This is a genomic window from Flavobacterium circumlabens, assembly GCF_004345565.1.
Taxonomy (GTDB): domain Bacteria; phylum Bacteroidota; class Bacteroidia; order Flavobacteriales; family Flavobacteriaceae; genus Flavobacterium; species Flavobacterium circumlabens.
Genome location: NZ_SLWA01000001.1, coordinates 211,234 through 268,904, shown reverse-complemented (window position 1 = coordinate 268,904; position 57,671 = coordinate 211,234). Strand labels below are relative to the sequence as shown.

At 36.2% G+C, this 57,671-nt stretch carries 42 protein-coding genes (2 of these 42 only partly in view); 18 read left to right on the top strand and 24 right to left on the bottom strand.

Features of this window, described 5'->3' with window-relative positions:
* Positions 1-54: the beginning of a 5-methyltetrahydropteroyltriglutamate--homocysteine S-methyltransferase gene (gene metE / locus EV142_RS01125; RefSeq protein WP_132031896.1), read on the bottom strand. Its footprint begins 2,265 nt before the window's first position; 54 of the gene's 2,319 nt are visible here — the first part of the coding sequence; it begins with the start codon at positions 52-54; the stop codon falls past the left edge of the window.
* A gap of 156 nt (positions 55-210) precedes the next feature.
* On the opposite strand from metE, the gene EV142_RS01120 reads away from it, so the two are divergent.
* Positions 211-672, top strand: coding sequence for an Lrp/AsnC family transcriptional regulator (locus EV142_RS01120; RefSeq protein ID WP_132031894.1), 462 nt, complete (start codon positions 211-213; stop codon positions 670-672).
* Positions 673-760: 88 nt separating this feature from the next.
* Positions 761-2,107 carry a deoxyguanosinetriphosphate triphosphohydrolase gene (locus tag EV142_RS01115; protein WP_132031892.1) on the top strand — a complete coding sequence of 449 codons (1,347 nt, stop codon included), beginning with the start codon at positions 761-763 and terminating at the stop codon, positions 2,105-2,107.
* Here EV142_RS01115 and EV142_RS01110 read toward each other — a convergent pair whose 3' ends face one another.
* The 4 genes from EV142_RS01110 to EV142_RS01095 form a co-directional block, all read right to left on the bottom strand.
* Complete coding sequence (locus EV142_RS01110) at positions 2,108-3,112, bottom strand: DUF3078 domain-containing protein (protein WP_132031890.1); 1,005 nt, start codon at positions 3,110-3,112, stop codon at positions 2,108-2,110.
* A 45-nt stretch (positions 3,113-3,157) separates the two neighbouring features.
* Positions 3,158-4,939 carry a 1-deoxy-D-xylulose-5-phosphate synthase gene (locus EV142_RS01105; RefSeq protein WP_132031888.1) on the bottom strand — a complete coding sequence of 594 codons (1,782 nt, stop codon included), beginning with the start codon at positions 4,937-4,939 and terminating at the stop codon, positions 3,158-3,160.
* Positions 4,940-5,005: 66 nt separating this feature from the next.
* Positions 5,006-5,878 carry a hypothetical protein gene (locus tag EV142_RS01100; RefSeq protein ID WP_132031886.1) on the bottom strand — a complete coding sequence of 291 codons (873 nt, stop codon included), beginning with the start codon at positions 5,876-5,878 and terminating at the stop codon, positions 5,006-5,008.
* Between the two features lie 4 nt (positions 5,879-5,882).
* Positions 5,883-6,698 (bottom strand): energy transducer TonB, encoded by an 816-nt coding sequence (locus EV142_RS01095; RefSeq protein ID WP_132031884.1) that lies wholly within the window; start codon positions 6,696-6,698, stop codon positions 5,883-5,885.
* 194 nt (positions 6,699-6,892) lie between these two features.
* Here EV142_RS01095 and EV142_RS01090 point away from each other — a divergent pair, with 194 nt between their 5' ends.
* From EV142_RS01090 to pbpC, 4 genes are all read left to right on the top strand, one after another.
* Entirely contained in the window at positions 6,893-8,017 is a 1,125-nt protein-coding gene (locus tag EV142_RS01090) for a Fic family protein (protein WP_132031882.1), read from the top strand.
* A gap of 65 nt (positions 8,018-8,082) precedes the next feature.
* Positions 8,083-8,526, top strand: a complete 444-nt coding sequence (locus EV142_RS01085) for a nucleoside deaminase (RefSeq protein ID WP_041516481.1) — start codon at positions 8,083-8,085, stop codon at positions 8,524-8,526.
* A 183-nt stretch (positions 8,527-8,709) separates the two neighbouring features.
* Positions 8,710-14,394: an alpha-2-macroglobulin family protein gene (locus EV142_RS01080; protein ID WP_132031880.1), complete on the top strand. Its 5,685-nt coding sequence runs from the start codon at positions 8,710-8,712 to the stop codon at positions 14,392-14,394.
* 129 nt (positions 14,395-14,523) lie between these two features.
* The gene (gene pbpC / locus EV142_RS01075) at positions 14,524-16,899 is read left to right on the top strand and encodes a penicillin-binding protein 1C (protein WP_132031878.1); all 2,376 of its coding nucleotides are present in this window, start codon (positions 14,524-14,526) and stop codon (positions 16,897-16,899) included.
* Between the two features lie 176 nt (positions 16,900-17,075).
* Here pbpC and EV142_RS01070 read toward each other — a convergent pair whose 3' ends face one another.
* Together EV142_RS01070 and EV142_RS01065 are read right to left on the bottom strand one after the other, a co-directional pair.
* Positions 17,076-18,620, bottom strand: coding sequence for an Rne/Rng family ribonuclease (locus EV142_RS01070; protein WP_132031876.1), 1,545 nt, complete (start codon positions 18,618-18,620; stop codon positions 17,076-17,078).
* Positions 18,621-19,006: 386 nt separating this feature from the next.
* Positions 19,007-19,297: an HU family DNA-binding protein gene (locus EV142_RS01065; RefSeq protein WP_007805026.1), complete on the bottom strand. Its 291-nt coding sequence runs from the start codon at positions 19,295-19,297 to the stop codon at positions 19,007-19,009.
* Between the two features lie 140 nt (positions 19,298-19,437).
* On the opposite strand from EV142_RS01065, the gene mutY reads away from it, so the two are divergent.
* From mutY to gldD, 4 genes are read left to right on the top strand one after another with little or no spacing between them, the layout of a single operon-like run.
* Entirely contained in the window at positions 19,438-20,484 is a 1,047-nt protein-coding gene (gene mutY / locus EV142_RS01060; protein WP_132031874.1) for an A/G-specific adenine glycosylase, read from the top strand.
* Between the two features lie 37 nt (positions 20,485-20,521).
* Positions 20,522-20,962, top strand: coding sequence for a single-stranded DNA-binding protein (locus tag EV142_RS01055; RefSeq protein ID WP_132031872.1), 441 nt, complete (start codon positions 20,522-20,524; stop codon positions 20,960-20,962).
* Positions 20,963-20,985: 23 nt separating this feature from the next.
* Entirely contained in the window at positions 20,986-22,281 is a 1,296-nt protein-coding gene (locus tag EV142_RS01050) for a gliding motility-associated protein GldE (protein WP_132031870.1), read from the top strand.
* A gap of 1 nt (position 22,282) precedes the next feature.
* The gene (gene gldD, locus EV142_RS01045) at positions 22,283-22,843 is read left to right on the top strand and encodes a gliding motility lipoprotein GldD (protein WP_132031868.1); all 561 of its coding nucleotides are present in this window, start codon (positions 22,283-22,285) and stop codon (positions 22,841-22,843) included.
* A gap of 61 nt (positions 22,844-22,904) precedes the next feature.
* Here gldD and EV142_RS01040 read toward each other — a convergent pair whose 3' ends face one another.
* Positions 22,905-25,340, bottom strand: coding sequence for a T9SS type A sorting domain-containing protein (locus tag EV142_RS01040; protein WP_132031866.1), 2,436 nt, complete (start codon positions 25,338-25,340; stop codon positions 22,905-22,907).
* Positions 25,341-25,536: 196 nt separating this feature from the next.
* Positions 25,537-25,914 carry a heavy-metal-associated domain-containing protein gene (locus tag EV142_RS01035; RefSeq protein WP_132031864.1) on the bottom strand — a complete coding sequence of 126 codons (378 nt, stop codon included), beginning with the start codon at positions 25,912-25,914 and terminating at the stop codon, positions 25,537-25,539.
* A gap of 102 nt (positions 25,915-26,016) precedes the next feature.
* On the opposite strand from EV142_RS01035, the gene EV142_RS01030 reads away from it, so the two are divergent.
* Positions 26,017-26,883, top strand: coding sequence for a DMT family transporter (locus EV142_RS01030; RefSeq protein WP_132031862.1), 867 nt, complete (start codon positions 26,017-26,019; stop codon positions 26,881-26,883).
* Positions 26,884-27,055: 172 nt separating this feature from the next.
* Here the strand turns inward: EV142_RS01030 and EV142_RS01025 are convergent, their stop codons facing one another.
* Complete coding sequence (locus EV142_RS01025) at positions 27,056-29,104, bottom strand: M16 family metallopeptidase (RefSeq protein WP_194100188.1); 2,049 nt, start codon at positions 29,102-29,104, stop codon at positions 27,056-27,058.
* Positions 29,105-29,116: 12 nt separating this feature from the next.
* Positions 29,117-30,439, bottom strand: coding sequence for a M16 family metallopeptidase (locus tag EV142_RS01020; protein WP_132031860.1), 1,323 nt, complete (start codon positions 30,437-30,439; stop codon positions 29,117-29,119).
* Positions 30,440-30,703: 264 nt separating this feature from the next.
* Between EV142_RS01020 and rplU the strand changes: the two genes are divergently transcribed.
* The 3 genes from rplU (at position 30,704) to EV142_RS01005 (ending at position 32,987) form a co-directional block, all read left to right on the top strand.
* Positions 30,704-31,147 carry a 50S ribosomal protein L21 gene (gene rplU / locus EV142_RS01015; RefSeq protein ID WP_056190314.1) on the top strand — a complete coding sequence of 148 codons (444 nt, stop codon included), beginning with the start codon at positions 30,704-30,706 and terminating at the stop codon, positions 31,145-31,147.
* 24 nt (positions 31,148-31,171) lie between these two features.
* The gene (gene rpmA / locus EV142_RS01010) at positions 31,172-31,432 is read left to right on the top strand and encodes a 50S ribosomal protein L27 (RefSeq protein ID WP_035685981.1); all 261 of its coding nucleotides are present in this window, start codon (positions 31,172-31,174) and stop codon (positions 31,430-31,432) included.
* Positions 31,433-31,700: 268 nt separating this feature from the next.
* Complete coding sequence (locus EV142_RS01005) at positions 31,701-32,987, top strand: hypothetical protein (protein WP_238698622.1); 1,287 nt, start codon at positions 31,701-31,703, stop codon at positions 32,985-32,987.
* 45 nt (positions 32,988-33,032) lie between these two features.
* Here EV142_RS01005 and EV142_RS01000 read toward each other — a convergent pair whose 3' ends face one another.
* From EV142_RS01000 to miaE, 3 genes are all read right to left on the bottom strand, one after another.
* Positions 33,033-33,488 (bottom strand): hypothetical protein, encoded by a 456-nt coding sequence (locus tag EV142_RS01000; protein WP_132031858.1) that lies wholly within the window; start codon positions 33,486-33,488, stop codon positions 33,033-33,035.
* Positions 33,489-33,569: 81 nt separating this feature from the next.
* On the bottom strand, positions 33,570-36,326 hold the full coding sequence (locus EV142_RS00995) for an AsmA family protein (protein WP_132031856.1): 2,757 nt from the start codon (positions 36,324-36,326) through the stop codon (positions 33,570-33,572).
* Between the two features lie 53 nt (positions 36,327-36,379).
* Positions 36,380-36,961 carry a tRNA-(ms[2]io[6]A)-hydroxylase gene (gene miaE / locus EV142_RS00990; protein ID WP_132031854.1) on the bottom strand — a complete coding sequence of 194 codons (582 nt, stop codon included), beginning with the start codon at positions 36,959-36,961 and terminating at the stop codon, positions 36,380-36,382.
* 114 nt (positions 36,962-37,075) lie between these two features.
* On the opposite strand from miaE, the gene EV142_RS00985 reads away from it, so the two are divergent.
* The gene (locus tag EV142_RS00985) at positions 37,076-38,320 is read left to right on the top strand and encodes a glycosyltransferase (protein ID WP_132031852.1); all 1,245 of its coding nucleotides are present in this window, start codon (positions 37,076-37,078) and stop codon (positions 38,318-38,320) included.
* Here EV142_RS00985 and EV142_RS00980 read toward each other — a convergent pair.
* From EV142_RS00980 to porU, 9 genes are all read right to left on the bottom strand, one after another.
* Positions 38,317-39,192 (bottom strand): helix-turn-helix domain-containing protein, encoded by an 876-nt coding sequence (locus EV142_RS00980; protein WP_132031850.1) that lies wholly within the window; start codon positions 39,190-39,192, stop codon positions 38,317-38,319. The genes EV142_RS00985 and EV142_RS00980 overlap by 4 nt on opposite strands.
* A 12-nt stretch (positions 39,193-39,204) precedes the next feature.
* Entirely contained in the window at positions 39,205-39,618 is a 414-nt protein-coding gene (locus tag EV142_RS00975) for a nuclear transport factor 2 family protein (RefSeq protein ID WP_132031848.1), read from the bottom strand.
* Between the two features lie 69 nt (positions 39,619-39,687).
* Positions 39,688-40,239 carry a carboxymuconolactone decarboxylase family protein gene (locus tag EV142_RS00970; RefSeq protein ID WP_132031846.1) on the bottom strand — a complete coding sequence of 184 codons (552 nt, stop codon included), beginning with the start codon at positions 40,237-40,239 and terminating at the stop codon, positions 39,688-39,690.
* Positions 40,240-40,528: 289 nt separating this feature from the next.
* Positions 40,529-42,391: a hydrolase/aminopeptidase gene (locus tag EV142_RS00965; protein ID WP_132031844.1), complete on the bottom strand. Its 1,863-nt coding sequence runs from the start codon at positions 42,389-42,391 to the stop codon at positions 40,529-40,531.
* A gap of 111 nt (positions 42,392-42,502) precedes the next feature.
* On the bottom strand, positions 42,503-44,161 hold the full coding sequence (locus EV142_RS00960) for a pyruvate dehydrogenase complex dihydrolipoamide acetyltransferase (protein ID WP_132031842.1): 1,659 nt from the start codon (positions 44,159-44,161) through the stop codon (positions 42,503-42,505).
* Between the two features lie 6 nt (positions 44,162-44,167).
* Positions 44,168-45,166 carry a pyruvate dehydrogenase (acetyl-transferring) E1 component subunit alpha gene (gene pdhA, locus EV142_RS00955; protein WP_132031840.1) on the bottom strand — a complete coding sequence of 333 codons (999 nt, stop codon included), beginning with the start codon at positions 45,164-45,166 and terminating at the stop codon, positions 44,168-44,170.
* 157 nt (positions 45,167-45,323) lie between these two features.
* The gene (gene cdd / locus EV142_RS00950) at positions 45,324-45,806 is read right to left on the bottom strand and encodes a cytidine deaminase (protein ID WP_132031838.1); all 483 of its coding nucleotides are present in this window, start codon (positions 45,804-45,806) and stop codon (positions 45,324-45,326) included.
* Positions 45,807-45,882: 76 nt separating this feature from the next.
* The gene (porV, locus tag EV142_RS00945) at positions 45,883-47,082 is read right to left on the bottom strand and encodes a type IX secretion system outer membrane channel protein PorV (protein ID WP_132031836.1); all 1,200 of its coding nucleotides are present in this window, start codon (positions 47,080-47,082) and stop codon (positions 45,883-45,885) included.
* Between the two features lie 42 nt (positions 47,083-47,124).
* Entirely contained in the window at positions 47,125-50,961 is a 3,837-nt protein-coding gene (gene porU / locus EV142_RS00940) for a type IX secretion system sortase PorU (protein ID WP_132031834.1), read from the bottom strand.
* 213 nt (positions 50,962-51,174) lie between these two features.
* Here porU and gldJ point away from each other — a divergent pair, with 213 nt between their 5' ends.
* Positions 51,175-52,860, top strand: a complete 1,686-nt coding sequence (gene gldJ / locus EV142_RS00935) for a gliding motility lipoprotein GldJ (RefSeq protein WP_132031832.1) — start codon at positions 51,175-51,177, stop codon at positions 52,858-52,860.
* A gap of 117 nt (positions 52,861-52,977) precedes the next feature.
* On the top strand, positions 52,978-54,261 hold the full coding sequence (locus tag EV142_RS00930; RefSeq protein WP_132031830.1) for a UDP-N-acetylmuramoyl-tripeptide--D-alanyl-D-alanine ligase: 1,284 nt from the start codon (positions 52,978-52,980) through the stop codon (positions 54,259-54,261).
* Positions 54,262-54,309: 48 nt separating this feature from the next.
* Here the strand turns inward: EV142_RS00930 and EV142_RS00925 are convergent, their stop codons facing one another.
* The gene (locus EV142_RS00925) at positions 54,310-57,189 is read right to left on the bottom strand and encodes a helix-turn-helix and ligand-binding sensor domain-containing protein (RefSeq protein ID WP_132031828.1); all 2,880 of its coding nucleotides are present in this window, start codon (positions 57,187-57,189) and stop codon (positions 54,310-54,312) included.
* A 344-nt stretch (positions 57,190-57,533) separates the two neighbouring features.
* Between EV142_RS00925 and EV142_RS00920 the strand changes: the two genes are divergently transcribed.
* Positions 57,534-57,671 carry the start of a SusC/RagA family TonB-linked outer membrane protein gene (locus EV142_RS00920; protein ID WP_132031826.1) on the top strand. The gene runs 2,985 nt beyond the window's last position, so only the first 138 of its 3,123 coding nucleotides appear in the window; the start codon lies at positions 57,534-57,536; its stop codon lies off the right edge, out of view.

Genomic DNA, 57,671 nt, shown 5'->3' with positions numbered 1-57,671 from the left:
TTTAAGTTCTCTGTTACTGCCAATTCTTGGATACCCTAAGTTGTTTGTTTTCATTTTGATTCAGTATTTTTTACTGAACAAATGTATTGTATTAGATTATAATACTTAAATTTGCTTCTTATTTCAGTAAATTGTGTTTTTAGAATCTGTTTTTAAAGATTATATTACTGATGAATTCTTTAAAAAGAACCTTTAGCCGTAAAAATTACTATGGAAAACCTCGATAAAACCGATTTGCAGATCCTGAAGCACCTTCAGGAGAACTCCAATATCAACACAAAAGATCTTGCCGCAAAATTATTCCTGACCGTTACGCCGGTTTATGAGCGTATCAAAAGACTGGAACGTGACGGATACATTACCAAATACGTGGCACTTTTAGACAAGAAAAAAATGAATCGCGGGATGACGGTCTTTTGTAATGTCCGCTTAAAAGAGCACGCCAAAAACGTAGGAAGCAATTTTGTGAAAGATATTGTGGCACTTCCCGAAATTATTGAATGTTACAATATTGCCGGGGATTATGATTTTATGCTCAAGATTCTGGTACAGGATATGACTAGTTATCAGGATTTTGTAATGAATAAATTATCGACCATCGAAAATATCGGAAACACCAACAGTATTTTTGTAATGGGCGAAATCAAACATAGTACGGCATTGGAGTTTTAATAGCAGGAAGGTCTTTGAAGAAATTCCCAAAATAAACGTATTTTTGGAGTTCCATCTAAAAATCTAAAATCACCAATCTGAAATTAAAATGAACTGGGAACAACTTTTATCTCTTAAAAAGCAAGGCGACACAGACAAAAGATTACGTATAGAACAAGACGATACCCGATTGGGTTTTGAGGTAGATTATGACCGTATTATCTTTTCGTCAGCCTTTAGATCCTTGCAGGATAAAACGCAGGTGATTCCACTTTCTAAAACAGATTTCGTGCATACAAGACTTACCCACAGTTTAGAAGTTTCAGTGGTTGGGCGTTCTCTGGGACGTTTGGTTGGCAAAAAAATCATCGAAAAATATCCCTATCTAAAAGAAGTCCATGGCTATCATATGAATGATTTTGGAGCCATCGTAGCCGCTGCATCCCTGGCGCATGATATCGGAAACCCGCCTTTTGGACATTCCGGAGAGAAAGCTATTGGTGAATATTTTTCGATAGGAAACGGAAAACAGTATAAAAAAGAATTAACAGATAAGCAGTGGCAGGATTTAATTGATTTTGAAGGAAATGCAAACGGATTTTCAGTACTGACAGCGAGCCGTCCCGGAATTGAAGGGGGTTTAAGAATTTCATACGCAACTTTAGGTGCTTTTATGAAATATCCGAAAGAGAGTTTGCCTAAAAAACCAACGCAAAATATTGCTGATAAAAAATATGGTTTTTTCCAGACCGATAAAGCTTTTTTTGAAGAAGTAGCCAAAGACATGGGAATGATCGCCAATAAATCAGGAGATGACATTGGTTTTGAAAGACATCCCTTGGCGTATTTGGTTGAAGCAGCAGATGATATTTGTTACACCATCATAGATTTTGAAGACGGAATAAATTTGGGTCTGGTGTCTGAAGATTATGCTTTGGAATATCTGATTAAACTCGTAAAAGACAATATTGGTGTAGCGAAATATAAATTGCTGGAGACCAAAGAAGATCGAATTAGTTATTTGCGTGCCTTAGCAATTGGTGCCTTAATTAGTGATGCCGTTGATGTTTTTATCGAAAACGAAGAAGCAATCCTGGCCGGGAAATTTCCTTTCGCTTTAACAGATAAAAGCAAATACAAAGCCCAAATGGATGATATTATCAAATTAAGTGTTGAAAAAATCTATCAGAGCCGCGAAGTAATCGAGAAAGAAATTGTCGGTTATCAGATCATCCAGACTTTACTGGATAAATTCATTATTGCTTTCAATAACAAATATGAAGGAAAAGCATCCAATTATGATAAATTGCTTTTGAAAATGCTGCCGGAAAAACACCATTTGGAGAAAACGAATTTATACGAGCGTTTGCTTCATATCTGTCACTATGTTTCACTTTTAACAGACGGAAATGCGTTGGAATTATTCGAAATGATTAACGGAAGAAAACCGAATTAATTATTGAAAAGCGTAAACAAGACCTACACCTAAAACCTGTCTCAGCTGTGCTCTTGGCCCGTCATTTACCTGACTTGTTGCTCCGGTTGTCGGGTCAACAACATCTTTTTTAGTTTTGATATCATCGTCATATACCAGATGAATCCCGATATTGGCTTTTACATAAGCATTTACAACAAGGTCCAGACGCGTGTCGTAATCCACATCGACGTTTCCAAATCTGTTCAGGTAATCGGTATATAAACTTAGTCTGTTTTCGTAAAAAATGTTTTTGAAAATTTCACTTTTCATGTAGCCTGTAAGCAGAATACCAAACTCCGCTTTTACTTTTTGTCCCTGTTCAATTAGAATAGTATTGGTAGGATCAAGAGGGCCTGTGGCATAAACAGCTTTTTTAACACCAAATGCTCCCTGGTCTGCCAGATATTGATCTAAAACCAAGGTAGTCTTTAAAGTGATTGGGGAGAAATAGAAAGTCCTGTTTTTGGCTTTATTTGAATTCTCAGCTCCGGCTCCTAAAAAGATATAAGCAGGTGCAAACGGTCTCGATATGGCAATGTCCCTGTTCGGATAATTGTAACCATCTGTAAACTGAGTGCTGAAATTATATTTGGCAGAATAATACCAGTTTGAAGTCGTGTCTTTTCTGAATCCGTAAGTGGAGTTGAAAATAAGGGCGTCGTCCGTTTTTCTAAGCTCCGTACCATCCTGTTTATTTAAGCCGTACTTAACAATTAATTCGTTAAACCATTTATGATTTCCTTTTGCGTAGGTTCTTGCAAATTCTCCCTTAAACAAACCTGAAATAGAACTTGTTCCCCCCGCACTCCAGTTGACGAAAGCAATTTCGGAGATGTCAAAACCAAGCTGGTTTTTTTTAGTCCAGTTGGAAGGAGCTTCAGGAATCTGATTCGGTTCTAAAGTGGTTTTAATAATACTCTGGGCAGAAATAGTAACGGTAAAAGTAAAAAGGAATAGTAAGAGAGTGAATCGAAATAATTTCATTAGGCTTGACTTTTGATTTTTTTTGGCTTCGCAAAATAATTCTTTTCAATGGTTTGAAAAAAGTTTTGATAAATTTTTAACGTCAATTTTGCACAATTGTTGTAATTGCAGGACAGTTCCATGCTCCATAAATGCATCAGGAATCCCTAAAATCTGCACTGGATTACTGAAGTTATTTGCTGCTGCAAATTCTAAAACAGCGCTGCCGAAACCGCCATTTATTGTTCCGTCTTCAATAGTAATAAGCGTATCGAAAGTAGTAAATATTTCTTGTAGTAAATTGATATCTAATGGTTTAACGAATGGGAAGTCGTAATGCGCAATTGTATCGGGATTCAAACATTCGTTTAAGGCGGCGATCACATTATTGCCAATAGTTCCGGTCGATAAAACGGCTGTTTTCGTTCCCTTTTTCAGGCAATTTGCCTTCCCGATTTTAACATTTTCATAATGTCCGAAATTTTCTACTTCCCACCGAGGCAGGACGCCTCTTCCTCTCGGATATCGGATCGCGATCGGATGATGTAAGCCTAATTGTGCGGTATAAAGTATGTTTTGCAGTGCAATTTCATTAATAGGAGCGTAAATAATCAGGTTCGGGATGCATCGCAAATACGCAATATCAAAAACCCCGTGATGGGTTGCACCATCTTCACCCACCAGGCCGGCGCGGTCCAGACAGAAAATTACGGGTAAGTCTTGAAGCGCCACATCATGAATCACCTGATCGTAGGCACGCTGTAAAAAGGTCGAGTAAATGTTACAATAAACAATCATGCCCTGAGTCGCCATTCCGGCAGCAAGCGTTACCGCATGTTGTTCCGCAATTCCAACGTCAAAAGCCCGCTCGGGAATTTCGTCCATCATAAACTTCAGGGAACTGCCTGATGGCATTGCCGGTGTAATTCCGATGATTTTTTCGTTTTTTCTGGCTAAATCTAAAATCGTTAAACCAAAAACATCCTGATATTTAGGCGGTAAATTTTCTTCAGATTTCAAATGGATTTCTCCTGTCGAAGCATCAAATTTTCCGGGCGCATGATATTTCACCTGATCTTCTTCAGCCTGTTGCAGGCCTTTTCCTTTTGTGGTTACGATGTGAAGAAATTTGGGGCCTTTTATATGCTTTAAGCGATTCAGTTCTTTTATAAGACCAATCAAATCATGTCCGTCAATCGGCCCGGAATAATCAAAATTCAGCGATTTGATCATGTTGTTTTTCTTCGGATTCTTTCCCTCTTTTACAGCAGTAAGGTACTTTTTAAGAGCGCCCACGCTTGGATCAATACCAATCGCATTGTCGTTAAGAATGACCAGTAAATTGGCATCCGTAACTCCGGCATGATTTAAACCTTCAAAAGCCATTCCGGATGCTATGGAAGCATCACCGATAACGGCAATATGCTGTTTGTTGGTTTCGCCTTTTAGCTGCGAGGCAATCGCCATTCCCAAAGCGGCAGAAATAGAAGTAGAGGAATGTCCTACACCAAAAGTATCATAAATGCTTTCGCTTCTTTTAGGGAAACCGGAAATACCGCCTAGTTGTCTGTTGGTGTCGAAATTTTCTCGTCTTTCGGTCAGAATTTTGTGTCCGTAAGCCTGATGTCCCACATCCCAAACCAATAAATCTTCCGGTGTATTAAAAACATAATGCAAAGCAATTGTCAATTCTACCACACCTAAACTGGCACCCAAATGCCCTTCTTTTACCGAAACAATGTCAATGATAAAATCACGTAATTCCTTCGCTAATTGTGGTAATTGCGTTTCGTCAAGTAAACGTAAATCGGCCGGATTGCTTATGTTGGAGAGTAAATTGCTTTTCATTTTTTTGTAAAAAACAAATTTACGGTTTTAAATTTAATTTTATTACTCAGTTATTGCTCCGAATGTTTATTCCAGCGTTATTGGTAAAGAATATTGCATTTTTATTTTTTTTCCATTTGATTCTCCCGGCTGCCATTTTGGGCATAATTTTAAAACCCGGATTACTTCCTTTTTTATGGTCTGATCCATACCGGGTGCGGATTCCAGATAAGTTAAAGAACCGTCTTTTTCAACGGCAAAAGAAATTCTGAATTTGTTGTTTGTAGCATTTACGTTTTCGGGATTTTTAAATTCTTTTCCGAAAAAGTTATAAAATGCTTCAATGCCACCCGGAAATTCCGCATTGGTTTGCATTACTGCACCAGTAACAAATGCAGATTCCTCTTCCTGACCTTCATTTGAAGATTTTACTTTATTTTTAGTCGGTTTGGTACAATCTTTAGTTACTGGTTTTACAAATTTTACCTGATCTACTTTTGGCGGGGGAGGCGGTGGAAGAGTATGTTCTGAAGGGTCCTTGGGAGGTAATGCTATTCCAACCGTTACATGGTTTTCGGGGGTTTCTTCTTTATCAACGACTTCTACCTTGTTTATCTTTTTCTTATTGCCCTCTTTATCCGCACAGCTAAACAAAGTAGTTCCCATCGCAATAAATAAAGCAAGCAAAAACATTTTATGATACTGTGTCTGAGTATATAAAACACGGCTTGGAATCTGAATAGAGATTGTGTCTAATTGTGTGTTTTTAAACCTGTCGCAAATACTTTTATTTGGGTTTGAAATAAAATAATGCTGAATTTCATCCGGAAGCATTGTAGTGAAATCCACAACAGTTTTTGTGCAGCTTAAACAAAATTTTCCATTGCCTTTTGGAGTCATTTTATCCCAGTTTTCATGACAGGGTTCCGGAACAGTGATTTTATGTTTTTTATCCATCATTTAATTATATTGGTAAAATGTAAGTTGATCGAACAATACGATTGTTTAATTTTCCCGGAATCCATTTTGGGGACCTTTGTAAAACTCCAATAGCTTCTTCTCCGTTTTTTTGAGATGTGTTTTTAATGATATTAAAATTACTTAAGCTGCCGTCTTTTTCTATAATAAACAATATTTTCCCTTGCGATTTTTCAGTTTTGTCTGAAGGAGTATAGTTTTTAGAAAAGAAAGCAAGAAATTTTTTCATTCCAATTTCCGGAACAGGCAAAACATCTAAATCCTTTGAATTATATATTACATTATACTTAAAAGTTCCTTGTTCAATAGAATTACGAGGAACTACAATGCCAAGTGTAAATGCTTCGCGAGTTTTTGGTTTGTTTATTTTTTTAGATTCGATTTCATGTCCATAACAGGAGGAAATCGTCTCTTCATCTTGATTTTGCTCTGTATTGTCAACAATTTCGATTTTATCAATTCTATTTTTGTTACCCTCCTTATCGGCACAGCTAAACAAAGTAGTTCCCATCGCAATAAATAAAGCAAGCAAAAACATTTTATGGTATTGTGTCTGAGTATATAAAATACGGCTTGGAATCTGAATAGAGATTGGATCCAATTGGGATTCCTTAAACCTGCCGCAAACGCTGTTACTTTGATTCTGAATAAAAAAATGCTGAATTTCATCCGGAAGCATTGTAGTGAAATCCACAACAGTTTTTGTGCAGCTTAAACAAAATCTTCCATTGTCTTTTGGAGTCATTTTATCCCAGTTTTCATGACAGGGTTCCGGAACAGTGATTTTATGTTTTGTATCCATTATTTGAAATATCAGTGTTTAAATGTAATAAAAAAATATAAAGTAAAAATGTACTTTTCAACGATGATAAATCCTTTTCTCATATTTGATTCAAACCTTCAAGTATAGGAATTTACATAAAATGAGGCGATTATTTCGGTTAATCGCCTCAAAAAATGATTATATTTGAGGCGATTAATTTAATTAAATGCCTCATGAGTTACAATTGGCAATTACCGGATTGGGAAAATTTTGTATATGATGCTACCGTAATAGATGCATTATGTATTGAATTTGCATTGGAAACAGGAGAACTAAAAGGCCTTGTTGATTCTTTATCAACTGTAATTCAGCAGGAAACTATTTTACAATTTATGATTTCGGAAGCTATCAAAACTTCTGAAATTGAAGGTGAGTTTTTTAGTCGGCAGGATATCATGTCTTCGATTAAGAAAAATTTAGGTATTGCTGATGTTTTTGGTCATATTAGGGATAAAAATGCTCTTGGCGTTGGAAAATTGATGGTTACGGTAAGGAATTCCTATTCGGATCAATTAAATGAATTTTCGATCAAAGAATGGCATTATATGCTGATGGAATATTCAAAACATGTTAGTCCTGGGAATTATAGAACCGGACAAGAACCTATGCAAATTGTTTCCGGTAGTTATGGTAAGGAAATTATTCATTTCGAAGCTCCGCCATCCAGTCAGGTACCAGCTGAAATGAAAAAATTTATTCAATGGTACAATGATTTTGAAGTAAAATCAAGCGATATTAAAAAAGCATTAATTAAAACTGCTATTTCTCATTTGTATTTTGAAAGCATTCATCCTTTTGAAGATGGGAATGGCAGAATTGGCAGGGCTATAGCTGAAAAATGTCTGTCGGAATCTTTGGATCGCCCAGTTTTGATGAGTATCTCAAGTACAATTGAAAAAAACAAAAAACAGTATTACCAATCTTTAAAACAAGCGCAGCGAACCCTGGAAATTACAGATTGGATTTTTTATTTTTCTGCTTTAATTTTAGAATCTCAAAAAAACGCAAAACAAATTGTACTTTTTACATTAAGCAAAAGCAAATTCACAGATCAGTTTAAAGATAAAATGAATGAGAGACAAACCAAAGTTGTTCTGAAAATGTTCGAAAATGGTGTTGCTGGTTTTGTGGGCGGCATGACGGCAATAAAATACATATCTATTACTAAAACATCAAGGGCAACAGCAACAAGAGATTTACAGGATTTGAAAGAAAAAAATATTTTGACAGCAAAGGGAGAAGGTAGAAGTCGATCTTATGATTTGAACTTATCAGCCAAAGAAACAATTGATAGTTAAAATTTTGCTGGTACTTTCTCGTTTTTAAGTCGGGAAAATTACTTCAAAAATGTACTTTTGCAATTATGATAAATCCCTTCACCGACGAGTACTTTATGAAAAAAGCTTTGCAGGAAGCTGAAATGGCTTTTGATAAAGGCGAAATTCCTGTTGGAGCCATAATTGTCGTTGCCGATAAAGTGATTGCCAGAAGTCACAATCTCACCGAGTTATTAAATGATGTTACGGCTCATGCCGAAATGCAGGCGATTACTGCCGCGGCTAATTTCTTAGGTGGAAAATACCTTAAGGATTGTACTTTATATGTCACACTCGAACCTTGTCAGATGTGTGCAGGAGCTTTGTACTGGAGCCAGATCTCGAAAATTGTTTTTGGTGCGAGGGATGAGCAACGCGGTTTTATGACCATGGGAACCAAATTACATCCTAAAACTACCGTTGTTTCCGGAATCATGGCCAATGAAGCGGCTGATTTAATGAAACGTTTTTTTATAGAAAGGCGTAAATAATTGATCATTTTTCAGTGCAAAAAAAATAATTCATTACACTGAATTTTCCTCTTAAAGATTTCAAAAAATATTCTACATTTACTACAATATATTTGACATTTCGATAGTTATGCTCTTTACCTGTCAAATGTTAAAACGTTCTGTCATTTTCTATAATTTGTAACCTTATAACTCTAAATAAAAGTGAAAGCAAAAGGATTAGTTCTCGTGTTTTGTGTGTTTTTTATTTTTCAATCTTGCGGTAGAAAATCAGCTGCCGATTTTAATTCCGATTTTTCATTATTCAAAGAGTACATAAGTAGTTTTACGGGTGGAATTGTCCCTTCAGATTCGGACATACGCGTCGTTTTGGCTTTCGAAAAAAAAGAATGGAAAGTCAATGAGGTTTTAGATGACGATTTATTTGATATTTCACCAAGTGTGAATGGAAAAGTAGTGGCGCTTTCGGGCAATACTATTGCTTTTATTCCGGAGAAAAAATTAAAGCCGGGAACAGAGTATCAGGTTACGCTGAACTTAGACAAACTGATTACGCTTCCCAAACAAAAAGAGAAAGAGCTTTCGAAATTTAATTTTACGGTTAAAACCATAAAACAGGATTTCACGATCAATACGCTCGATATTCAATCCCACAGTAAAGAATATCAGTACCTGAACTGCGTTTTGAAAACAGCAGATGATATCGATTCCGAGACGGCTCAAAAATTAATCTTAGCCAGTCAGAAAGGAAATCAGCTTAAAATTAAATTTGATAAAAACGTAAAATCAGGAAAAGAATTCAAATTTATCATTGACAGTATCCAGCGTTTTGATGAGCCAAGTGAACTTGAAATCGCTTATGACGGGAATGATTTTGATATTGACCAAAAAGGAAAAATTGACTTTCCGATTACGTCCATAAATGAATTTAAAGTTATAAAAGTCGATGTTCCAGACGAAAATAATCAGTCCGTTTTAATCAATTTTTCAGAACCTTTAGAGAAAGGCCAGGATTTCAAAGGTCTGGTCGCCATTCAGAACACCAATAATTTAAAATTTTCGACGCAGGGAAATGTGCTGAAAGTTTATTTCAGTAATGAGAAACCCGCACCGGAAGTGGTTCACGAAGTAGTAGTAGAAGAACCGGTTGCAACAGTTACGGTAGATTCGGCAAGCGTTACGGTTGATAGTGCAGCAGTCGCAACACCGGAAGAAACGGTCGAAGCAGAACCGGAAGTGGTGGAAGAAGAAGCCACACCGGAGCAAAATATAACGGGCGAATTGTTGCTTGAAGTTTTTCAGGGAATAGAAAGTCAGTATGGCCAGAAAATGAAGGAGAGTTATTCTCAGAAAATTTCTTTCGACCAGATAAAACCCAATGTCCGATTTGTAAAAAACGGAACGATTCTGCCAAGTTCCAATAATCTGAAACTGAATTTTGAAGCTGCAAATCTGAGTGCCGTGGACGTAAAAGTGTACAAAATCTATAAAAATAACATTCTGCAGTTTCTTCAGAATAATGAATTAAAAGGATCTCAAAATTTAAAACGTGTTTCTCAGCCCGTTGCCAAAACGACCATTAATCTTAAAGAAAATACGTTGGTTAATTTAAGCAAATGGAACACTTTTGCCTTAGACTTATCTAAAATTATTAAACCAGAACCGGGAGCGATTTACCGCGTAGAATTCTCTTATAAAAAGAAATATTCTCTATACAAATGTGAAACATCAGAAGAAGATTCCAATCAAAATGAGGAAGAAGAAGAAGTGGATGAAGATGATGTGAATTATAGCGAGAATCCTTATGATGACTACTATTACGACGATTATCAGTGGAGAGAAAGCCAGGATCCTTGTACAGGTTCCTATTATTACAATGCCCGAATTGCAACCAATATTTTAGCTTCCGATTTAGGGGTAATTGCCAAAAGAGGAGAGAATAAATCGTATTTGTTTGCCGTAAATAATATCATTACAACCGAACCGGTTTCGAACGCACGTGTTGATTTATACACCTATCAGCAGCAAAAAATTGCAACTGCATCGACCAGCAGTGAAGGTATTGCCACCTTCCAGATCCATAAATTCGCCTATTTTGCAATCGTTACTTTAGGAGATCAGTCAACTTATGTAAAGCTTGATGACGGGAATTCATTATCCGTAAGTAATTTTGATGTAGCCGGAGAAACGCTTCAGAAAGGGCTGAAAGGATTTATTTATGGAGAACGTGGCGTTTGGCGTCCGGGAGATAATTTGTACTTGTCTTTTATCTTGAATGATGCTTCGAATAAATTGCCAAAAGCTCACCCGATAAAATTCAGGCTAACCGATCCAAACGGAAAAGTATCCTATCAGACCGTTCAGAAATCGAATGAATTAAATCATTATGCGTTTATCGTGCCGACAGATCCCGATGCACCAACAGGAAGCTGGGAAGCAATGGTAAGTGTTGGGGGAGCAAAATTTTATAAAAACATAAAGATTGAAACGATAAAACCCAATCGTTTAAAAATCAAGAATAGTTTCCAGAGAACCATATTGTCTTCGTCATATCCAAACACCAGTAATCTTGAAGTGACGTGGCTTCATGGCGCCATCGCTAAAAATCTGAATGTAGAAATGCAGGCTAAATTCTCTGAACAGAAAACCACTTTCAAAGGATATGACAAATATACCTTTGATGACCTCGTTCGCAGATTCAGTACCGAAGAAGTGAATGTTTTTTCCGGAAAATTAGACGCAAACGGAAAAGCATCGGTCAATATTAATCCAAAGTTACAAGGACAGGCACCCGGAATGCTGAGAGCTTCTTTCATTACAAAAGTATACGAAGAAGGCGGGGATTTCAGTATGGATGCAATGGCTACGACCTATTCTCCGTACAAAACATATGTGGGCGTAAAAGCACCGGAAGTCAACAAATACGGAATGCTGGAAACCAGAACAAACAATCGTTTTGATATTGTAACCGTTGATGAAAACGGAAGACCAAAATCGGTAAGGGATCTGGAAGTAAAAGTTTATAAAGTAGAATGGCGCTGGTGGTGGGATGCTTCAAGTGATAACTTATCCAATTACAATTCATCCGAAGCTACAACTTCTTATAAAACCTTTAAAGTAAACACCGATTCATCAGGGAAGGGAAGTATTCAGTTTGCCTTAACCGATGAAGAGTGGGGACGCTATATGATTCGTGTTTCTGATGAAACCGGAGGGCATGCAACAGCACTAACCGTAAATATAGATTGGCCAATCTGGTCCGGAAAAACGAGGAATACAGATGCTTCAACAGCCAATATGCTTGTTTTTTCTACAGATAAAAAAGACTATGCCGTAGGCGAGAAAGCACAGATTTCTTTCCCTTCAAGTGCAGGCGGACGTGCTTTGGTTTCTGTCGAAAATGGATCAAAAGTAGTACAGACACTTTGGGTAGAAACCAAAAAAGGAGAAACAAAAGTTGAAATTCCGATTACGGCGGCAATGGCTCCAAATGTTTATTTCAATATTACACTTTTGCAACCGCACGCCTCGACTAAAAATGATTCTCCGATTCGTATGTACGGAATTGTTCCGATTGGAGTAGTCGATAAAAATACAAAACTGGAACCAACGATTACCATGTCGGATGTTTTAAGACCGGAACAATCATTCCCTGTAAAAGTGAGTGAGAAGTCAGGTAAAGAAATGACATATACCATTGCCATAGTCGATGAAGGATTATTGGATTTAACCCGATTTAAAACACCAAATGCCTGGGATAGTTTTTACGTTCGCGAAGCCTTAGGTGTAAAAACCTGGGATGTCTACGATGATGTGATTGGCGCTTACGGCGGAAAAGTAAATCAGATTTTCAGTATTGGTGGAGATCAGGATTTAGGCGGAGGAAAGGCTAAGAAAGCCAATCGTTTTAAACCGGTTGTAATTTATCTGGGCCCCTTCAAACTGGAAAAAGGACAGACCAAAACCCATCAGGTTACGTTACCAAAATATATAGGATCAGTACGAACAATGGTTGTTGCGGGTGATGCTGCAACAAGCGCTTATGGAAGTGTAGAAAAAGCAACTCCGGTTCGCAGTCCGTTAATGGTGCTGGCTTCGTTGCCAAGAAAAATTTCACCATCAGAAAAAGTGACCATTCCGGTTACGGTTTTCGCAACGGAGAAAAATATTAAAAATGTAAAACTTCAGATTAAAACCAGCAAAGGGCTACAGGTAATCGGAAGTGCTGCTCAAAATGTAACTTTTACACAGCCGGATGAGAAAATGGCATATTTCAATCTTGCAGTAGGAAGCCTGACCGGAATTGCAAAAGTGCAGATTATCGCCACCTCCGGAAAAGAAAAATCATCTTATGAGGTCGAGATTGATATGACCAATCCGAATCCGGTTACAAATACCTACACAGATGTGATTTTAGCACCCGGCAGTTCTAAAACGATTTACTGGAAAACCTTCGGTGTTTCGGGAAGTAACAAAGCCAAGCTGGAAGTTTCTTCTATGCCGACCATTAATCTGAATGGAAGATTGCAATATCTGATTCAATACCCGCATGGTTGTGTAGAGCAAACGACTTCAGCTGTTTTTCCGCAATTGTTTTTGAGTGATGTAGCAGATATTGATGCCACGCGCCAACAGCTTATTCAAAAGAATGTAACGGCAGGAATCACAAGATTAGGAGGTTTTCAGTTGCCAAACGGCGGACTTGCTTACTGGCAGGGAAATACGATTGCAGACGATTGGGGAACTTCGTATGCCGGACATTTTATAATAGAAGCAGAGAAAAAAGGATATGTTTTACCGATTAATTTCAAGTCAAAATGGATCTCCTATCAGCAAAAAGAAGCCAAAAAATGGCGTTTTGAACCACGATACGGGAATGATATGGCACAGGCGTATCGTTTGTATACATTGGCTCTGGCAGGTTCTCCCGATTTGTCTTCCATGAACAGATTACGCGAAACAACCGGAATTTCAAACGAAAGTAAATTGCGTCTGGCAGCGGCTTATGTGCTGGCAGGACAAAAAAGCGCCGGATTGACCTTGTTATTGCACAGTAAAATCGATGATACTTCAAGTGATTATAATTATTACTATTATGGTTCAGGTGACAGGAACAGAGCCATGGCTTTGGAAACATTATTGTTGTTAAACCAAAAAGAAAATTCCTTCCTGATGGCTACAAAACTGGCCAAAAATATGGCAAGTGACCAATGGATGAGTACCCAGACTACTGCTTATTGTTTGTATGCCATGTCGAAATTCTCACTCCATAACGGCCCTAAAGGAATTGATCTTCAGTTTAGCAAAGACGGAAAAGCGCAGACTATAAAAACCGCTAAAACCGTTGCAGACCGAAACCTGGTGGTGAAATCGGGAGCCAATAGTATCACTTTAAAAAACAATAAAAAGAATACGATTTATGTTCGTGTGTTAAATACCGGAATCCTTCCTATTGGTCAGGAAAATGCGGTAGAAAATAATCTTTCGGCCAGAATTGTTTTCCGAAACAGAAAAGGCAGCGTAATTGAGGTGTCGAAAATTGCTCAGGGAACGGAGTTCGTTGCTGAGGTAACTATTAAAAATCTGAAGAATGAATACGTTCAAAATGTAGCTTTGTCGCAGATTTTACCATCCGGTTTCGAAATTGTAAACACCCGTTTTACGGATTACGGTGAAGCAACAAATAATACAGCTGATTATATTGATATCCGTGATGACAGGACGAATTTCTATTTTGGACTGAAAGCCGGAGAAACTAAAACGTTCAAAATTTTACTGAATGCCTCTTATCTTGGAACTTATTATTTGCCGGGACTGCAATGTGAAGCGATGTACGATCATACTTTCCTGGCCAGAACCAAAGGATTTTGGGTTCAGGTGGTGAAATAAAGTTTCACGCAGATTTTGGAGATCTGGCAGATAAAAAAAATCTGCAAAATCTGCAAAATCTGCGTGAAAAAAACTTTATAAACTTTGCAAATAACCTCGCGTTCCTTGCAGTTAAATTACGATTAAACTTTGAAAAATAAATTAATTGCGTTCTCGCAACGCATTATAAACTGGATAAAAAAGAATAAAATAAAATCAGCAATTGCATTTCTGCTCTTGCTGATTTATTATTTCTCCCTACCCCGAACTTTATTTAAGGAACCCTATTCCACAGTGATTGAAAGTAAAGAAGGAGAATTATTAGGGGCGAAAATTGCCCGGGACGGACAATGGCGTTTTCCGGCGCAGGACAGTGTTCCGGACAAGTTCAAAAAATGTATTGTTTATTTTGAAGACGAATATTTCTATAAACATCCGGGTTTTAATCCGGTTGCAATGGTCAATGCGATCCGGCAAAACAGAAAAGCCGGAAAAGTAGTTCGCGGAGGAAGTACATTGACGCAACAAGTCATAAGGTTATCCAGAAAAGGAAAGGGGAGAACTTATTTTGAAAAAATCATAGAACTTATTCTCGCAACCAGATTGGAATTAGGCTATTCTAAAAATGAAATTTTGGAATTATATGCCGCTCACGCTCCTTTTGGCGGAAATGTTGTCGGACTCGAAATGGCGGCATGGCGCTATTTTGGCGTACAATCGAATCAGTTGTCATGGGCTGAAAGTGCAACTTTGGCCGTTTTGCCCAATGCACCGAGTTTAATTTATCCGGGAAAAAATCAAATAAGGTTATTACAAAAACGCAATCGTCTGTTACTAAAACTAAATCAGGAAGGTATAATCGATCAACAGACGTATGAACTTTCCATAGACGAGCCTTTACCCCAAAAGCCTTATGATTTGCCCCAAATCGCACCTCACTTATTAGAACGTGTGGCAAAAAATGAAGAAGGAATGCGGGTAAAAACAACATTGGATTTTACGCTGCAAAACAGGGTCAATCAAATTGCGAAATATTATTACAATCAATACAGGCAAAATGAAGTCAGCAATCTGGCGATTCTGGTCATTGATGTTCAGAATAGAAATGTCATCAGTTATGTTGGAAATGCTCCGACTGATGGTGATCACCAGAAAGATGTTGACATTATCGACGCGCCAAGAAGTACAGGAAGCATTCTTAAACCTTTATTATACGCAGCTATGCTGGATGATGGCGAACTGCTGCCCAACACTTTAGTGGCCGATGTCCCTACGCAGATTGCAGGATATACTCCCCAGAATTTTAATCTGACTTTTGATGGCGCTGTTCCGGCACATCGTGCCCTGTCACGTTCCTTAAATATTCCGGCCGTATTGATGCTGCAGGATTTTGGTGTGAATAAGTTTTACGAAGAACTTCAGAAATTTCAGTTGAGTGACATTGATAAATCGCCGGACCACTATGGATTGTCGCTTATTTTGGGAGGTGCCGAAAGTAATTTATGGGATTTATGCAGGACGTATTCCAATTTATCTTCCACGGTCAATTATTTTAATAAAAGCCACGGAAAATACAGAACCAAAGAATTTACACAACTTAATTATAAGAATGACTTTCAGCCTGATTTTGGATCAGAAAGCGAACAGAAAAATATCTTGGGTGCCGGATCAATCTGGCTTACGTATAATGCAATGGAAGAAGTAAACCGCCCGGAAGGCGATGAAGCCTGGAAATTTTACGACAGTTCACTTAAAATTGCCTGGAAAACAGGTACCAGCTTTGGTAATCGTGATGCCTGGGCTATCGGAACAAATTCCAGATATGTAGTGGGAGTCTGGGTCGGAAATGCAACCGGTGAGGGAAGACCAACATTAACAGGAGTGACGAGCGCAGCGCCAATTTTATTTGATGTTTTTAATTTATTGCCAAGACAAAGATGGTTTGGGATTCCGTATGAAGATTTAAATGAAGTTGAGGTCTGCAGCCTAAGCGGGCATCTGGCAAAAGAAGGCTGCCCCAAAATAAAACAATGGGTCACTAAAAAAGGAAAAACAACAACTGTATGCCCGTATCATAGAACAGTCCATCTGGATCTGACACAGCAATTTCAGGTAAACAGCAGTTGTGAAAGTGTTGAAAATATAGTGACAAAAAACTGGTTCATATTGCCTCCGGTCATGGCCTGGTATTACAAAAGCAAACATATTGAATATGTACCGTTGCCTCCTTTTAAAGAAGATTGTATGGGGACACAGACAGTTGCTATGGATTTTATTTATCCGAAAACGAATAGTAAAATTTATTTAACGAAGGATTTTAACAGCGAAGTACAGCCGGTAATTTTTAAAATTGCTTATGCACAGAGAGAAAAACAATTGTTCTGGTATGTAGATCATGTGTACAAAGGCGTTACCAAAGTGTTTCACGAAAAGCCAATTATAATGAACGCCGGATTTCATAACATCACGGTTGTGGATGAATCCGGTAATGAAATTAGCAGAAAAGTAGAAATTGTAAGGGAATAATACTCTTGTCAGGCTGAGCGGAGTCGAAGCCGCTCTTAGGTATTAAGCCTTCGACTCCGCTCAGGGTGACAATTGAATAATAGTTTTTATTCGTGTTCATTCGTGCAATTCGTGGCAAAAAAGGCAAAAAAAAGACATAAAAAAACCGCTACTCTTTCGGGAAGCGGTTTTTTAATTTATTCTGAAATAACATTTCCTTTTTTATCATAGAAATGGTATTCTAAGTACGTGTAAGCGTCACGAGGTATGATTTTCACCCATTTCTTATGTTCAAAAAACCATTTTGAACGTAATGATGGAAAACCTTTACTGAGGTATGCAGCCACAAACGGATGTACATTAAGCACAACACTTTTGTGGATTTTTAAAATTCTTTCTAAATCAGATGCGATTTTATCAATGATTAAAATTGGCGCTTCAATTTCGCCATGTTCATTGTTTGGATCTTCTTCTCTAGTTTTAATATTTACTTCTGGTCTTACGCGTTGTCTGGTAATCTGGACTAAACCAAATTTACTAGGCGGTAAGATTTTATGCTTTGCTTTATCGTCGCTCATTTCTTCTCGCAAGAAGTCGAACAGGACTTTCCTGTTTTCGGGATTAGACATATCGATAAAATCAACTACGATTATTCCGCCCATATCACGCAGACGAAGTTGTCTGGCAATTTCAGCGGCAGCAATCATATTTACTTCCATGGCAGTATCTTCCTGATTAGTCGCCTTATTCGAACGGTTTCCGCTGTTTACGTCTATAACGTGAAGAGCTTCAGTATGTTCTATAATAAGATAAGCGCCTTTACTCATCGAAACTGTTCTTCCAAATGAAGTTTTGATTTGTCTCTCTATATTGTATTTCTCAAAAATTGGAGTATCATTTGATTGATAAAACTTAACAATCGATTGTTTTGAAGGTGCAATTTCCTGCAGATATTCCTTCGTTTGCTGGAACAACTCTTCATCATCTATCTGAATACCACTGAAGGTATCATTAAATACATCTCTTAATATTGAAGAAGCTCTGTTAAGTTCTCCTAATACTTTTGATGGATGATGAGCAGTTGGTAATTTTTTACACATTGCAGTCCATCTGCTAAGCAGGTTCTGCAAATCTTTTTCTAATTCGGCTACGTTTTTGCCTTCGGCTACTGTGCGAACAATAACACCAAATCCTTTAGGTTTGATCGATAACACAAGTCTTTTTAGACGATCCTTTTCCTTTTTGTCTTCTATTTTTTGAGAAATAGAAACACGGTCAGAAAACGGAACGAGAACAATAAATCTTCCTGCCAGTGAAAGCTCAGCGCTTATCCTTGGACCTTTGGTAGATATAGGTTCTTTTACGACTTGTACTAAAACAGATTGATTGGCACTTAAAATATCAGTAATGATGCCATCTTTGTCAATCTCTTTTTCAAACTGAAAGGTTTTTAGGGAGAAATCTTTTATTTTACCTGCGCTTACAAGTTTTATGAATTTCAGTTGGGAAGCTAAGTTAGGTCCTAAATCGTGATAATGTAAAAAAGCGTCTTTTTCGAAGCCTACATTTACAAAAGCAGCATTAAGTCCGGCAACTGGTTTTCTGATTTTGGCAATAAAAATATCACCAACCTGAAAGTTGCTTTTCTCTTCTTCCTTGTGTAATTCAATTAGTTTTCCATCTTTTAATAAGGCAAAATCTACGGCTTCAGAACTAGATCTAATGATTAATTCTTTATTCACACTGTAAATTTTTATCCAGACTTTTAGTTTCAGGTTTTTAAGTTCCAAGTTTCAGGTTTCACAACTCATAACTCACAACTTATAACTCATAACTGAATTGTAAGGATGGATTAAACAATATTTTTTAACAGGTATTGAACCCGGGGGAATTTTAGTAAGCAGTTTTCGGTATCAGTGGCAGTTTAAGCTGCGGACTGTGACTTTGGACTGAGACTAAATTCCAATTTCAATGAACGGTTAAAAAGAAAAAAGTAGTTTAAAACTACTTTTTCTTTTTGTGACGGTTAGCTCTCGCTCTTTTTTTTCTTTTGTGAGTAGCTACCTTATGTCTCTTTCTTTTTTTACCACTTGGCATATCGTGTCGATTTTATGATTAATTAATAGTATTATTTTGCTTCGTTGTTTGTTTTAACTCCCTCTACAAATACTTTTGCAGGTTTAAAAGCAGGAATGTTGTGTGCTGGAATTTTGATAGTGGTGTTTTTAGAAATGTTTCTACCTGTTTTTTCAGCTCTGGTTTTTACGATGAAACTTCCAAAACCTCTTAGGTAAACATTGTCTCCAGTTTCTAATGAAGTTTTAACTTCTTCCATAAAAGTTTCTACTGTTGCCTGAACATCTCCTTTTTCAAGACCAAGTTTCTCTGAAATTTTCGCTACGATATCTGCTTTCGTCATTTTCTTTCCTATTTAATTTTATAAATGGTGTACTATTTTTTTGAGTTTGCAAATATAGGAATTAAAAAAATAATTAATCAAGCTAATTCGTTAAATTTTAATTACATAAACATTTACTTTTGTATTCTAAGTATTTTGCGATGAATTTTCATAACATATTGATAAATTGGTATTTACAAAACAAACGTGATTTGCCATGGCGAAAAACGGCTAATCCTTACCTAATTTGGCTCTCAGAAATTATGCTGCAACAGACAAGAGTTGCGCAGGGAATGCCGTATTTTTTTTCTTTTACGAAGGAATTTCCTACTGTATTTGATTTGGCAAATGCTGATGAAGAGCAGGTTTTGAAACTTTGGCAGGGTTTAGGGTATTATTCCCGTGCCAGAAATTTGCATAAAACGGCTCAATATGTGGCAAATGAGCTGAATGGCGTTTTTCCTCCTGGTTATAATGAGTTGCTAAAACTAAAAGGTGTTGGCGAATATACGGCTGCTGCAATCGCTTCTTTCTCCTATAATGAAGCAGTGCCTGTTGTTGATGGAAATGTATTTCGGGTACTTTCTCGTTATTTTGATATAGAATCTGATATTGCATCGCCTGCCACAAAAAAAGAGTTTACGGAGCTTGCCAGGGAATTAATGCCAAAAGATAACCCGGCGATTTTCAATCAGGCGATTATGGAGTTTGGTGCTTTGCAGTGCGTACCTAAAAGTCCCAACTGTACTATTTGTGTTTTTAATGCCAGCTGTCTCGCACTGCAAAAGAAGAAAGTAAATGTATTGCCCGTAAAATCCAAAAAGATAAAAGTCACCAATCGGTTCTTTAATTATTTGATCATGGAAGATGTTTTGGGGAATACTTTAATTCAAAAAAGAACAGCAAAAGGGATCTGGCACAATTTATATGAATTTCCTCTTTTAGAGACTAAGGAAATTGCCGACTTTGATTTTGTTTCAAAAGCGATTCAAAATGACCTGTTTTCCGCCTATACAATAATAGGTCTAGAAGAATGTAGTGATGAGACGGTAATTCATAAACTGTCCCATCAGCATTTACATATCCAGTTTTGGAAAATTAAAATTAAGGAAATAATCGAAAATGGTATTAATGCTAACAATTTGAAAACATTTCCCTTTCCGATTGTGATATATAATTTTATTGAAAAGCAGGAAATAAATTGCTAAAAAAATGTATCTTTGGGATAAATACCACAAATAAACCATGAACGGAACATTAAATAAAGTGATGCTCATTGGCCATTTGGGCGATGATGTAAAAATGCATTATTTTGATGGAGGAAACTGCATCGGACGTTTTCAGCTGGCTACAAATGAAATTTACATCAATAAAACTACAAACGAAAAAATAACTTCGACGGAATGGCATAATCTCGTCGTGCGCAATAAAGCGGCTGAAATTTGCGAAAAATATCTTTCTAAAGGAGATAAAATATATATTGAAGGACGTATAAAATCACGTCAGTGGCAAGCTGAAGACGGCACCACAAAATATACTACAGAAATTCAGGTCACGGAATTTACTTTCCTGACAACCAAAAAAGAAACTACAATACAGAAGCCAAATACCGATTCAGAATCCGTAAAAAACACTAACTTTGAAGCGACTAACGAAGACTTGCCTATAAATGACTTGCCTTTTTGATTGTTTAACTAATTTTTTTCAGTTTGGACCCGGAGCCCAGTTTACTTTTTAGTACAAATTTAGACATCAATTTAATCATTGGTTTTGTCGGAATATTTATTTTGCTGTTTTTATCAGCAATTGTTTCAGGTGCCGAAGTGGCACTTTTTTCTTTGTCACAAAAAGATATTGACGACACACTTCAGGAAAATCTTTCAAAAGGAAAAATCATTTCTAATCTTTTAGATAAACCCAAAAAACTTTTAGCAACGCTTTTAGTAGCCAATAACTTTCTAAATATCGGAGTCGTTATTCTGTTCTCCTTTATAGGACAGAATATTTTTGCTAATGTACAATCGCCGGCTTTTAAATTTATCTTAGAAGTGATCCTGGTGACTTTTTTAATTTTGTTGTTTGGAGAAGTTTTACCAAAAGTATATGCCAGCCGAAACAATATAAAATTTGCAAAATGGGTAGCCTATCCCGTTGCTTTTCTGGATAAATTACTTTCACCTGTAAGCTTGCCCATGCGCAGTCTTACCTTATATTTGCAAAATAAATTAGGAAAACAAAAGAATAATTTTTCGATAAATCAGTTGTCACAGGCTTTAGAGCTTACGGATTCCGAAGGAACTTCAAGTGAAGAACAAAAAATATTGGAAGGAATCGTTTCTTTTGGAAATACAGATACAAAGCAGGTTATGAGTCCAAGGATTGATATTTTTGCTTTGGAAATTTCAGAGGCATTTGAAACGATTTGTCCGAAGATAGTCGAAAAGGGCTTTTCGAGAATTCCGGTTTACAAAGACAATATTGATCAGATTGAAGGCGTTCTGTTTGTGAAGGATTTATTGCCTCATATCGATAAAAAAGAATTTGACTGGACCTCATTAATAAGAGATGCTTTTTTTGTTCCCGAGAATAAAAAACTGGATAATTTACTAAAAGATTTTCAGAGCCTTAAAAGTCATTTGGCAATTGTAGTGGATGAATATGGCGGAACATCGGGATTGGTTTCTTTAGAGGATGTTATTGAAGAAATTGTCGGGGATATCAGTGATGAATTTGATGATGAGAATTTAAACTTCTCGCAAATAGACGAAAAAAACTTTCTGTTTGAAGGAAAAATTAACATGAAAGATTTTTACAGGATTGTTGAAGTCGATGAAGATGTTTTTGAATCCCGCAAGGGGGAAGCAGAAACCTTAGCCGGTTTTATATTGGAAATCCTGGGTAACTTCCCTAAAAAAGATCAGAAAGTAACGTTTGAAAACTGTGTCTTTACAATCGAAGCAGTGGACAAAAAACGCATAAAACAAATAAAAGTAACATTAGAATAAAATGCTTAAAAAAATAATTTCAACATTGACAATTTTACTGATTTTTACAATTATAAGTTGCAAAAATGAGGTATTACCTAAGCCGTCCAGTTACTTGCGTTTAGATTATCCGGAAGCTAAATATGTGAATTTTGAAAATAATTGTCCGTTTACTTTTGAAATGAATGAAGGCGCTGTAATAAAAGGAGAAAAGAATTGTGGATTTGCAATTACGTATCCGAAAATGAAAGCGACTATATACCTAACGTATAAACCGGTCAATAATAATATTGAGAAATTATTAAAAGATGCGCAGAAGTTAACTTACGAACATGTTATAAAAGCAGATGATATTTTAGAACAGCCGTATTTAAACCCCGAAAAAAAAGTGTACGGAATGTTTTATCAGGTCGATGGAAACGCTGCTACCAACTCACAATTTTATGTGACAGACAGTACAAAACATTTTATAACGGGATCGGTTTATTTTTATGCCAAGCCTAATTTTGATTCTATTATGCCGGCCGCGAGTTATATTAAAAATGACATGCGACAACTGATGGAAACCCTGAAGTGGAAATAATATTTAAAAGAAAAAGCATTCACCGCAAGATGAATGCTTTTTTTTAGCAGTATAAAGAAAATTATTCTTTAATTATTTTCATTCCGTAAGATCCTTTTTCTGTTTGTATTTTAACTACGTAAATTCCTTTCACTAAAGACTCAATGTTGTAAGTGTCATCAGTCAGGAATGATTTATAGACAGATCTGCCCAACAAATCAAATATTTCTAATGCAAGGACAGTTTCCTCTCCCGAAACAGAAAATTTATTTTTGACCGGATTAGGAAACAGATTTATTTTTTGTGCAGATGATTTTGTGGGGATAGCAGTATTCAAAGTGTTTGAAGAGCCAAAATACTTTGCATACACACTGTTGCTGCTGTTATTATTGTTGTTATTACTGCTATAAACAACTATTGGAACATTTTTATTATTGACTACTATCAGAGGTCTGTATATTGGATTTTGAGAAAACTCAGCTGTGCCTACCAGTTCCCAGGATGTCCCGTTAAATTTCCGAACGGTACTTTTCTTGCTGTTATTCCCCTGATCACAATAGAATATATAAGGGGCATTATTGTGGTCTATGGCTATAGATTTTTCTTCGCCTTTACAAAACCCTGCGTCTCCTACTATTTCCCAGGATGCTCCATTAAATTTTTGAATGGTATTCCATTCACTCAAATAACTGGAAGCATGCAATATATATGGAGTATCATTAGAATCGATTGCAAGTATTCCGGGAAAGTTATAATTTTTTCCTGAGCCCACCGTTACCCATGCGTTGTCTTTGAATTTCTTAATTGAGCCAAGGTTCTCAAAATTCTCGCTATCCTTATAACAGACATAAGGTACGTTGTTGTTATCAATAGCAATAGAACTTACAAATGTATCAGAATAAGATCCGGATGAATACCCCAAAGTTCCAACAGGTACCCAGTTTTTACCGTTATATTTTTGAACCACCGCATCATAAAGACCTGCACTTTTAAATTGCGTGTAAGCAACATAAGGTATGTTGTTATGGTCAATAGCGATATTTAAATTTCCGGCAAGCTCCGGTGAAAATCCAGCAGTATCTAATAGTTCCCATGAGGTACCGTTAAATTTCTGAACCGTGCATTTTCCATTGGAGTAAGATGTGCCTTCTTTATAAGCAACATATGGTATATTATTGTTGTCAATGGCTATAGAAATAAGATTAACCTGCCCGATAGAAAAGCCGGCTTTTCCAACAATTTCCCAGGTTTTCCCATTGTATTTCTGAACCGTACATTTCTCTAATTTTTTTTGGTCCGAATAGGCGACATAAGTAACATTATTGTGGTCTATCGCGCTTGAAATAATTTCTACAAGAGGCCCTTCTTCAGAAATTCCTCTCGGTCCAACTTCCTCCCAGTTTATACCATTAAATTTCCTTACAGTTCTGTTGTCATTCTTTCCTGCATCTTTGTATACTACATAAGGTACATTATTATCGTCTAAGGCCATTGAAATATTTTCTACTGATCCATAGGAAAATCCTAATGGACCAACAGGATTCCAGTTGGTCCCATTAAATTTTTGAATTGTAATTTTAGAAGAATTTGCGTAGTCTTTATAGGCAACATATGGTATATTGTTTTTGTCTATTTTAATAACAGGTGAGGCCTGTCCATTAGAGAATCCTGCTTTCCCTACTAGCTCCCATGATTTCCCATTAAACTTCTGAACCGTGCTGCCATATGAATTTTCAACATCTAAATAGGAAACGTAAGGAGTATTATTACTGTCTATAGCCAGCGAGACATCACCGGCAACACCTTCTGAAAATCCGGAACTTCCTAATATTTCCCAAGAACTACCGTTAAATTTCTGAACAATACTTTTATATCCGCCGACGGCCCCGCTATTGTTATATGCTATGTAAGGTATATTATTATTATCTATGGCAATTGAACTACTGTAGTTGTCGCCGCTACCTTCAGAAAATCGGGCTAAACCTACCAGCTCCCAATCGCTGCCATTGTATTTTTGTACGGTAAGTTTGTTGGTATAATCGGTTGTTTTTTTGCCACTGTATATTACGTAAGGGACATTATTGTTGTCTATAACAATAGAAATGTATTCTGCTGATCCAATAGAAAAACCTTCGTTGCCAACTGGTATCCAGTTAGTTCCGTTAAATTTCTGAACAATAATTTTAGAATTTAAGTTATTTTTGTAAGCAACGTATGGAATATTATTCTGATCCACGGCAATTGAAATATCATCTACACTTCCCGGAGAAAATCCTTGTATTCCAACCAGCTCCCAGGATACTCCGTTAAATTTCTGCACCGTACCTTTTCCATCAGCCCAATCATCTTTATAGGCAACGTAAGACAGCTTGTTTTTGCCTATTGCCAAATGTGTTTTTGAAGCCTTTAAAAAAGCATTACGGTTCAGGTCGTTGGTATTCATAGGTTGCCAGCTGTCCTGAGCATACGTAAAATTTAAACAGAAAATGTAAAAGATAAAATGTAGAAGTCTTTTCATAGAAAAAGGTTTGATTTTAAAACAAATATAGAAACAATCGGTTGGGATTGTTTTATTTTTTATGATGAAAATTCAGTTTAAAGTATAATTTTCTGTTTTGATAATTGATCCGGGACCCGGCTATTCTGTCTTTTAAAAATAGGGCATAAAAAAAGCGTCCAAATGCGGACGCTTTTTTTATGTAAAATGGTTTTGATTATGATTTCATATTCGAAACTTTGTAGGTCTTTCCGTCTCCGGTCTCCTGAACAATTTTTGTTAGGTTTTCAGGGTTTTGAATGGTTTTGTCAAAAGTTACAGTGGCTGTTTTTTTGTCAAAATCAACAGCTGCTTTTTCAACTCCTTCCAGATTGGATAATTCTTCTTCTATTGTTTTTGCACATCCAACAGCACAGGTCATTCCTTCGATAGTAAAACTTGCAGTCTGCAGATTTTCGGGAGCGATTACTACAGGTTCTTTAGCTTTTTTTACTTCAGCTGTGTTTGGTATTATTTTTTCAGATTCTGTTTTTTTGCATCCGGCTAACACTAAAGCTGCAATTGCCGCGGCAGTTATGACTTTTGTAAATTTCATTATATATGATTTTAAGTTGCTATTAACTTTCCTGCAAAATTAATAAAAAACGGAAGGTCAGTTCATAAAAATAGTACAAATTTGCAGTCTAAAATATGTTTTATGGATACAAAACAGTTAAAGTGGATTTACTTGTTTGTGCTTTCACTAATTTGGGGAAGCTCTTTTATCTTAATTAAAAGGGGATTGGTAGGATTAACGGCGATTCAGGTTGGTTCGTTCCGGATTATTTTCGCTTCTCTTTTTTTGCTTATCGTTGGATTTAATAGTCTAAAGAAGATTTCGCGTCAGCAATGGAAATTTATTGCTTTAACCTCTCTTTTCGGAACCTTTATGCCAGCCTATCTTTTTGCTATTGCAGAAACGGAAGTAGATAGTTCCATAGTAGCCATTTTAAATTCACTTACGCCCTTAAATACATTGGTTTTAGGGACAATTGCTTTTGGAATCCAATTTCAGAAAAGACAGATTCTGGGAGTTTTTATTGGCTTAATAGGTTGTTTACTGCTGGTTTTGAGTGGCGCTTCCACACATCCCGGTCAAAACTATTACTATGTAATTTTAGTCGTAATCGCAACGATTTGTTATGCTTTGAATGTCAATTTGATTAAGAAATATTTATCCGATTTAAATTCATTAAGCATAACAACCGGAAATTTCGCTGTTTTGCTTTTACCGGCTTTGCTTATTTTAAGTACAACAGATATTACACAGAGAATAAATTTAGAAGTTACACAGCATTCGATTTTGTTTGTGCTGATTTTAGGAGTTTTAGGAACAGGAATTGCAAATGTTATTTTCTTTAAATTAATACAAATGTCATCACCTGTGTTTGCAACATCGGTAACCTATCTGATTCCGATCGTAGCCTTCTTCTGGGGATTATTAGATAATGAAATGCTCACGCCAATACAATTCTTCGGAGCCTTTATTATCTTAATCGGAGTGTATTTGTCCGCAAAAAAATAAATATTTTAATGTTACGCTGAGCGAAGTCGAAGCGCTCACTAATTGGAACGGCGCTTCGACTTCGCTCAGCGTGACAAAAAATATATAAAAAAAAGCTTTGCCAAAGTTTTGAACTCTGACAAAGCTTTTAAAATTCTTAGCACCTTAGAGACTCAGTATCTCAGTAACTTTCTTAAAGAAAATCTGCTTCCGAAACTCCTTCGTTGATTTTGATGTCCGACATTTTGATGTCTAACTCAAAGCCTGCATTCTGAATTATATTGAAAGGAACTTTTACTCCTTTTACGTCTTTATAATCATTGAAATAGGTAGTTTGCGTAGTAGATTGTCCGCTTTGTTCTTTTACTTTAAGTTTGGCAACCTTCAGGCCTGATTTTACATCATAATAATAAACGGTTTTGCCGTCTTTTATGGAATAAGCATCATGACCATTTATAGATTCTATTGCGTCAACTTTTAGATCCGTTCTTTTACTTAGGCGTAATTCTTCAAAAGGAGTAGCGCTTGCTTTCATTTCGGCTAAATCATCACCTTCTAAGTTTTTACGTTGTCCTTGTTGTTCGATATAAGCACCTTTTTCGTTTACGACTTGTTTCATTAAGGGCATGCTTCCCATATTAAGCGAAATCATCATTTTTCCATTAGAGTCTAATTTAGAAGTAAAACTCAACGGAGAAGGAGCTTGCGGGATTGTTGTTGTACCAGTCATAGCCAGTGTTTTGGCTGCGGAAACTGCTTTTTCGCCACCAATTGCTTTGATATAATTGTCGAAAACCGTTTTTGCTGTAATTCCTGCAGGAGCTTCTTTTTTGGTAACCGGTTTTTCAATTGGATTTCCGTATTTGTCAAAATAGAAAATGGGAATCTGAAGTTTTTCTAAGCCGGCAATTACTTCAGAGCCTTTTCCGGCAATTACGATACGCATATTATCCAACAGAAAATATTTGTTGGCTACACGGTAAATATCGTCTGCAGTTACACTGTTTATAGTCTGAATATATTTTTCGTAGAAATCGGCAGGAAGTTTTTCCGTCTCAATGTTTAAGGCATAACGGGCAACTGTTTGCGGTTTTTCAACCTGCATTACAAATCTTCCAATGTAACCTGCTTTTACATTTTTCAGAACATCCTCAGCGACTTTTTCAGTTCTGATTCTTTTTATTTCTTTTACAAATTCAACTACAGCGCTATCCGTAACGGCATTTCTTACAGCAGATGAAGCTCTGAATTTAGTGGTGTACTTTCCGGCTCCAATGTTTGAGCTTGCTCCGTAAGTCCAGGCGTGTTGTTCGCGTAAATTCATATTCAGGTAACTGTTGAAATCACCTCCGAGAATTTGGTTTGCAATTACGGCAGAGAAAAAATCAGGATCGCTCATTTTTAAGTTCACAGTATTCACCAATGAAATCTCTGACTGAACGGCATTCGGAACATCAACAAAATCAATTTGAAGTTTTGAAACGTTTTCCGGATTTGGATATGTGTTTTTTGGAGTAGCTTGCTTTTTCCATCCGCCGAAAAGTTTTTCGACAGTTGCTTTGGTTTCTTTGAACTTAACATCACCAATTATAACCAGATACGCGTTTTCAGGCACAAAATAAGTAGCATAATTAGCCTGAACATCAGCAAGAGTTACATTTTTTAAGGTTTCTTCAGAAATATATTCCCCTGCAGGATGGTTTTTTCCAAAGGCCAGAACGTCTACAACGCGATTTGCAATCGCAGGAACGCTTTTTTCCTCTGCCTTAAGTCCTTCTGATAATTTTGCTTTTTCCTTGTCGAATTCTGTTTGTGTAAAATTAGGCTGTAAAGCACCTTCGGCTAAAAGTTCTAAAACACGCCCTGAATATTTTGAAAGGGAGCTGGCAGAAGCACCGCTGGAACTAAAGTTGATGTTTGCACCATAAAAATCAATTTCTTCATTGAAGGCTTGTTTGGTGGTTTTTTTCGTGCCATTTCCGATTAAACTGCTGGTTAGTTCATCAACACCTTTTTTATTTCCTTCAGTAAATGGGGCATTGTCTAAGGTAAGGTTGAAACTAACTCTTGGTAATTTATGGTTTTCAACTACCAAAACTTTCATGCCGTTTGCCAAAACAAAAGTTTGTGGTTTTTTGATATTGACAACTGGTGAGTTTCCGGGTTTTGGCTGTGGACGATCTTGTGCTTGCATAATTCCAGTTAGGAATAAAAGGATTAAAACGGTATGTATTTTTTTCATGATTCGATTTTCTTAGTTTTCAACTTTTTTTGAAGGAACATAATCTAAAATTAAACGCTGATTTGGGTTTAAATACTTTTTGGCAACTTCTCTGATTTCTTCTCTTGTTATAGAGTGATAGAGGTCGATTTCAGTATTAATAAGATTTACGTCTCCATAAAGTAAATAAAAAGAGGCTAAATTTTCAGCAATTCCTTCAACGCTTGCATTTGCATTGACAAAATTATTATCGAATTTGTTTTGTAGTTTTTCATAATCTTTTTCAGAAATCAAATCGGTTTGGATTTTTACAATCTCTTCGTCCATTTCTTTTAAGATATCTGCCGTCGTGTGAGTTCCCATTGGTAAACCATACAAAATATACATTCCGTAATCTTCCTGGCTAAAACCTACTGCACCAATTTGAAGGGCCATTTTTTTATCATCAACGATTTTCTTGTACAATTTCGAGCTTTTTCCGTCACTTAAATAAGAAGAGATTAAATCTAAAACTCTGGCGTCTCTTGTTTTCATTGATGGTGTTCTGTAAGCGGCCACCACCATTGGGATCTGGATGTTCGGATCCTCGTAAGTTGCTTTTATGGTTTCGGTAATAGGTGCTTCTGTAAAGGTTTGTTTTTTTACTTCTTCTCCTTTTGGAATCGGACCGAAATATTTCTGAATCCATTCTTTGGTTTTGCTCTTGTCAAAATCTCCGGCAACAACCAGAACGGCATTGTTCGGTGTGTAGAATTTTTTATTAAATGCCTGAAACTCTTCAAGGGTTGCAGCATCCAGATCTTTCATGGAACCAATTGTTGTCCAGCGATACGGATGGTTTTTGAACATGTTTTTCTTTACTTCCGGAAGAATATTTCCGTATGGCTGATTGTCGTAACGCATTCTTTTTTCTTCTTTTACGACTTCATTTTGTGTCTCAACACCAATTTTGTTGATTATAGGATGCATCAATCGCTCCGATTCCAGCCATAAACCTAATTCGAGGCTATTGGAAGGGAAGACTTCGTAATAATACGTTCTGTCGTCAGAAGTGTTGGCATTGTTTACACCGCCATTTGCCGTAACGATTTTCATCCATTCGCCACGTTTTATATTTTCAGTTCCTTCAAATAATAAATGTTCAAAGAAGTGCGCAAAACCCGTTCGGTCAGGACGCTCATCTTTTGATCCTACATGATACATAACAGAAGTAATAACTACCGGAGCAGAAGGGTCGTTGTGCAGAATAACGTGCATGCCGTTATCTAAATTGTATTCTTCAAAAGCTACTTTTTGGGCATGAGCTACTCCGCCGAGCATTAGTGCAGCGCTTAACATCATTATCGAATTTTTCATAAAGATTAATAATTTTAATTACCTAATAGTTAATAGGTAGCTAAGAGTTAATATTAGTTACATCAAAAATACCTTTTTTTTTATTACTAAATAATAATTGCTTTAAAATTTTATACTATTTTACTTATAAAAATGAAATACGCAGTAATAAAATGCCCTGACAGACAGCCTTTAGGAAGATAAAAATATTTTTGAAATAAGAGATTGCACAGTAAATTATTAATTGTATATTTGCAACCTTAAAAATCAATAAATCAATTTGGTATGTATGCAATCGTAGAGATAGCAGGGCAACAATTTAAAGTAAGCAAAGACTTAAAGGTTTATGTTAACCGTTTGGCTAACGAAGAAGGTTCAAGTATTTCATTTGACAAAGTTCTTTTATTAGACGATAATGGTAATGTAACTTTAGGCGCCCCAGCTATAGAAGGTGCTTCAGTAGAAGCTAAAGTGTTACAACACTTAAAAGGAGATAAAGTAATCGTTTTCAAAAAGAAAAGAAGAAAAGGTTACAAAAAGAGAAATGGTCACAGACAATATCTTACTCAAATTGTAATTGAAGGTATTACTGCAGCAGGAGGAACTAAAAAAGCAGCAGCTAAAAAAGCGGTTGTAGCAGAAGATGCTCCGGCAACTGAAGTTGAAGCAGCTCCAAAAGCAAAAAAAGCAGCAGCTCCAAAAGCAAAAAAAGAAGCTACTAAAGAATAATAACAATATTTAAACTCATACGTCATGGCTCACAAGAAAGGTGTCGGTAGTTCGAAGAATGGTAGAGAATCAGAATCAAAACGTCTAGGCGTTAAGATTTTTGGTGGACAAGCTGCTATTGCTGGGAACATCATCGTTAGACAAAGAGGTTCAAAACATAATCCAGGTGAAAATGTTTACATCAGTAAAGATCACACACTACACGCAAGAGTAGCTGGAGTTGTTAAGTTCCAAAAGAAAAGAGATAACAAATCTTATGTATCTATCCTTCCATTCGAAGCATAATCATTAGATTACTTATTACAAAACCCGTTCTGAAGAGAGCGGGTTTTTTGTTTTTATGACTTAACCATATAAGTTATATAAGAAAATTTAAGTTTTGTTATTTGTTTAAAGTATGGGTAATTGTATTTATTTTTTGATATTTCAACCGAAAGGAGAAATCTGTTTCTTTTTTTCAAATACACATAAAGCGTTTTATCATTGGAATTTGGAATTTTAATTTTTTCCATTGTATTATTTGTATTTTTGGCTGGATTAATCTACTCCAATTTTGAAAAAAATAGTTATTTTTTTATTTCTTTTCTGCTCAGGCTTATTTGCAAAAGAAATTAATCCTACGGAACAAATCGTATCCTTAAATGATACCCAAAAAAAGATTTTATATGAATTTGCTGTTTTACAAAAAGGCGGTGCTGATGCTAATGCCTATTGGAAGCTGCATAAGAATCAGTTTTCAGGAGTTAATGATACCGTAAGAAATCAGCTGGCGAATGAAATCTATACCAATTCGCATATTGTTTATATTCCTGCAAAAGATTCCGCGGTTCAATTATGGATACAAACACAGTCCATGACAAATTGGATGTTGTATCTGGCGGCATTTATCGCAATATGTGCCATAATAGGTTTATTGCGTAATTATTGGGGTGTTCTTCTAAATATACTTATAAAACAATTCGCACCCTTGTTCATGTTTTTATTTTCAGCAGTAATTTTGACTTATGAATTACTATTAATAGGTATTGCCTGTGTTGTTGGGGGCTGTTTTATAGACGAAATGACATTACGTACTGTTGTAATCCATACAGGTTTCTTTTTATTGTGGAGTCAGTCCACGGCACTTTTTACCCGGAAATATTTAGTTAGTAAGTATATTTTTGAAATAAAAAATAATTTCTGGGCAACTGATAAATGGGAAACGGTAAAAACGATTTGTCTTCCTGCCCTAATTGTTACCGGTGCTCTTTTATTTGTATTGTATAAAGTTCCGTCTGATGTTTTGTATAACTATGAGATCGTTATCTCTGTTATGGCTGTCATCTGTGCTTTGCCGTTTTGGCGTACCCTGGAAAAATACATTTCTCCAATCCTGATCCCTTTTAAGGATACGTATGTGGAAAGAAGTGTTTACTCACTAGCTGCTTGTGTTCTTATAGCTTTGTTTATTGATGGTTTTCTTATCGGTCAGCATAACACGGTTTTTTCATATGTGATAACTGCCCTGACCAGTTTGCTGATTATTTCATTTTTGATTTTATCGCTTAAACATAATTTCAAACACAATTATAAGAATTACTATTATTTGCAATTGATTACATTTCTTTTTCTTTCGGCTTCTTTGTTTTATAGCTTTTATACGCATTCAACCGAGGTCATCTGGGCCTCTTTACTTGGAATGAGCGTCTATATTGTGATCAAATATTGGGAGATCCCCACCTTTTTTATTAGCTGGAAAAGAGGTAAAACAGTGACTTGGGGATTTTTAGGAATGGCAGTCTTGCTGTGGATATTGGCAAAAGGAATTTTGTACGTGAGTGAAATATTGTATGGGGGTTAAGGTATTTTCGATAAAAAAAACTTGCTTCTTATGAAACAGGTTGTGTTAATTTTTCGAAATGTGTTTTTGGATGTATTTTTCTAAATCTTTTCCCTCGAAAGCTTTATGGTCAATTTCAAAATATACTTCATTTTCATAACTTTGCTTTAAAGTAATTGTAATGCTATTGCCATTTGCTTCTTCAACATAAATGTCAAGCCATTTTTTAGGTCTGATATTTTCAATATATTTTGCGTTTGCAGAATTTACAATTTTGCAAAAATCACTAATTCCATTTTTGTCAAGTGAAATAGAATATTTTTTATAGAAGTCATATTCGTTTTTATTCCATGTCCAGCTTCCATCGCCATTATGTATATTGTTTATCATATTTACATTTAGGTTTGCCCTTTCAGAAGTGTCAAAAGAATCTTTTTTATAGTAGAACAGATTAAAAAATGCCCATATAAAACCTAGGTTTGCAATTACAATTATTAAAATAAGTCTTTTTCTTTTATCCATTTTTTGTTGGTGAGAATGTATTTGTAATCTCACAAGAAAGTTTTTAAATTGGAATTTGGAATTTTTGCTATTGGAATTTTGCTATTCAATATCCTTAGTTTCCTCAAGATCCTCTGTTTTTCTTCCCACTTTTACTTTTGGAGCATTCTGAGTTCCGGTAACGGTTAATGGAATTCCGAATATTCCAAGCGGAGGAAGGCCTAAACGCATTTTTAAGTTTAATTTTCCGTCTAAACTTGTTGTTCCTTCAATTCTGGGTCTGAAGCCGGCAAACTTAAATTTAAACCGTTCAACAGTCATGATATTATTTTTGATAGTTGTTTTGATTTCTACTTTGGAAAGATCCGGATTTTTCATTGCTTCAGAACTTGTCTCTTTACTTACGGCATTGAACATTTTCAGGCCTCTCACTTTAACATCTTTCACCGAAAGTGTTCCACCGCCCACAAGGGAGGGATAAACGGGTTCCATATTTCCGGTTAATCTTCCTTTAAGCTGATAATCTAATGAAACAATTCCCTGTGCTTTTTCTGCCGCACTGGCCATTTTTCGGAACACTTCAATTTCATTATAAGCTCTTTTGATATCAAAATCAGTTGCTTTAATTCCGTAATTAAAGTTGGCTTTTTGAGGAGTTACAGCCTGATAATTCGCATTCATGGTCACTTTGCAGCCAATTAAATTAAAACCGGTATTTTGCATACTGAGTTTTCCTTTCTTCATTTTTAAACTCCCGACAGCATTTTGAAGGTTTAGTTTGTCGAAACTTACTTTTTGTGCATTGGCCAATAATTGCAAATCCAGATTAGCCGGGATTATAATTACGCCCGTTTCTTTTGCTGCTGTTTTTGTTGCTTCAGGTTTTGTCTGCGCTTCCGTTACAGTTGTATTTGCAGCTGTATTGGACATAAATTCATCAACATTGATATATCTTGCTGAAACTTTAAAAGAGCCTCTTAAAACCCCCGTGTTGGTAGTTACGAAGTTGAAAACGTTTTGCATGTAGCCATTCATTGTAAAATCAGACTGTCCGTAAGCAGCCAGAAAATTATTGAACGACATTTTATCCTGATTGATTTTAAAGATACCTTCTTTGATAATGAACTTTTTAGGTAAATATTCGGAAACGATCCCGATATTTCTGAGTTCAAGCGTTCCTTTGTTGTATAGTTTGCTGTAATTTCCTTTTTCAGCATCGCTTTGTTTGCCTTTCAGAACCAAATCTGCTTTTACAGAACCATCCAGATCAAGTCCTTTTTGAGAAAAGACTTTATATATTTTATTGACATCCAGTTCGCCATTTGCTTTAATATCATAATTTAAATCATCAAAATTGCTCAGGTCAGCCTGTACAAAAACAGGTTTTCCTTCAAAAGTAAACTGAGCCGGTTTTAGATTGACTTTTAGATCCTGGAAAGTTCCTTTCTGATTCTCAATTTTAGATTTTACCACAATATTGGTAATGGGATTGGGGTAATATTTGGTTTTCAAATAACCGTTTGTCAAATCGATTACTCCTTTTGTGACAGGAAAAAGTTTGTTTTTCTGATCAAATTTACCGTTGGCTTTAACATCGCTGATTAAAATTCCTTTCAGTTCTACATCAGGGATTCCCAAAGCTTTGTTTAGTTTTTCAAGATTAATTCTCGCTCTAAATTCAGCATTGATATCCGGTGTGGTCATGCCTTTCATGTAGAATTTAGATTTAAGATAATCTTTGCCTACATTCAGAGATAAATTCTTCGCATCCACAATTAAAAGCTCCGGATTTAAAGAAGGTACTTTTGTTTTTACTTCCAGATTTAAGTTGGAAACCGGGAAAGCACTTTTGTTATAATTCACAAATCCGTTGTCTAATTTTAAATCTAAATTCAGATCAGGAGCTATGTTTTGGGAAGCGATATAATTGCCTTTTACAGTTAGAAGTAAGTTCGTGTTTCCTTTTAATTCAGTCTTGGAAAGCCAGGTAATATACTTGGGAGGAAAAGCGGTAAAAACATCATACAGTTTGCTGTTGTCGGATTTCAGAACAAGATCCATGTTGTAGCCATCTTTCAGGAAATCGAATTTCCCTTTAAAATCGACCAGAAGCTGATTGATTTTCAGGTTATTTTGCTCAAAAAAGAACGATAAAGAGTTTACGTTTACTTTGGTGATCAAATCAGCATCAATCTGTTTGTTCATCAGATAAGGTTCATTTTCATAAACGATATTTAATTTTTCAATTTTTGCTTTTGAATACAAATCAAAGACGGCTTTGTCCAGATTTCCTTTTCCTAAGTAATTAAAACCAAAAGCATCAAAATGAACCTTTGTAGATTTATCGTCATAAATAATTTTACTGTTCAGAATCTCGATTCGTTCCAGTTTTAATGCGGTCTCAGTAGTATCTTTTGAGGTAGAAGCCTTTGATGTTGACTTGTAAACGTTGTAATTCGCTTCTCCGTTCGAATTCACTTTTACATTAATAAACGAGTCAGATAAATAAATCTGGTCAATTTTTACCGATTTGCTAAAAATAAGACTCGCGACATTGATTCCAAAAGAGATTTCTTTGGCCGTGATAAATTTTTCATTTTTATACGGTGCCGATCCGTTTAGTTTTAAGTCGTTTAAAGTCAGGGTTAGGGAAGGGAAGTGGTGAAAAAAAGAAACAGAGACATCAGAATAATTCAATTCGGCACTCAGTCTTTCGTTTGCCGTTTTTTTAATCTGCTCTTTGATCTGATCTGCAAAGAGAATTGGGGTTAAAAACAATAATCCTAAAATAACAGCAAACGTTATTCCGACGTATTTCATTATTTTGAATACGATCGATCTGGACTTATTTTTTTGCATAACAAAAATTGTTAGGATTAGATTTTATAAAAAGAATAGTAAAAACGAATGAATTATCCGTGAACGGTCTCACTCTTGCCATAATTGGTAATAATGGAACCTTCAAACTCAATCCATTCTTTCCAACGTTTATCAATATCTATATTGTCTTTATATTTTCGGGCAAATCCTAAAAAAGTAGTGTAATGACCTGCTTCAGAAATCATCAGGTCACGATAAAATGCAGCCAGTTCTTCGTCTTTTATATTTTCGGAAAGGACTTTAAAACGCTCACAGCTTCTGGCTTCAATCATAGCCGAAAACAGGAGGCGATCACAAAGCGCATCTTTACGGCTTCCGTCTTTTTTCATAAATTTAAAAAGTTCATTTACATAATGATCTTTTCTTTCGCGCCCCAGTGTCAGGCCTCTTTTTTTGATTAGGTCGTGAACCATTTGCAGATGCTCTAATTCTTCTCTGGCAATAACCAGCATTTCGGTTACTAATTCCTCTAATTCAGAGTTGTAGGTAACTAAACTAATGGCATTTGAAGCTGCTTTTTGCTCACACCAGGCATGATCAGTCAGAATTTCTTCGATATTCGACTCAACGATATTTACCCAGCGGGGGTCTGTGGCTAATTTTAATCCTAACATAATTTTATTGAAAAATTGAATACTGCAAAATTAGTCTTTTTTACAACCGAAAATCAGGAAACATCGTGTTATTACGCCCAAAAAAGCATTATTTTGCAGGTTCAAAGAATTAAAATGAGTCAGATAAAAAAACTTTTAATTATTGGTTTTGTGTGGCCGGAACCCAATTCGTCTGCGGCGGGTGGCAGAATGATGCAGTTGATTTCGGTCTTCAAAAAAAATGGATTTGAAATTACATTTGCAAGTGCGGCCCTGGACAGCGATTTTATGGTGGATCTGGCTTCTTTTGGAATTGAAAAAAAAGCCATTGCACTCAATAATTCCAGTTTTGATGATTTTGTGATTGAATTAAATCCGGATGTCGTTTTATTTGATCGTTTTATGATTGAAGAACAATTTGGCTGGAGAGTTGCTGAAAACTGCCCGAACGCCATACGATTACTGGACACCGAAGATTTACATTGCCTGAGAGCAGCCAGACAAAAAGCTTTTAGGGAAAACATAACTTTTGAATTGAACGATCTCCTGTCTGAAGAAGTTGCAAAAAGGGAAATCGCCAGTATTCTGAGATGTGATGTTTCGTTTATTATTTCGGAATTCGAAATGAAAATTTTGAACGATGTTTTTAAAGTTGATTCGAAAATATTGTTTTATCTTCCTTTTTTGGTTGCTGAAATGACTCAAAATGAACTGACGAATTTACCTTTATTCGAAGATCGGGAGCATTTTGTCTTTATTGGAAATTTCCTTCACGAGCCTAACTGGAATACGGTACAGTACCTAAAAGAAACTATTTGGCCTTTCATAAAAAAAGACTTTCCGGAAGCCGTTTTGCGGGTTTACGGTGCTTATCCGTCGCAAAAAGTATTGCAGTTGCATCAGCCTAAAAATGGTTTTTTTATAATGGGAAGAGCTGCTGACGCTAACGAAATTGTAAAAAAGGCCAGAGTTGTTCTGGCACCAATTCGTTTTGGAGCCGGTTTAAAAGGAAAGTTATTAGAAGCCATGCAATGCGGAACACCAAGTATAACAACAGAAACAGGGGCAGAAGCCATGCATGCCGATTTACCCTGGAATGGATTTATTACAAATGATACAGCGCTTTTTGCAAAACAAGCGATCGAATTATATAACAATGAAATACTTTGGAAACAAGCGCAGCAAAACGGAATCGAAATTATAAATCAATGTTATCAGAAAAGCAGCTTTGATACAGCATTGATTGATAAAATTAATTCCCTGATGGCTGATTCAGAAAATCATCGTCTTCATAATTTTATGGGAAGCCTGCTGCAGCATCATACTTTAAAAAGTACCAAATACATGGCAAAGTGGATTGAAGCAAAAAATAAAAACTAAACCATTCTTCCAAACCCTACTGTTTCACGATACACTTGCGGCGAGACGTCGGCATTGGTTTTAAAGAATCTGCTAAAATAATGTTCATCATCGTAACCTAATTCGTAAGCGATTTCTTTCACGGTTTTGTTGGTCATATACAATTCTCTTTTGGCTTCAATGATTATTCTTTCTGCGATAAGATCCGTGAGTGTTTTGTTGAAATAATTTTTAGATAATTTGGCTAAAGCTTTCGGCGAAATATTAAGCATTTCGGCATAATGCCCGGCTGAATGCTTGGTCTTGAAATGATCTTCGATTGCATCTTTAAGATTTTGAAGGATAAAAGGTTCTTTGGAATCCGGTGTTGATTTTAATTCTTCCAGTTGCTCTCTTTTCAGGCGTGAAGCGGTAATAAGGAATATTTTCAGGTACGAAATCAGTAATTCATATTGCGCTAATTCCGCATTCTGAATCTCTGTTTTCATTTGATCAATGACCATTTGTAAAGTTATTTTTGCCTGATCGGTTATAGAGGTAAAAGGAGGCTGATAAACGTTATTAAACAAAACGCCGTTGCAGGAAACTTCTTTTTGATGCATATGAATGCAATAAAAATCAGGATGAAAATTGATCGCAATCCCCTGAATATCTCCTTTTGTGCAAATCATAAAAGGCTGATAGGGCGAAAAAGCAAGCAGCGAATCTTTCTCAAACTGATGTTCGGCAAAATCAGCTTTTACCTTACCGCTGCCTTTGGTAATCCAGATTAAAGAGAAATAATTATTGCGCTGTAAATGATCAAAATGGCTGTTGTCATCAAACCAAAGTAGTTTGAATGCCAGATTGCCATTTTGAGGATTTATTAAAGTAAAAACATTCTGATGCGCCATGGCTTCACTATTTTATAATGTACGATCGGATTCTTCTATGGCCAAATCGTTAATGCTGGCATATCGTTTTTGCATATAGCCATTTTCATCAAACTCCCATAGTTCATTTCCGTAACTTCTAAACCATTGACCTGAATGATCCTGCCATTCATATTCAAATCGAACAGCCATTCTGTTTTCCTTGAAACCCCACAACTCTTTTTTAAGTTTGTAATGCAGTTCCTTTTGCCATTTTTGGGTTAAAAACGCTTTTACTTCCTCACGTCCATTAATAAAATCGGTTCTGTTTCTCCATTCCGTATCGATGGTATAGGCTAAAGCTACTTTTTCCGGATCTTTTGTATTCCACGCATCTTCTGCAATTTGTACTTTTTGCAGTGCGGTTTCCATTGTAAATGGTGGTAAAGGATGTCTTGGTGTTTCCATTATTTTTTTTATACTAAGATAGTCATGAAATGAATCATGACTATCTTTAGGGATTGTTATTTTTTGTAATTAGTTCTGTAATGCTAAACTTTGAACTGCCGGAAAATCAATTTCTGTATTGGCAGTATTATTGAAATAGTTGGTCAGGATATTTAACGCTACGTGACCAACAGTTTCAGCTAATTCAGCATCAGAAACTCCTGCATCTTTTACGTTGTTTACATCTACATCATTTACTAAACCATTTTTGCTGACCAAAGTTTTAGCAAATTGTAGAATCGCTTCCGTTTTTGCATCTGTTGAGTTTCCTGTTCTTGCAGCGTGTAAAACGGCTGGGTCAGCTTTTACCAGTTTTTCTCCGATAAAAGTGTGGGCGGCCAGGCAATAATCACAAGCGTTTTCTTCTGAAATAGCTAAAGCTAAAAGTTCACCGGTTTTTGCACTTAATTTACCGTGGCTCAAAGCGCCGCTTAAGTTTAAATACCCTTCTAATACCGCCGGGGAATTCCCCATTGTTCGCATCATGTTGGGAACAACTCCTAATTTAGCCTGTACAGCGTTGAATAAATCTTTTGTTTTACCTGTTACTTCTTCCGGGTTTAATGCTGTTAATCGTATCATCTTATTTAATTTTTAATGTTATTATTGGTTGTTGTCTTTTGACATTACAAAGATGCGACGATCACAGTTTTTACAGCATGGAGAATGTACGCTATGTGATGGACAATTTTCCCACAGGAGTTTTTTTATAAAAAAATCCCCGATTACGACGTGTAACCGGGGATTTTAATGTTGAGTCTCAGTCACAGTATTCAGTCTCAGTATTCAGTGAAACTGCAAACTGAGACCGCGACTGCAAACTGTGACTGTGACTGAGACTGTGACTGAGACTGAAAACTGAGACTGAAAACTACTTCAAAACGCCTTCAACCGCCTGAACAGTTGTAGCATGGTAACCTGATTTTGCTTTTTCGAAAATCTTTTTCGCCCAGTCTTTTCCAGGAGATGTTTTTACCAATTCTTTATACAGTGTCATTAAAGAACCTGTTCGGCTCGTTCCGATCATAAATTGTTCGATTGCAGGATAAGCAACGGTATAATGACTGCGGATGGAAGGAACAAACCACTGACGTTTGATAACGAAGTTCCCGCCTTTGGTGAAATTGAATTCCGCATCAATTTCCGCCATTTCTTTCGGAGTGACATCTTCGGGTAAATAATCTATGAAATGCTGTTTTTCTGTTGTTGATTTTATCTTTTGGCTTAAACCTTTCACTCCGGTGGTTCTCCAGCTTTTCTGGATAGCGTCGATTGCTGCGAAGTCTTCCGAAACGGATGGAGTAATGTTCGAAGGGATTCCCGGTTCGTAAATCCATTCGTCTGCTTTTATTTTATCAGCAAGCGCTTTGTCGCCTTTGATAAGGTTTTCATTCAGATATTTAATAAAATCTTCTGTTGTTATGGATCTGAAAGCATGCGCGTTAAAATAATTTTTGATGAAAACATCGAATTTCTCGCGACCTACAGCGTTTTCAATCACTTTAAGAAAATTATATCCTTTTACATAAGGCACTTCGCTGATTCCGTCATCCGGATTTCTTCCTTTCAAATCTACTTTAAGACGCGTGTCCGGATTTGTTTTTCCATACTCCTCGATATTGTCATCTAATACTTTGCGAGTCAGAACATCCTGCATTTTAGCCTCTTTTACGCCAAAAATTTCTTCTCCGATTCGGTGTTCCACATAAGTGGTAAAACCTTCGTTTAACCAAATATCATCCCAGGTGGCATTAGTCACTAGGTTACCGCTCCAGCTGTGTCCTAATTCGTGTGCCAGTAAGCTTGTCAGCGAACGGTCTCCTGCAATAACTCCCGGTGTTAAGAATGTCAGGTTTGGATTTTCCATTCCTCCGTAAGGAAAGCTTGGAGGCAAAACCAATACATCATAACGTCCCCAACGATAAGGCCCGTATAATTTTTCGGCAGCGACTACCATTTTTCCCAGCTCAGCAAATTCCCAGGCTGCTTTTTTAAGTACAGAAGGTTCTGCGTAAACACCAGTCCTGTTGTCAATAGATTGAAATTCAATGTCTCCAACAGCTATTGCCATTAAATAAGAAGGAATTGCTTTGTCTTGTTTGAACGTGTAAACACCTGTATCGTTCTTTTTCTCCGGATTTACAGAGGCACTCATGACAGCCAGTAAATCTTTGGGAACCGTAACTTTTGCGTTATACGTAAAACGAACACCCGGAGAATCCTGACATGGAATCCAGGTACGGGACCAGATGCTTTCGCCTTGAGAAAAAAGAAACGGTTTCTTTTTGTCTGCGGTTTGCTGCGGATTTAGCCACTGTAATGCCACTGCATCTTTGGTAGTGCTATAGTAGATGTTGACTTTGGTCGTATTGGGTTCGATTGTGATATGAAGTGGTTTTCCGTGGAACTCAACTTCAGATCCCAGTTCGAATTTGGTTTCTTTCTCGTCATCACCCAAAGTTACTTTTGTAATCGTAAGCGTGTTTTCATCGAAAATGATTTCATTTCCTTTGCTGATATTGTCAATCTGCCAGGAAGCTTTTCCTGAAATGGTCTGTGTGTCAAAATCAACTTTGATATCAAGATCTAAGTGTTTTACAACAGCTAGATCTGGTTTGGAGAAAGTATGTTCGTCTGTAACGATTTTCGTTTCTTTTTCATTTTCTTTGGTGGTTTCTTTTTTCTGGCAGGCTAGTGCAGCCATAAATAAAGTGAGGAGAACTATTTTTTTCATAGGTTAAAAGTTGAATTATGAATCTAAATTAAATAAAAAATCCCGTTTTGAAAGTTCAAAACGGGATTTTAATATAAATTGCCTTCGACTTCACTCAGGCTGACATGGAAATTATGCCAACATGGTTACCGGGCTTTCGATGTATTGTTTTAGTGTCTGTAAAAATTGTGCTCCGGTTGCACCGTCAATTGTTCTGTGGTCACAAGCCAATGATAACATCATGGTGTTTCCTACTACAATCTGACCGTTTTTAACTACTGGTTTTTCTACAATTGCACCTACAGAAAGGATAGCAGAATTCGGTTGGTTGATAATTGAATTGAATTCAGTAATACCAAACATTCCAAGGTTAGAAACGGTAAAAGTGCTTCCTTCCATTTCCTGTGGTCCTAATTTTTTGTTTTTAGCTCTTCCGGCCAAATCTCTTACTGAAGCACCAATTTGCGACAAACTCATAGCATCTGTAAATTTCAATACAGGAACTACCAATCCGTCTTCAACAGCTACAGCAACTCCAATATTTACGTGGTGGTTGATGATGATGGCATCTTCTTTCCACTGAGAGTTGATTTTTGGATGTTTTTTCAAGGCTAAAGCACAAGCTTTAATTACCATATCGTTAAAAGATACTTTTGTATCCGGAACTGTATTGATTGTTGCTCTCGCGGCCATTGCATCATCCATGCTTACTTCGATCACTAAGTTGTAGTGAGGTGCTGTAAATAAAGATTCTGCTAAACGTTTTGCGATGATTTTACGCATTTGAGAGTTTTTGATCTCTTCTGTGAAAACTTCTCCGGCAGGAACAAATACTTTTGGAGCAGCAGGTGCAGCAGTTTCCGCTTTTGGTGCGGCAGCAGTTGCGTTTGCAGCAGGTTGTCCCTGAGCAGCTGGAGTAAAGTTTTCGATATCGCTTTTTACGATACGTCCGTTTTCTCCTGAACCTTTAACCTGAGTTAACTGGATTCCTTTGTCAGAAGCGATTTTTTTAGCTAGTGGTGAAGCTAAAATTCTTCCTCCATTTGATGAAGTATCAGCTACAGCTTCAGTTGCTTTTTCAGCAGCAGGAGCCGCTTTTTCTTCAGTTGCAGGAGCAGTTGCAGTTCCTCCGGCAGTATAATTGTCAGCAATTCCTGAAATGTCAGTTCCTGCAGGCCCGATGATCGCTAATAAGCTGTCAACAGGAGCTGTATTTCCTTCTTGAATTCCGATGTATAATAATGTTCCGGCATTGAAAGACTCAAACTCCATAGTCGCTTTGTCTGTTTCAATTTCAGCTAAAATATCACCTTCAGCAACAGCATCACCTTCTTTTTTCAACCAGGTTGCTACCGTTCCTTCCGTCATGGTATCGCTCAAACGCGGCATAGTTACCACTACAACCCCTTTTGGTAATTCAGTTGCAGCTTTTGCAGCAGGAGCTTCTGTTTTTGTTTCTGCAGCAGCAGGAGCAGCTTCCGCTTTTGGTTCCGAAGCTTCGGAACTGGCAGCAGGAGCGTCGCCACCGGCTAAAAGAGCAGAAATATCTTCTCCTTCGTTACCAATGATCGCTAATAAGGAATCAACAGGGGCAGTTTCTCCAGCCTGAATTCCAATATGTAAAAGAGTTCCTTCGTTGAAAGACTCAAATTCCATTGTTGCTTTATCTGTTTCAATTTCAGCAAGGATATCACCTTCACTGATTTTGTCGCCTACTTTTTTTAACCAAGTCGCTACCGTTCCTTCCGTCATAGTATCGCTCAAACGAGGCATTGTTACTTTTATCGCCATAATATATTATAGTTTATGAGGGGTGAATGGATAGTCTTCTTGTGCGTATACTACATCGTATAATTGTTGCAATTCAGGATATGGAGATTCTTCAGCGAATTTCACACATTCTTCAACCAAATCTTTCACTCTTTGGTCAATTGCTTCGATTTCTTGTTCTGTAGCATATTTTTGATCCATGATTACATCTAAAACCTGAGTAATCGGGTCAATTTTTTTGTATTCTTCAACTTCTTCTTTCGAACGGTATAATTGTGCATCAGACATAGAGTGTCCTCTGTAACGGTACGTTTTCATTTCAAGGAAAGTTGGTCCGTCTCCACGACGGGCTCTGTCAATAGCTTCTGTCATTGCTTCAGCTACTTTCACAGGATTCATTCCGTCAACTGGTCCGCAAGGCATTTCATATCCTAAACCAAGTTTCCAGATGTCAGTATGATTGGCAGTTCTTTCAACAGAAGTTCCCATCGCATAACCGTTGTTTTCAACGATAAATACAACTGGTAATTTCCATAGCATAGCCATGTTAAAAGCTTCGTGTAAAGATCCTTGTCTTGCTGCTCCATCACCAAAATAAGTCATGGTAACACCACCGGTTTCAAAATATTTATCAGCAAAAGCTAAACCAGCTCCTACCGGAATTTGTCCACCTACGATTCCGTGTCCTCCGTAAAAACGGTGTTCTTTAGAGAAAATGTGCATAGAACCTCCCATACCTTTAGAAGTTCCTGTTGCTTTTCCTAAAAGCTCAGCCATTACACGTCTAGGATCAACTCCCATACCAATTGGCTGAACGTGGTTTCTGTAAGCAGTAATCATTTTATCTTTAGTCAGGTCCATAGCGTGCAAAGCACCCGCTAATACAGCTTCCTGTCCATTATATAAGTGTAGAAAACCTCTAACTTTTTGTTGAATGTATAATGCTGCAAGTTTGTCTTCAAACTTTCTCCAAAGCAGCATGTCTTCGTACCACTTTAAATATACTTCTTTTGTAACTTCTTTCATCTGAATTCTTTCTTTTGCTAAAGTTGTTTGTGTTATCAATTGTTGCCTATAACGCAAAATAGTTTCCTCCCACAAATTTGCGCCCGAAAGGTCGGGATGCAAAAATAAGACATTCCGTTTAAGAACTAAAATTTAAAAGCTACTTTTTGGCCTTTTTTTACAAGAACTTTTTATCGAACATAAAAGGGAGCAGATTTTTTAGGGAAGCAGATTTATAAATGTCACCAATTTCACCCATAAAATAGATTTCTATAGGGGTGTCCTGTTTAATTTCATATTCTGCAATTGATTGTCTGCAAGACCCGCACGGCGGAATGGGTGCTGTGGTCTGGTTGGTGTCGGAAGCTGCGGTTATGGCCATTTTTAGAATTTTGGCCTCCGGGTACTTGCTTCCTGCATAAAATATGGCAGTTCTTTCGGCACATAACCCTGATGGATAAGCGGCGTTTTCCTGATTAGAACCTGAAATTATTTCCCCGTTATCTAAAAGTAAAGCGGCTCCAACCTTAAATTGTGAATAGGGGGCGTAAGCTTTTTTGCGAATTTCGACTGCTTCAGTCATTAAATCCTGAACATCTTTCGGGAGTTCGTTTAAGGAATCGTATGCCGTAAATGATGATGTAACACTAATTTCTTTCATTCTTTTTAAGGGAAAAAAAATCCAAATTCCTATAAAGTAGAAATTTGGATTGTAATTATTCTTTTATTTATTTCGTCTAGTAAACTTCGTATTTGTCGCCAAAGTTAAAGGTTAAAGAAAAACGAAGTGTGTTTTCTAACGGATTTTTAACTTTTGATGACGAAAATAAGTAAGAAACGTCAACTTTTACTACATTGTATTTAAATCCGGCTCCCAGAGAGAAAAACTGACGGGCTCCTTTTTCAGGGCTTTCGTGGAAATAACCTGCTCGTACTGCAAATGAATCCTGATACATATATTCTGCTCCTAAGCTATAAGTGATTTCTTTTAATTCTTCACTAAAACCGCCCGGTGCATCTCCAAAAGATTTAAAGATTCCCGAAGCCCAGCCTGTTTCATTGTATTTGTTGTAGCTAATTGAGTTTGCTTCTTCCTGGGTAATGTCGTCAGGATCTGTAAAATCCCCGTCTCCATTGGTGTCAACAGGAGTACCTGGTCCCGGAGGAGTTGGTACTAAAAGTTTTGTAAATTCAAGACTTACTCCAACTTTGTTGTAATCATCAAGGATAAAATCAAAACCTCCACCCACTCTTAAGTTGGCCGGTAAAAAATTGGCACTTAAATCGTCATTGTCATAACTTATTTTGGGACCTACATTCTGAATGTTAAAACCACCTCTCCATCTTCCGTTGAAGCTGTTATAGGCAATTTCTTCTGACTGATAAAATCCTGCCACGTCTACTGCAAAAGAACCCGCCGCTGAGGCATCAGTATCTTCTGAAGCAACTTTTAAATTAGAACGGATATACCTTGCCGCAACTGCCATCGAGAATTCATCACTCAATTTCAAAGAGTAAGAACCGTCTAAAGCAAATTCGTTTGGAGATACAATATTTGGAATATCATTAGGATCTCTCCTTAATTCAATGTCACCAAAACCAAAATAACGGATGCTACCCGCGAAGGCACTTCTTTCGTTGATCTTGTTGTAATAGGTTACTTGTCCAAGGGAAATGTCGTTGGCTAAGTCTGTTAAATAAGGAGTGTAACTAACGGAGAAACCTTGCTTATCGACTGAAAAGGCGTATTTGGCAGGATTCCATTGTTGTGAGTATGCATCGGCTGATGTTGCAACACCCTGATCTGCCAAACCGGCTGCTCTGGCATCTGCTGCTACTAATAAAAATGGGACTCCGGTGGTAATGGGTACGATGTCCTGAGCTTTTGCGTATGAAATAACGAGAAAACAAATTAAGAAGAGTGCTGTTTTTTTCATTTATGGGAACTAAATATGTTTATGGTACAAATATATATATTTTTATAAGATGACAAGCTTTTCGTACTTTTCTGCCTTTTTATTAGTTAAATTAGACCTTACGGTAAGTTTGTAAATATAAACTCCCTTTCCGATTCGGTCTCCAAAATCATCTTTTCCGTCCCAGGTGATCTCTCTTGATAAAAACCCTTCTGTTGTAATGATTTGATTTTTAGTCCATACCACTTTTCCGGTAATGGTCATTACCTGAACCTGAACATCCAGCGGTTCATAGGGCCTGTTGTGCGAAAACCAAAATTGGGTATAGGTTGAAAACGGATTTGGATAATTAAGAACGTGTGAAAGGGTCAGAGATTCATCTCCTGCCACTATAAATTGTATTTCGCTTGTCACAGGGTTGTTGTAAACGTCCCATGCCGTAAAACTTATAGTGTGTATTCCTGCTTTTAAATTTCTTAACGGGAAACGCAAGTTTCCGTTAGTGTAATCGTCTAATTTAGTTTGATAATAATCGTTTAATATATAAGGATTACTAACATCTCCATCTAAAATCGCTACAATATCATGACCAATTCCACTAGCGGTATTTATACCATTTTCATCTTCTAAAAAAGCCAATAAGAAGGGGGAACTATTTGTAATTCCACCCGAAACAAAAGTTTCGTCGTTCATATATAACTTAACTTTCGGACTTATATTGTCCTGAGGTGCATTTTCATTTATTCCGCCGATTTTAATGGTGGTATTGTAGCCGGATTGATTTTCCAGAAGACTCTCTTTCTTGGAGTAGAAACTAATTCGGCCGTTATCAACCGGGATTCTGATATCTCTTGGTACAATAAAACTGAATTCAAACTGACCATTTTTTATAGAGGCATTTCCTCTGAAGATTGTCTCTCCAAGAGTTTTGAAAGACATTGCAGGGCTAAGGCCATCGTTGTTTAATGTTGTAGATGTAATGGATTTGTCAAAAATAGCCGTGAACAATTCTCCGTTATAACTGCTTAACAAAGAGTTGTTTTCATCGGTAATTTCCCCGGTAATTTTAATTTTAGACAGTGACTTAAAGTCGGATATGGGCTGTGAAATAACAACATCATTTACTTTTGTTAAATTAATTCTGGGTTTTGGAATGGCCAGCATCAAAGCAGGATCTCCCAGGTAAAAGATAACATTGCTGGAAGAACTTGGTTTTTCATTTTTAGAAATTCGAAGCGTTTCAGCAATTGTTGTATATTGATTTGATCCGTACGCGAGTAAGTTTTTGCTTAGGCTGTCGTTGAAGTTTTCAGCGTTATATTGTCCGATAGAACGAATCGTGGTCAGCATGGAGATTGCACCGCCTTTCGGATTCCAGAAAGTATATTCGCCTGCAGTTGGCCTGGTAGGATCGTCAAATCGGGAGAACTCACAGGTAATGGTGATAAATAAGGGATATTTGTATTGATTGTTCAGGTTTTGGCCGTCGGTTTTCTCCCAAATTCGTTCACTTGCCAAACCGTCTTCTCCTCCGTGACCTAAATAATTGAATACTAACGCGCCTTTTTCAAAAGCATTAAATAAATCTGTTCTTGCCTTCGGGTATCTGGACCCGCCCGAAGACGCTTCCTGCGTGTAGGCGTCAAGGATAATTTTATCAATATTGAAAAAAGGTTTTTCTGTGGCTATCATATCTGCCAGACTGTTTTGTCTGGATTGTAAACTGGCGTCAGAATCTTTATCGGAATCATCACTTATTAAAACAAAGTTGTTTCTCCAGTTTCCGTACGATTTGTCATTGTGGTATTCTAAAACTTTGTTGACCATTTCCTGAGCCTGAGTAGTACTTGAAACCAGCATTCTTCCAACGGCAATGTCGATTCCCTTGGCAAAAGAAGTCAGGTTTCCTTCGTTGGAATCCATCAGTCCGAAAAAATCATCGGAAGCAAATGAGGCTTCTCCAATTGTATTGCTTACTAAGGATTGATATATAGGTACAATATTGTTGTTGTTTTGGGTACGGTTTTTATAATCAAATGAGGCGTCACCAAATAAATTCAGGTATTTTATTTTTTTATCTGTTGAAGAAGCGTTGTCGTATATGTATTTGATGCAGTTTCTGATAGCCGCAATATCCTGCTTTCCGGAGGAGAATTCCTGGTAGATATTTTCCAATGCAATTACTTTTACGTTTAAATTAGAATACGTACGATGAAAATTGGCCAGATTCTCCGCCTGGGAAAGCAGAAATCTTGGGGAAACAATTACGTAATCAATATCCTGAAATGTGTTTTGTGCATTTTTGAAGAGTGTTCCTTTTAAATTCTGATTGGCAATTTTAGACTGATTTTCTTTTAACGGACTGTAGTAATCTGCCGGATCAATTGCGATGTATTTTCGGATTTCTCCCAAAGAAGCCTTGAAACTGAAATTTGCCTGACCTGTATTTTCAATTTTTGATACATTATATAGGTCAGTAAGGTCCCAGATTTGCGTGATACCCGTTGCGTTGCCAATGGTATAATTGACTGTTCCTGGTGTTGAACCGGCCAGGTCATATTGAAATTTAAATTGTTTGCCAGTTCCTAACAGTTTCCTTTTGGCAACTAAATTGATATAATCCAGATATCCTTTCGATCCCGGAACACCGTTATTATTGTATACCAATTTTATTTTTACATTTTCAGCACCTGAAAAAGAAGTGTTAGCAGGAAGTTTGTTATCGCTGAATTTTACTTCGGAATTCGATTCTAAGGGTGCGAAATTAAGAGTGCTGATGTTTTGTCCGTTTGCAGAAACTGTAAACGTAGTAGCGGTGTAGGCTGCTGAAACGGCATTTAATTCTATTTTTATAGGAGTTGTCACTTCAAGGTTAGGAAAACTAAAATCGAATTCCTGCTCTGTATCAATATCAAAAGCCTCTCCAAACCATTGACGCCCCGTGTGAGCAATATTTATTTTGTCAATTTCATGGTATTGATAGTCGTCGTAAGTATTTAATTCGAGCGTGCTGTTGCTTGTGGGTTGATTTAGGGTTGCAATCCTTTTTCCGTCTCCGCCTGCGATTGTTATATAATAGTACGATTTTGTATCGAATATATTAATGTTGGTCTGGCTTTCTGTATTCCAGTTGTCAATTCCTTCACCATAAAAAAGAATATAATCGTCATTGTTAAAAGCTCCGTCACTTTCTCCAATAACCTGAATGGCATTTTCGGTTAAATCATCAGGATAATAGATATTGTTGGCAAGCGGAAGCATTTTACCGCCATTTCCGTAAATTTTGATTCTTTTTGGATCAGCTTTGTCGGCATCAAATCCCAAACTTTGTAAAAAGGACTTTGAAATTTTGTAAACACCTGATTTTTCGATATAAAATCGATACCAATCTCCCGATGACAAAACCGAATTGTGGATTTCATTTGATTTCTGAAAAGAAGAAGCGTTGCTGCTTTTTGATGCTGAGTTGTTTATGGAATAGGAAAAGGATCTTACACGTTTGTAGCCATTTCCGTCCTTTATAATTGGACTAAGAGAAATAAAAGCTTGCGTTTTATCTCTTGCCAAAGCGATTTCCAGCGCTTCATTTAGTTTGGAAGGTATGTTTTTAAGTGTTAAATCTCCAAGCTCTGTAATTGAAATTGTTTCATAAGTGATGTTGGTAATTTGAAGAGAACTGCCGTTTGAGTAGCTTGATTCGGCTAAGCTAAGTAGCAATGTTATGCTTTTTTTAGTAGTATCCAGTCGAAAAGCGTCTCCTGAAAAGTAGGGGATAACAATTCTATTGTCGCCGAAACCCGTCTCCTTTTTACTTTGCCAATCTAGCGTAAAGCTCCCATTTATCTGGGAAAATGAAGCAAATGAAATGAAAAACAGATATAGAAAAAAGGTTTGTTTCATAGACTGAAAAATCGAAATTAAATTTAAAATATTTTAGTAAGTAAAAATATAGTATTTCATGTTATAGTAAATAATAAAAAGTATATTTTTGCGTTCGTAACTATAGGTTATTTTCTGGTAAAAAACGGCTAAATAAAATTATGAGAACAGATGTTGCTAATTAAATGTTAATTATTATATTGCAGCACCTAAATTTATCACCTAAGAATGAGTATGAAAGTAAACAAAATTGTAGTCTTGCAATTAATGATGTCAATTGTATTGATGTTGGGCACGGCTAGTTGTAGCAAAAAATCGAGTTCCAGTCACGCTTCCAGAGCAACTGGTTGGGATGTAGATAGTCAGAATGGAACTTCTGCCAGAAATGCAGGGAAAAAACAACAGGCTGGTCCTGGTTTGGTTTTTGTTGAAGGAGGTACGTTTACTATGGGTAAAGTACAGGATGATGTTATGCACGATTGGAATAACACTCCAACTCAACAACACGTTCAATCATTCTACATGGATGAAACTGAAGTTACGAACGGTATGTATTTAGAATACCTGGAGTGGCTTAAAAAAGTTTTCCCTCCGACAGAAGAAAATTACAAAAATATTTATGAAGGAGCATCTCCTGATACATTAGTATGGAGAAATCGTTTAGGATACAACGAAACGATGACAAACAACTACTTAAGACATCCTTCTTATGCTAACTACCCTGTAGTTGGTGTTAACTGGATTCAGGCAGTTGAATTTAGTAAATGGAGAACAGACCGTGTAAACGAAGCTGTTTTAGAAAAAGAAGGATATATTAAAAAAGGTGCAAAAACACAAGATGTTAGTGCAGAAAGTTTGTTTAATACTGAGGCTTATGTTGCTTCTCCATCTACTACTTATGGTGGTAATGAAGAATTGGTATTAAAGAAAAATCCTAACGGAAGAAGACCAAAAGCTGGTAAAGACGGTGTAGTTCCAGATGAGAAAAATGTGTACGCACAACGTTCTTCCGGTGTTATCTTACCGGAATACAGACTTCCTACTGAAGCAGAATGGGAGTACGCTGCTGCTGCTGATGTTGGACAAAGAGAATACAATATATATAAAGGACAAAAGAAATACCCTTGGTCCGGAGATTATACACGTTCTTCTAAACGTAAAAACAAAGGAGATCAATTGGCTAACTTTAAGCAAGGTAACGGTGATTACGGTGGAATTGCTGGCTGGTCAGATGATGGAGCAGATATTACAAACTCTGTAAAAAGTTACGCGCCAAATGATTTCGGTCTATATGATATGGCAGGTAACGTTGCAGAATGGGTAGCTGACGTTTACAGACCTATTATTGATAATGAAGCGAATGATTTTAACTATTATAGAGGAAATCAATATGCTAAAAACAAAATTGGTAAAGATGGTAAACTTGAAATTATCACTAAAGAAAATATCAAATACGATACTTTAAGTAATGGTAAAGTTGTAGCAAGAAATCTTCCGGGAGAAATTGCTCAGGTTCCTGTTGACGAAAATGAAACCTATTTGAGAACTAATTTCAGTACAAGCGACAATATCAACTATAGAGATGGTGATAAACAATCATCTAAATATTTTGACTTTGGAGATTCTGAAGCTGGAGCAAAAGCAGATCAAAACATGTACAATTCTCCTAAACACAATATCACTACAGATAGTTTAGGTAAAATGGTAAGAAAATACGACAACTCTAGTAAACGTACTACTTTAATCGATGATAAAGTTAGAGTTTACAAAGGCGGATCCTGGAGAGACAGAGCTTACTGGTTAGATCCGGCTCAAAGAAGATATTTCCCTCAGGATATGGCAACAGATTACATCGGATTCAGATGTGCAATGTCAAGAGTAGGTTCAAAAGCTGAAAAAAGAAAGTCACCTAGAAACTAGGTTTTAGAAAATTTCAATAAAAAAAATTCCAAATTCCAAAAGCTGAATCTTCAGTACGGAATTTGGAATTTTTTTATTCTTTTTTTTCTATTTTTATCATAATAAAAAATTTTACAAATGAATATTCAGGACATTCATAATTTATTTTTGCAATGTAAATCGGTTTCAATAGATACAAGAAAAATTGAAACCAATTCTATGTTTTTTGCCATAAAAGGCGAAAACTTTGATGCAAACACTTTTGCAAAACAGGCGCTTGATTTAGGTGCTTTATTTGTTGTTATTGACAATGCTTCTTATTTTATTGATGAAAGAACAGTATTGGTTGAAAATAGCCTGGAGACCTTACAGGAACTAGCAAGCTTTCACCGTACTTATTTAAATCTGCCTGTTGTTGCATTGACCGGAAGTAATGGTAAAACAACAACCAAGGAACTTATAAATGTCGTTTTATCTAAAAAGTTTAAGACTAAAGCTACTATCGGTAATTTGAATAATCATATCGGGGTTCCGTTAACTTTGTTGTCTTTTACAAAAGATACCCAGATCGGAATTGTTGAAATGGGAGCCAATCATAAAAAAGAGATTGAGTTCCTATGTGAAATAGCGCAGCCGGATTACGGTTATATCACAAACTTTGGCAAGGCACACTTAGAAGGTTTTGGAGGTGTTGAAGGTGTTATACAAGGAAAAAGCGAAATGTATAAGTATCTTGCGGAGCATGATAAAACGGTTTTTGTAAATCTTGAAGATCCTATTCAGGTAGAGAAATCCAAAGAGATCAAACGTTTTACCTTTGGAATTAAAAAGAATGAAGCAAATGTTAGAATCAATACTATAGAAGCGAATCCTTTTGTGGTTATAGAATATGAAGAGTTTGTTGTTAATTCTAATTTAATAGGACTTTATAACGCAAATAACATCAATGCGGCAGTTGCAATAGGTATTTATTTTAATGTTGGAAATAACGATATTAAAGCGGCGATTGAAAGTTACACGCCAGATAATAACAGATCTCAGTTATTAAAAAAGGGAACCAATCAGATTATATTGGACGCTTACAACGCAAATCCAAGTAGTATGGCTGTTGCAATTGCTAATTTTATACAATTGGACAATTCTAAGAAAATAATGATATTAGGGGATATGTTTGAACTTGGAAACGAAAGCAGCCAGGAGCACAAAATTATTGTTGATTCAGTAATCGGTCAAAATCAATCGGTTTGTTATTTGATCGGAAAAGATTTCTACGCACACAGAATTTCTAATGAAAATGTTTTTTTCTTTGAGACTTTTGATGCTTTTGCAGATTACTTAAAGACGATTAAATTTAACGACAATACAATTCTAATAAAAGGCTCCCGAGGAATGGCATTAGAACGTACATTAGAATATATCTAAATAAATCAAGCAAAAACGCCATCAATGTTGATGGCGTTTTTGCTTGATTTATATGCTCATTAAAAACCCGATAAGATTTTCCTTTTTATTCAGGCCAAGTTTTTTTCTTAGACGATACCTTGCTAATTCGACACCTCCTGTTGAAATATTCATGATTTCGGCGATTTCCTTTGTTGACATATTCATTAAAAGATAAGTAGATAAATCCAGTTCCCGGGGCGAAATGGTTGGGTATTTTTCTTTTAATCTTTTCAAAAATTCAAAGTGTACGTTTTTAATGTGCTTCTCTAAATCTTTCCAGCTTTTATCGGTGTTAACCTCTTTGACGATACTTTTGTGCAGCTTGTTAAATTCAAATTTTGTGGAATCATCCAAAGTATTGGTGTCTATGTCCTTTATTTTTTGAATGATGCCGTTCAAAACCTTGTTCTTTTTTACAACCTGAAGCGAATTACTGACCAGCTCTTTGTCTTTCGCAAGAATCTTTATCTGAAGTTTGTCGCTTTTTAATCTTTCGATTTCTTTTTCCAGCTCATGTTGTTCGTGTCTGATTTTGGACTCTTTTTCCAGATACAATCTTCTCTGTTCGATGGTTTCGTAATATTTGTTCTTTCTGATTTTAAGTTTGACCCGATCCGAAGTGATATAGACCCCGGCAAGAATTAGGAAAAAATAAGTTAAATAAGCTAGAAAATGCCTGTACCAGGGTGGTGAAATGGTAAAATTAATTTCTGAAGCTTCCGATTCTACACCATAGCTGTTTTTTGCCTTGATTTGCATTTTGTAATTCCCTTCTCTTAAATTTGTGTACTCTTTTACAGAAGTAGTAGACCAATTACGCCAGTTTTCTTCAAATGGTTCTAATTTGTACGAGTATGTTACGTTTTCCTGATTTTCATAAGTTGGGGACGAAAAAGTGAATTTTACGTGATTCGAGTTGTATGGAATTGTCAGGTCTGTTAATTGTTTTTCGAGATTTCCTGTTATAATTGTATCACTTGTGGAGGAAAAGCTTTCAAAAAAGACTTTTGGTGTTGTGATGAAATTATTCGATATTTTAGAATCATAATGGGCCAGTCCATTCGTCAGGCCGATGAAAATGTTATTAGGGTCAATTGTATTAACAGAAATATAATTGTTTACTAAATTACCTGTCAGGTTAGAAAACGGAGCGTTTTGGCTATTATAAGTTCCGTTTTTCATTTTTAACAGAACCCCAATAGATTCGTTATAAGAATACCATAAATTACTATTACTGTCTTCTATTAAGGTGTTTATAGGTGGGATTTTTTGAAACAAATTGGTTAATTTTTTGTCTTCAAAAAAGTTCTCCTGTTCATCACTATATCTGTAAAAATGGTTTTTGGTTTGAAAATATACTTTGTTGTTTATCGATTGTAAACTTCCTATTCCCTTATAGGAAGGTGAAATTTGCATGTGTTTTTTGATATAGTCAAATCTTTTCAGATCTTCAGATAATTTCATTTGATACAAGTAAGGCTCTTTTTTTAACCACAAATAATTGTTATCCAGCTCAATTTCGAAAGTATTCGTTGTTTCATCAAATCCACTTACCTGATTAATGAAATTAATTTCATTTGATGAATTCTTAAAGATTGAAAATCCATTATAACTTTCCCCGATAATATAACCGGGATGACTGGGAATTGTTTTGAAACCGAAATAACCCCTAGTGTCTAATATTTTCAAAACTTTATTTTGATTTATTACCAATGCTCCGCTATTGCTTGCGCAGAGAAGAGTGTTGTTTAATACCTGAATATTCCAGGCTTGTGCAATTGTTCCTTCAACGCGCGTGAAAGGTTCGTCTTTAAAAGGAGTTGTCCAGGAATGGTAAAACAGCCCCTGATTAGTTGCTACGTATAAATTTTTGTTGAAAATTACGGAAGCGTAGACAGTGCCTATATTATAACTGTAGTCGAAAAAGGTAAAGGGTGAGTTTTGATTTATAAACGTAATTCCATTATCGAGGCCTAGCCATAAGTTGTTTTTGTTGTCAACAAATGACGTTAGAATAGTATTGTTCTGCAGCCCCTTTTGCCGGTTGAGATGCTGGATTATTTTTCCGTTTAAATCACAAATAATTATGCCATTAAGAACGGAGTTCAGAACAATGAATTTATTTTTTATGATCGAGCCGCCAAGGGAGGTATTTTTCAGGATAAAAGTATTGGCTTCCGTGTTCCAGGATTTAACGCTGTTGTAGTCGTAAATAAAAAGCCCCTTTTCTAATGTTGCAAAGAGTATCTTATTATTGGGTAATGGAAACATGGCCCATATTTCTTTATCGTTTAAGGACGTAGTGCCTTTCAGTGCAATCAGTTTTTGATCTTTGTATTCCAGAATACCTAAAACTTTATCCTGAAAATAAAGGTGTTTATTTATAATAAAAGAAAATTGAAATTTATTAGGAGCATTTATAACAATGAGCTTGTTATTCCTGTAAAAAAAGACTTTTGTAAAAGATTGAAATATTACTTCTCCTTTATATATATGTATTCTCCAGATTAAATTGATATTTCTGCTGTCTTTTTTGCTGACTAAGTCAGAAAGGGAATGGTATTTTAACTTTCCTTTTTCATCACTTTTAAAAAATCCAAATTCATTATTTCCTCCAACATAAATTTTTCCCGAACCATCAATTTTGAGACTTCGGATTGCTGTATTATTTGGAAGGGAATATTTGTTCCAGGTTGAACCGTCAAATTGGATTAATCCACTATTGTTTGCAAAGTAGACATTACCATTTTTATCCTGATCAATATTCCAGTTTTGAGTGCCTCCCTTATAGTCGGATCGCTTATAGTTCTTAATTGCGGGTAGCCCGATGTTTTTTACTTGGGAAAAAATAGTAAAAGGCACGATAGAAAAGAGAAAAAGAGAAATATATGTATTTATGAATTTCATAATTTTAAATCGGTATTTTTATTAGTAATGTTTTATAATCTACTTTTTTTCTGATTATTGCAGATGCTTTATTGTGTTTTATTTGAAAAATTTCGAATAATAGCGAAAATAATTCATTTTCATTAAATGTAGTGTTTATTTTATTTAGTTAACAATTCTATAACAATATAAATTTATTGTTAAAATGGTAATTATCAAATAATTAAAAATATATTGATGTGTTTTTGTAATGTGTAAATTTATCTTTTGATGTGTTTTTGTAATGAATTTTAATTATAAATAGTAAAAATTTAACTTTATTATTGCATCAAATTACTAATTAATTAACCAAAATTTTTAGAAAAATGAAATTAACAAAATTACTTATTTTTTGTTTTTCATCTCTATTGTTTTCAGTTATCGCAATGGCACAAGATGTTACGGTAAATGGAATTATAAATGATGAAAGTGGCTTACCCGTCCCAGGGGCAACAATCTTAATT

Bases quoted from the DNA above. Each gene is read 5' to 3' on its own strand.
- EV142_RS01120 (WP_132031894.1), top strand. From the start codon at position 211: ATGGAAAACCTCGATAAAACCGATTTGCAGATCCTGAAGCACCTTCAG.
- EV142_RS01115 (WP_132031892.1), top strand. From the start codon at position 761: ATGAACTGGGAACAACTTTTATCTCTTAAAAAGCAAGGCGACACAGAC.
- EV142_RS01110 (WP_132031890.1), bottom strand. From the start codon at position 3,112: ATGAAATTATTTCGATTCACTCTCTTACTATTCCTTTTTACTTTTACC.
- EV142_RS01105 (WP_132031888.1), bottom strand. From the start codon at position 4,939: ATGAAAAGCAATTTACTCTCCAACATAAGCAATCCGGCCGATTTACGT.
- EV142_RS01100 (WP_132031886.1), bottom strand. From the start codon at position 5,878: ATGATGGATAAAAAACATAAAATCACTGTTCCGGAACCCTGTCATGAA.
- EV142_RS01095 (WP_132031884.1), bottom strand. From the start codon at position 6,698: ATGGATACAAAACATAAAATCACTGTTCCGGAACCCTGTCATGAAAAC.
- EV142_RS01090 (WP_132031882.1), top strand. From the start codon at position 6,893: ATGAGTTACAATTGGCAATTACCGGATTGGGAAAATTTTGTATATGAT.
- EV142_RS01085 (WP_041516481.1), top strand. From the start codon at position 8,083: ATGATAAATCCCTTCACCGACGAGTACTTTATGAAAAAAGCTTTGCAG.
- EV142_RS01065 (WP_007805026.1), bottom strand. From the start codon at position 19,297: ATGACGAAAGCAGATATCGTAGCGAAAATTTCAGAGAAACTTGGTCTT.
- mutY (WP_132031874.1), top strand. From the start codon at position 19,438: ATGAATTTTCATAACATATTGATAAATTGGTATTTACAAAACAAACGT.
- EV142_RS01055 (WP_132031872.1), top strand. From the start codon at position 20,522: ATGAACGGAACATTAAATAAAGTGATGCTCATTGGCCATTTGGGCGAT.
- gldD (WP_132031868.1), top strand. From the start codon at position 22,283: ATGCTTAAAAAAATAATTTCAACATTGACAATTTTACTGATTTTTACA.
- EV142_RS01040 (WP_132031866.1), bottom strand. From the start codon at position 25,340: ATGAAAAGACTTCTACATTTTATCTTTTACATTTTCTGTTTAAATTTT.
- EV142_RS01035 (WP_132031864.1), bottom strand. From the start codon at position 25,914: ATGAAATTTACAAAAGTCATAACTGCCGCGGCAATTGCAGCTTTAGTG.
- EV142_RS01030 (WP_132031862.1), top strand. From the start codon at position 26,017: ATGGATACAAAACAGTTAAAGTGGATTTACTTGTTTGTGCTTTCACTA.
- EV142_RS01025 (WP_194100188.1), bottom strand. From the start codon at position 29,104: ATGAAAAAAATACATACCGTTTTAATCCTTTTATTCCTAACTGGAATT.
- EV142_RS01020 (WP_132031860.1), bottom strand. From the start codon at position 30,439: ATGAAAAATTCGATAATGATGTTAAGCGCTGCACTAATGCTCGGCGGA.
- rplU (WP_056190314.1), top strand. From the start codon at position 30,704: ATGTATGCAATCGTAGAGATAGCAGGGCAACAATTTAAAGTAAGCAAA.
- rpmA (WP_035685981.1), top strand. From the start codon at position 31,172: ATGGCTCACAAGAAAGGTGTCGGTAGTTCGAAGAATGGTAGAGAATCA.
- EV142_RS01000 (WP_132031858.1), bottom strand. From the start codon at position 33,488: ATGGATAAAAGAAAAAGACTTATTTTAATAATTGTAATTGCAAACCTA.
- EV142_RS00995 (WP_132031856.1), bottom strand. From the start codon at position 36,326: ATGCAAAAAAATAAGTCCAGATCGATCGTATTCAAAATAATGAAATAC.
- miaE (WP_132031854.1), bottom strand. From the start codon at position 36,961: ATGTTAGGATTAAAATTAGCCACAGACCCCCGCTGGGTAAATATCGTT.
- EV142_RS00985 (WP_132031852.1), top strand. From the start codon at position 37,076: ATGAGTCAGATAAAAAAACTTTTAATTATTGGTTTTGTGTGGCCGGAA.
- EV142_RS00980 (WP_132031850.1), bottom strand. From the start codon at position 39,192: ATGGCGCATCAGAATGTTTTTACTTTAATAAATCCTCAAAATGGCAAT.
- EV142_RS00975 (WP_132031848.1), bottom strand. From the start codon at position 39,618: ATGGAAACACCAAGACATCCTTTACCACCATTTACAATGGAAACCGCA.
- EV142_RS00970 (WP_132031846.1), bottom strand. From the start codon at position 40,239: ATGATACGATTAACAGCATTAAACCCGGAAGAAGTAACAGGTAAAACA.
- EV142_RS00965 (WP_132031844.1), bottom strand. From the start codon at position 42,391: ATGAAAAAAATAGTTCTCCTCACTTTATTTATGGCTGCACTAGCCTGC.
- EV142_RS00960 (WP_132031842.1), bottom strand. From the start codon at position 44,161: ATGGCGATAAAAGTAACAATGCCTCGTTTGAGCGATACTATGACGGAA.
- pdhA (WP_132031840.1), bottom strand. From the start codon at position 45,166: ATGAAAGAAGTTACAAAAGAAGTATATTTAAAGTGGTACGAAGACATG.
- cdd (WP_132031838.1), bottom strand. From the start codon at position 45,806: ATGAAAGAAATTAGTGTTACATCATCATTTACGGCATACGATTCCTTA.
- porV (WP_132031836.1), bottom strand. From the start codon at position 47,082: ATGAAAAAAACAGCACTCTTCTTAATTTGTTTTCTCGTTATTTCATAC.
- porU (WP_132031834.1), bottom strand. From the start codon at position 50,961: ATGAAACAAACCTTTTTTCTATATCTGTTTTTCATTTCATTTGCTTCA.
- gldJ (WP_132031832.1), top strand. From the start codon at position 51,175: ATGAAAGTAAACAAAATTGTAGTCTTGCAATTAATGATGTCAATTGTA.
- EV142_RS00930 (WP_132031830.1), top strand. From the start codon at position 52,978: ATGAATATTCAGGACATTCATAATTTATTTTTGCAATGTAAATCGGTT.
- EV142_RS00925 (WP_132031828.1), bottom strand. From the start codon at position 57,189: ATGAAATTCATAAATACATATATTTCTCTTTTTCTCTTTTCTATCGTG.